Genomic DNA, 56,825 nt, shown 5'->3' on the forward strand with positions numbered 1-56,825 from the left:
ACACTCCGTTAAAAAACTCATGTTCGGCACCAGTTTATTGATGCTGGTGCTGAGTGGCTGTAGCTCCATTCCGGCGAAGAGTCCCGGTAACTTAATTGGTAAACAAGAGTCAGGAAAGGCGTCTTATTACGCCATGAAATACCAATTCAGGACCACCGCCAGCGGTGAGCGGTATAACCACTTCGCAGACACCGCCGCTCACAGAACCTTGCCATTTGGCACCAAAGTTCGAGTCACCAATATCGCTAACAATAAAAGCGTCGTGGTTAAAATTAATGATCGAGGCCCCTTTATTGACGGCAGAATCATCGACCTATCGCGCTCTGCCTTTGGCGAAATCGCCGACTTGGATGCCGGGATTATTGAAGTGACTACTGAAGTGGTTCAGTAACCTTATTTGGCAACTTACTTGTTCATTAACTGCTCAATGGCGAGCTTTAAATCACCGACAAGATCATCGCTTTCGCGGAATCCATTGATCAGAATTTTGTATTTGCCATTCACTATTAGCGTTGGTGTGCCGGTAATGTTTTTATCGCGGGCGTCTTTGTCCATTTGTTTTGCGCGAGCCATAACGGAAAAGCTGTTATAGCCACGCTCAAAGTCCTGTTCAGAAACTCCGGCTTGAACAAAGATGTCTTTGAGCTTGTCCTGTGTATCAATTGACTGACGTTGCCCGAATTGCTGCTTAAAAATGCGTTCGCTAATGGCCTGCTCTTTGTTCAACATTAAGGCAAGTGCATATGCTTGGGTCATTTTTCTGCCCATGCCAGGTTTAGGACTCAACCCTGAAGTATGTGACTTTTTGAAAGCACTGGGATAAGTCGATGCCAACTCTTTTGCGAGAGGCTCGAAACGATAACAGGCCATGCAATAAAATGAGAAATATTCAATAACTTCAGGTTCTTTTGAAGCAGGACCATCCAGAACTTCGTAGTGCTCATTCTCGGAAAACTCTTTAGCTTGTATTGCTGCTGCTATGCATAGAGCACAAATTAATGCTGCTATTCTGACTAACATAGTGAACTCCGTTTCTTTTTATTTTTGTTGGTAGTGAGTATTACAGCTAATCCGCAGAAGTACAATTGGGGGCTTACCAACCCATAATGCGTTGCCAGGTGTTATGTGAACCATCACTCATTAGTACGTGGTAAAGCGGATGCATGGCGGCGGTTGCACAGGCGTGGTTGGGCAATATGCGCAATTGCGAGCCAACGGGAAAGTCGTCTAGTTGGTAAACGTCGTTTAATTCGATAACGCCGTGCTCTTGCGATGTGCTGTTAACGCGTAAGCCTTCCAGCAGAGAACCGTCTACTTTACAGACTTGTCCGTAGCCAAAATCCTCATCCTGGCTCGCGGTACCGCGATCACGTGACAGTGCCATCCAACCGCTGTCTGTCAGTACCCAGCCTTTCTCTTTGTTGTGCCCGATGACAGTTGTCACTACCGACATGGCTATGTCAGAAAAGTCGCACACGCCGATATTTTTCATTACTAAGTCAAAGGTAGTGTAAACGCCAGCGCGCACCTCTGTAATGTCACTAAAGTCTTCTCCATAATGAGCGGTTGGTGTTGATCCAACGCTGGTTATTGAGCAATGAATGCCAGATGCTTCTAATCTGCTTTTGGCAATGCGAACCGCATCACACTCTCGTTTAGCGAATGCTTTTAAAGCGTCTGGGGTATGACAACCGTATGAGCCACCTGCATGGGTCATAAGTCCGGTAAAGTTGTGACCAAGTTGCTGCGCAATATCAATAAGCTCAGGTGCTTCGGGCTTAATACCGCCACGGTGATCATCACTGTCTATTTCAATAAAAACAGAGAAGTCTTGTTGGTGTTTTTGTGCAAAGTCACTTACTGCCTTTGCCTGCGCTATATTATCGAGCAGGATATGAAGGTTAATACCGCGCTTACGCAGTTGAGCGACGCGGCTCAGTTTTGCCGGTGCAATGCCTACGGCGTAAAGTAGGTCGGTGTAGCCAGCTTTTGCGTAGGCTTCCGCTTCTGCCAGCGTTGATACTGTCGCGGGTCTGGTTTTATCCGCAAGTAAGTAATCGGCAGCCTCTAACGTTCGCAAAGTTTTCAAGTGAGGGCGTAAGTGACTTCCCAGTGATTCAACTCGAGTTTTTAAATGCGCGATATTGCGTTTTAGAATGGTTTCATCAATCAGCAAATAAGGCGTATCGAGGGTATCTATCCACTGGGGTACTGTCATTTAATCATCCTACTTTTTAAGAGCTTAAGAGTTCTGCATAGTGGCTTATATCGACATTGCCACCGCTAATGATAACGCCAACACGTTTGCCCCGCAGCTCATCTTTAAGTTGCTCTACAGCAGCGAAGCCGAGGCATCCCGTCGGTTCAACAACCATCTTCATTCGTTCAGCGAAAAAGCGCATGGACTCAATTAAGCTGTAATCGTTGACGGTTAGAATATCGTCGACATTATCTTGAATGATGGGAAAAGTATATTCGCCCAAATACTGTGTTTGAGCGCCATCAGCGATGGTTTTGGGTGTTTCAATACGAACAATTTCACCTTTTCGGAACGACTGCTGACCGTCGTTTCCGGCTGCCGGTTCGACACCGTAAACCTTGCAGTCAGGTGCGAAATGGCGCGCTGCTAACGCGCAGCCGGATAGCAAACCGCCGCCACCTAAACACACAAATAGTGCGTCAAGTTCTCCTACTTCTTCAAACAGCTCTTTTGCGGCAGTGCCTTGCCCTGACAAAATATGCGGATGGTCGTAAGGCGGTATGAGCGTATAACCGTGCTCCTCAGCGAGCTCTCTGCCTATTTTTTCACGGTTCTCTGTGTAACGATCATAATGAATAATTTCAGCGCCGTAGCCGCGGGTCGCGTTCACCTTCGACTTTGGCGCGTCTTCTGGCATGATGATGGTCGCTTTAATATCGAGCAACTGAGCCGCTAAGGTTATCGCTTGTGCGTGATTCCCCGAGGAAAATGCAATGACACCGGCTTTCTTCTGCGCTTCATCAAACTGCAGTAGCGCATTCATGGCGCCGCGAAATTTAAACGCGCCCATACGTTGGAAGTTTTCACATTTAAAGAAAAGCTCAGCCCCTAGCTTTTTATTTGCTGTGCGTGACGTCAACACAGGAGTCTTATGGGCGTATGGGCGAATACGCTCAGCGGCGGCAGCGACATCATCAAAACTAGGTAGTAATAGCAAAACTCCTCCTTTAAAGTACGTTCAAGAAGCCGTAAAGCAGTCCGGGAACGATGGCCAAAGTCATGTAAACGGCGTATTTATAATGCAGCTTTATGCCGGCAACAGATGCAAACATAATGCCTTTCAGTAGGGTATTACTGGCGCAGGCCAGGATGATGCCCATAACAGCCACTTCCGGAGACAGTTCATTCTGAGCCGATCGGGAAAGCGATAACGTAATAGCGTCGACGTCCATTAAGCCTGAAATAATAGCCAGGCTGTAGATACCCGCGTCGCCAAACCACTGCTTCATGGCCTCTGACAATAACAAGATAACGGCCAAAAGCACGCCAAACTGTATGGCGGTACCTAACTGTAATGGATTATTAATAGTGATATCAGAGGCATTTGAGGGAGCCTTCTGCTTTTGCTGGCGGTATATCATCACCATCACGACCAGCGCCCCTAAAAACATGAGCGTAATCGAGGGCCAGAGTATTCCCAGAAGTTGATGATTGACAACAAAGACTTCTATCAGCACTCGCGGAAACATAATGCTGCAAGCCAGTAACATGCCGCTCACATAAATAGCGGTGTGAGAGTTTCTTTTAGCAAAGCGGGCCATGGTCAGAGTAACGGCGGTGGACGACGCAAAGCCTCCGGCTATTGCGGTAATGAGCGTGCCTCTCTTTTCGCCGAGCAGTTGGGTAAATAAGTAACCAATAAATGACAGCCCGGAGATTAACACCACCATCCACCATAGCCAGTAAGGGTTTAGCGCTTGCCATGGACCGTACCCTTCGTCGGGCAGCAGTGGTAGCACCACCACGGAAATAAGCAGTAAGGTAATGCCAGAATAAAAGGCCTTAGGAGAAATACGTTTGAGTAATTTATGTAAGTTTTTCTTATGGCCCAAAAGAGCAACGACGACAGCTCCGCAGCTTAGAGCCGGTAGTGGATCGCCAGAGGCGCCCCAAATAGCTAACGCGAAAGTCAGCAACATAGAAAACTCAGTGGTGATGCCAGCGTCGTCTGAAAGCTTACTGTGGCTGATGTATGAAGCCGCAATAAGAATGGCGACAACAACAAAGCCGGTAATAATGAGCCATGCACCCCATTGTTGGGCGAGTATGGCGAAAACACCCCCACTTAAACCAATAAGGCTAAACGTGCGCACCCCGGCAACGCGAGCTCCTTCTTCGCTGTCACGACCCGACCAACCTCGCTCAATGCCTATCATCAAACCTAAAGCAAGCGCTGCCAGTAATGAAAGTGCCATTTCCATTTGATAATGCACGATCTAAGAGTCCCTGATTATTTCGTCAATACAAAGACTTTAATTGACCTCTAGGGCGTCTAGCAAGCTTTTACGCCAAAGTGATTCTTTAAATTGACTACGGAAGAAGTTGAAGTGACCAATGCCTTTGCTGTTAGTCATGTCGGGGGTTAAGTCCGTTAACGACTTTTCGGCATTTGGGTAGTGACTCAGTAAACTCTCAATATTTGAGCGCTGGAGTAGCTCGTCGTCGGTAATATGGAATGCGCGAATAGGTGCTGAAAAGCGGTCGTAACGCTCTTGTTGTTCGGCGGAGATGTTGTCAAATAGATAATCTTTGCTGCGGCACCAACGGCTCCATTGCATCATGGCTGGCGCAGGCATATCACCCACCATGTTCAAGCGTTTACCGGGGAAGTAGCCGGCTATGGGCGTACTGATAGGAGCGGCAAAATACCACAACAACCAGGATGTCCAGCGAACTTGTTTGCTAGCCTTTAACCAGTAACCCGTGCCACTGGCAACTGTGACCATTTTGTCGATACAGTCACTGTTTGGAGCTAGACCAACAATTTGACCGCCCAGGCTATGCGCCAGCCATATTAAAGGCTCACCTTGCTGGCAGGACTGGGCGTAGTCGAGCACTGACTTAATATCTAACTCGGCCCATTCAATAATGTCAGACTTGATCTGTTTTAATGGTTTATCGACGGACTGACCAATGCCGTAGTAGTCGAAAGTAATGACCCGATAGCCCTGTTCACTCAGCCAACGCGCAATGGGTTGGTAGAAACGTTGTTTTACGCCAAGGGCGGCAGCTATGACGACAGTGGCCTTAATTTCGGTTTGTGGCTCCAACCTTACACAGTGTAAGTAGCGATTATTGTCCTTGAGCTCGATACTCTTCATGTTTTTCGACATAACGACAATAGCGGGTTAGTTTGGAAGCGCAGCGATATAGGGTTTTACCGAAGCTTGTTTATAGACACCTGCTTCCCAGTATGGGTCGTCATTTGCCCATTGTTCAGCGTCTTGTAATGTGTCGAACTCCGCAATGACGACAGAACCGGTATAACCGAGTACGCCCGGGTCAAGTTCGGCTATCGCTGGACATGGACCTGCAACTAACAAACGACCATCGTTTTGCAATGCTTTGAGTCGCTCAAGATGAGCGGGGCGCGCTCGCTTACGCGCCTCCAGTGAGTCCGGGTGATCTTCTGCAAAAATAACGAACCACATTATTGTGTGTTCTCCTCATCTTCCGCATATTTGTTTATATAAATTTCAGTGCCCAAAATAAACAAAAATGTTGCAATTAAAATTCCAAAGACTTTGAAGTTGACCCAAACTTCTTGGCTCAAAAACTCAGCAATGTAGAGGTTAATAGCTGCAAGAAAAAGGCAATAAACAATCCATGAATAGGTCAGTCGGATCCAAACGAAGTCAGGTAAATCAATGTTTTTCCCACGAATTGACTGAATAGGGTTTTTCTTTTTCAGAAGTAAGCTGCCAGCCAGGAAAAGCGCTATAGCACCATATATCACTGACACTTTCATCTTTATGAACCAGTCATCATGCAGAAGCAGAGTCAGTGAGCCGAAACCAATGACAACTAAGGGCAAAACCCAGTGCCGGGTTGTCATAGGGTGGCTAATTAACTTGAGCCCGATTAACTGAACGATTGTCCCTGCCATTAAAACACCGGTTGCGACATAAATGTCCGCCAGTTTGTAGAACACAAAAAAGGCGATTATCGGTATATATTCTAATAACAGGGCCATTTACTACTCCGGTTTGTCTTTACTTCAGCGATGTGGCGGCTTTCATGCTTTGGGTAAACGCTTTTAAGTCCGCTATCTGTTGCGCGTTATTGTCGAGGTTTTTCTCAATAATCGCAACCACAGCCGAGCCGCTAATGGCACCATCGGCTCCCGCAGTCAGAGCCTTTTCGACGTGCTCCGGTTGTGAGATTCCGAAGCCGAGCAAAATAGGAGGCGCTCCGGCGTTTTTTAACTTGTCGATAATTTCTGAAGCGGGGGCCTGCATTTGTGTCTCAGCACCGGTAACCCCAGAGCGGCTCAGTAAATACACATAGCCTGAGCACTGCTTTGCAATGGTTTGCAGTAATGTGTCGCTAGCATCGGGTGGGGCGATAAAGACAGCCTCAATACCAATTTCCCGTGCTATTTCAGCGAAGCGTTTCGCTTCTTTGGTTGGAACGTCAGCAATAAGTACTGAATCGACTCCAACATCTTTCATTTGTTGGTAAAACTCGCGAACACCTTTAGCGTATATCAAATTCGCATAAACCAGTAAACCTATTGGTATTTGCGCTGAGTAGTCGCGAACAGCTTTTAAAAGCTTTAAAATATCACTAAAGTTAGTCTCTGCATCCAGCGCACGTAAGTTAGCACGCTGAATCACAGGTCCGTCGGCGACGGGGTCGGAAAACGGCAAACCCAGCTCCAAAGCATCAGCTCCACCGTCGATAAGCGCCTTTATGACTTCAAGACTTTGATCGGGGTTCGGATCGCCAATTGTAACGAAAGGAACAAAAGCGCCTTGGTTATCGGCTTTTAATCGTGCAAAACAAGTTTCATACCGGCTCATTGTTGTCTCTCCGTAGCGTGTTCCTGGGCACTAAAAATACGACGAACATGATCAATGTCTTTGTCACCACGCCCCGATAAATTAATAAGCAGAATTTCAGGAGCGTCAGGCTCGGCGGCGCGTTTTAATGCATAAGCTAATGCATGAGCTGACTCCAGAGCCGGAATAATACCTTCATGACGCGACAATAGTTTAAAAGCCTCTAAGGCTTCTTCATCAGTCACCGACTCATAGCGAGCGCGACCAATAGCTTTCAAGTGTGCGTGCTGCGGGCCAACACCCGGGTAGTCCAGGCCGGCAGAAACGGAATAGGATTCTTCAATTTGCCCTTCGGTGTCCTGCATTAGGAATGAGAGGCATCCGTGTAAGATACCGGGTTTGCCCGCAGTAAGCGTCGCACCGTGATGCGAGGTTTCGACGCCTTTACCCGCAGGCTCAACGCCGACCAAGTCAACACCTTCTTCGTCAATAAAGTCCGCAAACATGCCGATTGCATTAGAACCGCCGCCAACGCAGGCAATAACCTCGTCCGGTAAGCGCCCGGCCTGCTCTTTAATTTGAGCTTTTGCTTCTTCACCTATCATGCGATGGAATTCGCGCACAATAGTCGGGAAGGGGTGTGCACCGGCCGCGGTTCCCAATAAATAATGAGTATTAGGGTAGCTAGCCGTCCAATCGCGCAAAGCTTCGTTAACCGCGTCTTTTAAGGTGCCGCTGCCGGTATCGACGGACACTACTTTTGCGCCCATTAGCTCCATGCGAAAGACATTGGGTTGCTGGCGCTCAGCGTCCTTCTTGCCCATGTAAATAATGCACTCTAAATCGAGCAGGGCGCAGGCAAGTGCTGTGGCAGTACCGTGCTGACCGGCACCGGTTTCCGCAATAATACGTGTTTTGCCCATACGTTTTGCAAGCAGTGCCTGCCCCAGCACTTGGTTGGTTTTGTGGGCTCCACCGTGAAGTAAGTCTTCACGTTTTAAATAAATTTTAGTGTTGTTTGGGCTCTCAAGCGGCAAATTACGGCATAAACTTAACGGGGTTGGTCTGCCAAGATAGTTTTTCAGTAACCCCCGAAACTCAGCCTGAAACTCTTCGTCTTGCTGCGCGTCAATAAAAGCTTGCTCGAGCTGCTCAAGCGCCGGTAATAAGATTTCAGGAACGAACTGGCCGCCGAAATCGCCAAAATAAGCGGGTAATGACTGACTCATACAGCCTCCTGTTGAATGCGTTTAGAAACTTGTTGATCTGAAAATCGCCCATATTGGCGAATCTTCATGAATGTTTGCGATACTTTTGAGGCATTTTTAATGCCCGGAGCCCATTCCACGCGTGAATTCATATCGACGCCGACAAAGCCAAGGGTGACAGCTTCGTCAATACTTTCAGGGCCGATGCCGCCAGCGAGCAAGCAACGTTGACGTTCCGCAGGCGTTAAGCCTTCTAATAATGACCAATCAAATGTCTGGCCACTACCGCCTTTACGATTATCCAGTACAAAGCCATCGATGGGTAAATCGGGTAACTGAGCGGGTGTCTCAATAGCCAGCGCCTTCCATATTCTTACAGCGCTAAGTCCTTGCTCACGAAGTTGCTGACGTAGTTGCACGACGTAATCGATGTCTTCGTGCCCATGCAATTGAATCACTGACAAACCGACCTTAGAAACAACGTCAATAACTTTCTGCAAGGCGGTGTCAGCAAATACGCCAACGTAATTCAGGCCGTTGACTTCAGAAGTGATTTGCTGAGCCTGCTCGACGTTAATATAACGAGGAGAATGTTCGACAAAGATCAAGCCGCCGTAGGCTGCGCCTTGTGAACGCGCATTAATGGCATCTTCTGCACGAGTTAAACCACAGACTTTGTTTTGCCCAAAAAGCAGTTCCCGACAGGCTAAATCGACATTGGGTTGCGCACTCAACGCACTGCCGACTAAAAAGCCATTAACGAAAGGGGCAACCCGGCGAATGTCTGCATGTGTTGAAAAGCCTGACTCAGCGACTAATAACGCTTTCTGCGGAGCTAACGATGCCAATTTAGCGCTACGATTCGGGTCAATGCTTAAATCGGTTAAGTCGCGGTGGTTAATGCCAATAATCTTGGCGTCCAATCGCGCGGCGCGCTGCATTTCATCCTCGTTAGCGACCTCAGTCAGTACATCCATGTTAAGTGCCTCCGCAACGTTGCGGAGGCCACTGTATTGCTCGTCATTAAGTACTGATAGCATTAACAAAATAGCGTCAGCGCCAAAGTAGCGAGCACGGTAAACCTGTTCTTCATCAATAAAGAAGTCTTTGCACAGCACTGGCTGTTTTACCTGCTGACGTACGGCGGTCAGGTAATCCAAACGCCCCTGAAAAAACTCGGGCTCAGTCAGAACTGAAATGGCCGCTGCATAGGGTGCATAAGCTTTTGCCAGCTCAGGGGCATCAAAATCGGCACGAATGAGACCTTTCGACGGCGACGCCTTTTTGCACTCCAGAATAAAGCCCGCCTGCTTACCGCACAAAGCTTCATATAAGCTTCTGTCGCTGGGCGTTAATTGCGTTTTTAAGTCACTCAAAGGCATAAGTTCAGACTGAACTTTGTTTTGCTCAACTTTGCGTTCCACAATGGTTTTCAATACGTTTTTTTGCAGTGATATCGCATTAGACATGATACGTCTCCTGAGCGTCCTGAACGCGGCGTAAGTGCAATAGCGCCTGTCCTGTGTCCAAATGTTCAAGCGTCGCCGCAGTGGCTGCTTTCATATCGTTATATTGTCCGCTTAAATACAGCAAGGCGGCAACATTCATGGCAACTGAGTGGCGCTGAGCCGGACTGCCGCCGCCGGCCAAAATATCTTCGAGTATGCGTGCATTAAAGTCTGCATCACCGCCTCTTAATTCGCTCAACGGCGCAGAAGGAACACCAAAGTCAGTGGGCTCGACCTGATATTCATTAAGTTCACCGTCGCGCAATTCAATAACTCGGGTCGGTCCGTGCAGAGCCAATTCGTCCAGACCACTACCGTGGACAACCATAGCCCGCTTTACGCCCAGTCTTTGCAGGGTTTCAGCCATAGGTTGTACCCATTCGTCACTGTAAACCCCCAGAAGCTGTGCGTCAGGGCGTGCCGGATTCACCAGCGGCCCGATTAAATTAAACAGCGTGCGTGTTTTTAAGGTTTGCCTTACCGGCATCGCGTGTTTAATACCCGGGTGGTAGTGCGGCGCAAACAGAAAGCAAAAACCGTTATCTGCCAGTTGCGAAGAAGCGTCAGACGGATCTAAATTGACGCGCAGTTTTAACGACTCTAAAACGTCAGCAGACCCTGAACGCGAGGAAACGCTACGATTACCGTGTTTGGCAACCGCCAGTCCCATACTGGCTGCCACCAAAGCGGCGGTAGTCGAGATATTAATGGTGTTACTGCCATCGCCACCGGTACCGCAACTGTCAATAACCGTTGTGTCCGGTCGTATAAAAGGCTTAGCGGCGGATAGTATGGCCTCCGCAGCCCCGGCTAGTTCTGCAGGTGTTTCCCCACGCATTTTCATGGCTATCAAAGCAGCAGTGACTTGAGTGTCGTTGAGCTCGCCTTTAATCAGGCGCTGAAAAAACTCACGGGTTTGATCTTGCGTCAGAGACGCACCGGACATCAGAGTTTGTAGGGCCTTCATGGCTTTGCTCCTTCCAATAAATAGTGAATGCTGTTACTGAGTAATTGCTTTCCCTTTGGCGTTAATAACGACTCGGGGTGAAATTGAAAACCAACAGCGTCGCTGTGGTTTTGTCCATCGATAAACTCTGCAGCCATAGGAATGGTGCCTTCGGGCCCGTTAATTTGCGCAATGATTTTTACGCTTTCTGGCAGATCGTAACCACTTAACGAATGATAACGAGCGACAACACATTGGTTGTTGTCGGTTGCGTTGGTAAATACAGCATGTTCGATGGTATCGATGACCGCAGTTTTGCCGTGAACAATTTCGCCACAGGTATCTACTCGGCCTCCATAGAGCTCAACCAAGGCCTGAAACCCTAAGCAAATTCCCAACATAGGAATACGACCGCTGCAAAAGCGAACAATATCCATTAAGTTTCCCGCGTTGGCAGGGTGACCCGGTCCCGGAGACAGACAGACCAGTTGTTGGCCTTGATAACTCTCCAGTTGTTTAATGACGTTTGCAGCGGCCAGCTGATTACGGTAGACCACCAGCGGGTAACCTAGCTGACGAAGCTCATCAACCAGGTTGTAAGAAAATGAGTCGACGTTATCAATGAGTACAATACGAATCGGTTGCGTCATGATTGCACTCCTTGTTGAGCTTTATCTTGCTGAACTGAATGCGCCTGCTGAATCGCCAAAATTACCGCTTTGGCTTTGCCTTCCGTTTCAGCAACTTCGCTGTCAGGATTTGAGTCATGCACGACACCAGCGCCAGCTTGAACTATCGCTTCACCGTTTTTAACGAAGGCTGAGCGAATCACAATGCAAGTGTCCATGTCGCCATTTCCTGCCAAATAGCCAACCGCACCGCCATAACTCCCGCGACGCTGCTTTTCAACCTGACGAATTAACGTCGCGGCGCTGACTTTGGGAGCTCCAACTAACGTGCCCATATTCATGCAAGCCCGGTAAGCGTGCAAAGCGTCGCAGTCGTCTCTTAACTTCGCCACAACGCGTGACACTAAATGCATGACCTGTGAGTAACGGTCCACTTGCAGTAAGTCGGCGACATAACGGCTGCCGGTTTCACTAATACGCGCCAGGTCGTTACGAGCTAAGTCCACCAACATCAAATGTTCAGCCAGCTCTTTTTGGTCAAGTCTTAATTCTAACTCCATACGGCTGTCTAGATCTGGGTTAATGCTGCCATCGGCATTTTTTCCCCGTGGGCGCGTACCGGCGATAGGGTAGAGTTCAACTTCGTTTGCTTCTTTTTGGTATTTTAGAGCTGACTCTGGTGAGGCGCCGAACAGAGAGAAGTCCGGGTGGCTCATGAAGAACATATAAGGTGACGGGTTGTTTTTCTTTAGCTGATTATAGGCAGCCAGAGGTTCCGGGCAGGGCATTTTAAATCGGCGCGATGGCACTACCTGGAAAATATCCCCAGCGACAATGTTCTTTTTCAGTTGAGTAACAATGTAAGCAAACTCGTCAGCCGAGGGTGTTGCGGTTACTTCAACGTCAATCGGCAGTGGTTTGGGTGTTATTGCCGGCAACTGGCAGCGAGCCGCTAGTTCACCAACACGCTGACTCATGGCCTGGTAACGCTTATCACGGTCTGTGCCCCCAAAAACACTGCCAAGTAGCTCGGTGGTTTGCGCTTGATGATCAATAATGAGCAGGGTTTCAGCTAAGTAAAAAACGTAATCAGGGCAGTCGTTTTCACCTTCTTCAACCTGTGGTAACGGCTCGTAGCTGGCGACAAAGTCATAGGCAAACGCACCACCGAGAAACACTGAAAATGGATGCTGCTGTGCTGTGTCGTTTGCTTTGATTAATTGCTGCTGCAGAATGCGTAATGGCTCCATATTGCTGATTTGGCGAAGCCGTGAATCTTCATCGATTGGCACGTCCCTCGTCGTGTTTCCAGCAGCAGTAAAATCTGCGACTAAACCATCCTTAATAGTGGTGATTGCCGCGCAGTCCTCCAGTTTTTTCTGAATCCATGGAAGCAGGGCGTTACCATTGTCTGTCAGCGCCTGAATAGTCACTTGTTGCTCGTTACAGGTAAGCTGCAACGCGGCATCAATCAGCAATAAGCTTTTGACTTGTTGTTTGGTACCAATGTCAGCCGAATCAAGCAATAAATGGGCACCATTGGCATGGCAGGTATTTTGGTAAACCTGTAGCGGTTCCGCTTGATAAGGCAGTGACACTCTCAGCGTCTCTAAATTGCCGTCTTGTTCAGTTGTCAGGTTGTTCACCTCAGACCTCGTTTTTTCTTGTTGATTTTTAAACCTGCTCCAGTGAAACGGCAATAAAAAAACCCGCTCAAAGGAGCGGGTTTTTCAAAGTGAAGCTATTTACGTTACACGCACAACTACACCACCCGCTCGTTCGGGAAGTGCCACCACCAATGTTGGGTTGTTGTACGTAAAAACATAAGTTGTATAGCTCTCTTAATTTGCGTTAATGCTGACAAACTAACGCTTGAGCGAAAGTCTGTCAACAGTTGTTTTGACTTGTGTATGCAAATAATTACTTATATTCAGCAGGCTGACCATTAGAATCAGACTGACGAATAAATTCGCGCAAGTCGTTATTGGCTTTTTCTAAGTCGGCACGACGCAAGTACATCATGTGGCCGCTGCGGTAGCCTTTAAAGTCAATACGGTCACTCATTTGCGCACTTGGGTCTAAATGCCACATGTTGTACTTCGCATCGAAGTAGTTAGTCGCACCATCAAAGTAGCCTGACTGAATTAAAACATTCAGATAAGGGTTTTGCGCCATGGCTTGACGTAACTGTTTACCGGTGTTGTTGTTTGAGCGATCCCACGGATGAACCGGACCAAACATATTGTATTTGATGTCGGTCTCAAAGTTGAGCTCTTCACTCAGATAGTAATTAATGGCTGGGGTGAAAGAGTGCAACCATGACGTGAGTTCAGCATTGTAGTCAGGGCGGTCGCCAGCACGTTTTTCATCTAAGCCCAAATAACGCGAATCTAGGCGGCCAATAGTGCGGTCGCGGTCACGCAGTAGTTCTTTCCAGAAGTACCAAGTGCTTGGCGCTAGGTTATTATCCAGTACCGCTTGTTTCGACAAACCTGAGTAATAGGCTACACGCTCAGCCATTTGCTCGCGGGCTTCACCGGTTAGCATAGCGCCTTTCGCTAGTGCAGGCAGATACTGTTCAAGTGCAAAGCGCTCCACTTCCGGAAGCATTTCTTCCAGGTCTTTATTTTGTAAAGCATCTGGCAGTGCATCGTGATACCAGGCTGCGGCTGCAAAGTATGGCAGTTGGTTGGCTTGTTTTACCGGGCCATCGCGGTCAATACCAATATCGGTTGGCGATACAAGAATAACGCCGTTGAGGTACATCCACTGGCTGTTTTGCAGCTCCAGTGCAAGACCAGAAACGCGTGTTGTGCCGTAACTTTCACCGATCAAATACTTTGGTGAGCGCCAGCGATCCATACGAGACGTAAAAGTGTTCATCCATTCGGCTAAATACTTAATGTCGGCATTAACGCCAAAGAACATGTCCTTTTGCTTCTCGCGTGACGGCATTTCGCCTTTTTCATTGGGCAGAACGCGCGAGTAACCGGTATTGACCGGGTTAATGAAAACAATGTCAGCTACGTCGAGAATGGAGTGGGGGTTATCTTGTACGCCGTAAGGCTGCACTGGATAACCTTCGTCGCTTAGGTTTAAGACTTTGGGTCCCGTGTAGGCGATGTGCATCCAGACTGACGCAGATCCGGGGCCACCATTGAACGAGTAAACAATTGGGCGTGATTCACGGTTGTCGACGTCCTGGCGCTCATAATACGTATAGAATAATGAAGCCGTTGGGTTACCTTCCTCGTCCCAGACAGGCTGAGTGCCCGCAGTGGCAGTGTAGTCAACAGTTTCGCCATTAATTTCAACGCTATGTTCGGTAACGACCTCGGTGTCGACCGGCAGCATGCGTTTATGGTTGGTTGAGCTTTCTTCGGCAACAACAGGTGCTGATACTACTGAGCAGCCCATCAGTGACAAAGTGGCAATAAGAGCAAGACCCTTTCGCATGAGATTGTTCTCCATTTTTATAATGTCGCTTCAGATTAACAAATAATTACTTTAAAGAGTCAAAGGTTATGCGATTATTGGGTTTATTCCTGCGACTGGACTCTCGTTTTTAGTCTGGTTTTAAAAGATTGGATTTCAGAGGTTAACTATGATGAACAACAAGTTAGTGACTGCGGTCTTTGGCTTTTTATTATCAATGACCAGTATAGCAGCGTCTGCCCAAAGCCTGTCCGACGCAATGAAAGATGGCTTACAAACGATGGCGTCAGAGCAGTTAAACGCTGATTTAGACGTCGGTGAATTACAGGTCAATTCATTGACGGATGGTCTGACGGCGAACAAAGTACGCCTGGCGACTCGTGTTGACGAATTGTCAGAGCCGGAGAATCAGCTATTGCTAGCGAAACAGCTTGTTTTAACAGGAGACTGGCAGGCGCTAGGCAGTAGTCGTGTCGATATCTCTAAAATCGCAGTGTCCGACGCGCAGCTAACGGTTTCTTATTATGGTACCGGGCGCTCAAATTTGCATGAGTTTTTAAAGCAAATGAGTGGTATGAAGGTGCAAAAAATCAACTCAGTGCCGCTTCGCTGGCAAGTCGATGAATGGGTGATGGACAATGTCACTATTAATTTGTTTGATAAAGGTGAGCCGATTCTCAGTGTTCACGTGGATGAATTGGCGTTAACCGACTTACAGTCAATGCAAGACCCTGATGCCCAGGTGAAAGAGCTTCTCTGGCCAATTCTCGATCAAGTAATTGAACAAGTGCGTAGGGGCAACTCAAGCTTGCAGGTAGATAGTATGGCGCTTTCGAGGTTCTTATTGCGTGAAGCTATGGCGTTCTAAACTTGAGTTAAACGGGTTTACGAAGTACAGTTAGGAAAAATTAAACACCCGTTTAAAATAAGAGGTTGGCGTGGCAAATTCATACCCAAATTTACTAAAACCCCTGGATCTTGGTTTCACAACATTAAAGAACCGAGTGTTGATGGGGTCAATGCATACAGGCCTGGAAGAAGAAAAAAATGGCTTTAGTAAATTAGCCAGCTTTTATGAAGAGCGTGCTAAAGGTGGTGTCGGGCTGATTGTCACCGGCGGTATTAGTCCAAACTTCCGCGGTCGGCTGGCGCCTTTTGGCAGTGAAATGTCCAAGCCCTGGCACGTGGGAAAACACCGTCAGGTGAACGATGCGGTGCATAAATACGGTAGTAAAATCTGTCTGCAGCTGCTGCATGCTGGTCGTTACAGTTATCATCCGTTTTCGCTAGCGCCGAGCGCAATAAAAGCGCCTATTAATCCTTTTAAACCTAAAGCAATGTCCGAGCGGCAGATTTTAAAAACCATTAAACACTATGCGCGTGGCGCTAAGCTAGCTCAAAAAGCGGGGTATGATGGTGTTGAAATTATGGGGTCAGAAGGTTATCTGATTAACCAGTTTTTGTGTCCAAGAACGAACAAACGCACGGACGATTGGGGCGGTAGCTTTGAAAACCGTATGCGCTTCCCATTAGAAATTGTTAAAGCCGTGCGCGCGGCCGTGGGTGAAAAGTCGATTATTATTTTCCGCTTGTCGATGCTGGACTTGGTGGAAGACGGGCATCAGCTGGACGAAGTATTAAAGCTGGGTAAGCTGTTAGAACAGGCGGGGGTGACCATTATTAATACCGGTATTGGCTGGCACGAAGCTCGTGTCCCGACCATTGTCACCTCAGTGCCACGGGGCGCTTTCAGCTGGATAACCGAGCGCGTGCGCCGAGAATTGTCTGTACCTGTTGTTGCCGTTAACCGTATTAATACCCCAGAAATTGCTGAGCATATTCTGGAAAGCAATCAGGCCGACATGGTGTCGATGGCACGACCTTTACTGGCTGATCCGGAGTTTGTGAATAAAGCAGAGCAAGGCCAGTCCGAGCGCATTAATACCTGCATTGCCTGTAATCAGGCGTGTCTGGATCATGTGTTTGAAAATAAACGAGCGTCCTGCCTGGTAAATCCAAGGGCCTGCTATGAGCAGGAGTTGGTGATGAAGCCAGCAGAGAAGAAAAAGCGCCTTGCCGTTATTGGCGCGGGACCCGCAGGCTTAGCCTTTGCTTGCAATGCGGCAGAGCGGGGGCACCAAGTTGACTTATATGACAAAGCTGCGGAAATTGGCGGTCAATTTAATTACGCGAAACAAATTCCGGGCAAAGAAGAGTTTTATGAAACGCTGCGTTACTTCAAACACCGTATTGAAGATACCGGTGTTAATTTGAAGCTTGGAAAAGAGCAGACTTGTGAAGGCCTGCTGGCAGAAAAATATGATGATGTGGTTCTGGCAACCGGCGTCAGCCCGCGTCAGGTTGATATTCCGGGTGTTGATTTGCCGCATGTACTGGGTTACTTAGATGTGCTGCGTGATCACAAAACCGTCGGTAAAAAAGTAGCGGTTATTGGTGCCGGCGGTATTGGTTTTGATGTGTCCGAATATTTAACGACGGACAAGTCGCTGACGCTGGACGAAAAAGAATGGTCCGAGCGTTGGGGTATAGACAAAGACTACAGTAACCGGGGCGGCTTAAAGCCTCAGCAGCCTGAACCAAGTCCGCGCCAAGTCTGGCTGTTGCAACGTAAAGAAAGCAAAGTTGGTAAAGGCTTAGGTAAAACCTCTGGTTGGGTGCATCGTAACGAATTGAAGAGCAAGTCCGTGAATATGTGGAACGGCGTCACTTATCATCGCATTGTGCCGGAAGGCATTGAAATAGAGCGCGATGGCGAGAAGCAGTTACTGGAAGTCGATAACATTGTTATTTGTGCCGGTCAGGTGTCTCAGCGTGAACTTCACGACGCCCTGGAAGCGGCCGGTCAGTCAGTACATTTAATTGGTGGTGCTGATGTTGCAGCTGAGCTTGATGCTAAGCGAGCCATTCGCCAGGGAACAGAACTAGCGGCAAGGCTTTAATGACTTTATATGACCTGCATTGTCATAGTACTCACTCAGACGGCTCTTTATCGGTCAAAGAGCTACTGCACCGTGCCTGTGAGTACAACGTTGATGTACTGGCGTTAACCGATCATGACTGCATTGAAGGGATAGCTGAGGCGAAAGCACTGATCGAAAAAGAACAGTTGCCGCTTCAGTTTATTAACGGCGTGGAAATTAGCTGCCGCTGGGAAAGTTTTGAAATTCATATTGTTGGTTTGAATTTTGACCCTGACGACGAACATTTAAAAGGTTTGCTGGCGCAACAACAGCAACGCCGTCAGGAACGCTTCACTGCGATTTTAGAAAAATTGGAAAAACGCGGTGTTATGTTGTCGGCCGAAGAATGCAACGCCGATGGTATGCCAACTCGCAAACATATCGCTGATACAATGGTTGCAAAAGGCATTGTCAGCCATCCACAAAAGGCCTTTGATCATTATATTGGCAAAGGCAACAGCGCCTATGTTACCCCGCAGTGGTGCGACATTCCGGAGGCTATTGAAGCCATTCATAAGGCGGGTGGTCAGGCAGTGCTGGCGCATCCTCATGCGTACAAAATGTCGAATAAATGGCTGCGTCGTTTGCTGATAGAAGGCAAAGAATGGGGGCTTGATGGCATGGAAGTCAGCTTGAGTCAGCAATCGCCCGGACACCGTGATACGCTTGCTAAAATGAGTCAGGAATATGGTTTAAAAGCGTCTCAGGGCTCTGATTTTCATTACCCGGGTAATTGGCGTGAGCTCGGTAAAAACCTTTGTCTGCCAGCCGACTGTGTGCCAATATGGGAGCATTGGTCACACTAGAAAAGGTTGGGGTAGGTTATGAGTCAATTTTTTGAAATTCATCCGGAAAATCCTCAGGCGCGTCTAATTCAGCAAGCCGTACAAATTATTCGCCAGAGCGGGGTGGTGGTTTACCCAACCGACTCAGGCTACGCCATTGGTTGCCAAATTGGTGATAAGGCCGCTGCCGACCGTATTTGTCGAATTCGCGATATCGATAAAGAGCACAACTTTACGTTGATGTGCCGTGATCTCTCGGAATTATCAACTTATGCCCGCGTCGACAACGATGCGTTCCGCTTACTGAAAAACAACACGCCGGGACCATACACCTTCATTTTAAAAGGCACGAAAGAGGTGCCCAAGCGTCTGTTGAACCCAAAACGGAAAACCATTGGCATTCGTGTACCAACCAACCGCATTGCAATGGCGCTTTTAGAAGAACTTAATGAGCCGTTAATGTCGACCAGTCTTATTCTCGGGGATGGGGAACTGGCAGAGTCTGACCCTGAAGAAATTCGCGATAAACTTGAGAAATTAGTCGACTTAATTGTTGATGGCGGTCACTTAGGGGAACAACCGACTACGGTTGTTGATCTGTCAGAAGGAGCGCCGGTGATACGTCGTGAAGGCTCTGGTGAGACAGAACCATTTGACTTTTAAGGCGAATTAAATGGCTGAACAACAGTCGTTACCACTGGGGTTTGTTCGTGGTGAGCCGGTTATTGAAAAACCGGAAGATCTCTACATTCCTCCCGACGCACTGGAAGTGATTTTGGACTCTTTCAGTGGCCCTATGGACTTGCTGTTGTACTTAATTCGCAAGCAAAAGCTCGATATTGTCGATATGCCCATTTTGACCATTACCCGACAGTACGTTGAGTACGTGGAAATGATGAAAGAGCTGAAGCTGGAGTTGGCGGCGGACTATTTGGTGATGGCGGCGATATTGGCGGAAATTAAAAGCCGATTGCTGTTGCCGAAGCCACCGCAGGAAGATGATGAAGAGGAAGATCCGCGAGCAGAGCTGGTGCGGCGCTTAAAGGAGTATGAGGCGATACGCGAAGGGGCGGAGTATATTGACGGACAACCGCAGGTTGGTCGGGATATTTTATTAAGCGAAGTGGCAACTGATGCGCGCGAGCATGTGATAACACCACCACCCGAAGTAACCATCGAAGACTTAACGCTTGCGTTTAGCCGGGTGTTGCAGCAGGTTGAACTCAATGCCCATCATCATATTCAACGTGAGCAGCTGTCGACCCGTCAACGAATGAGTCAGGTTATTGAGCTGTTGTCAGAAAAAAAGTACGTTGCCTTCAGTCAGTTGTTCAAACGTTCAGAGGGACGTGCGGGCGCAGTGGTCAGTTTTTTAGCAATTTTAGAACTTGTGAAGGAATCAATGGTAGAATTGTCACAAGTTGAACCCATGAGTGATATTCGTATCAGCTTGAGAAATCGTCAGCAGGATGAATCCGTTACAGCTTAAGCAACTAATAGAAGCGGCGTTGTTTGCCCATCCACAGCCATTATCGGCGGAACAGCTTTATCAACTGTTGTTGAGTGAAGGTGAAGCCTCATTGGCTACGGTTAAAGCGTTGTTGAAAGACTTGCAAGCGGATTATCAGGAGCGCGGTATTGAGTTAGTCAAAGTCGCCTCTGGTTATCGATTCCAGACGCGTGCAGAATTGGGGCAACGCTTAGCGTCGTTATGGCAGGAAAAACCACAAAAGTATTCTCAGGCCTTGTTGGAAACGCTGGCACTGATTGTCTACAGGCAACCCATTACGCGTGGGGAAATCGAACAAATTCGTGGGGTTAGTGTCAGTAGTAATATTATTAAGACACTACAGGAACGAAACTGGATAAAAGTGGTGGGCCACAAAGAAGTGCCGGGACGTCCACAACTGTATGCCAGTACAAAAGAGTTTTTAGATGATTTTAATTTAAGCGATTTATCCGAATTACCGGATATCGATACGCTTGATGAAGACGATGAACGTACCGCTGAGACAGCGATTAACGAGAGAGAACAGTAAGAATGACCGAAAAGTTACAAAAGGTATTAGCCCGCTCAGGACATGGTTCCAGACGAGAAATTGAAGCCAAAATTGCGGCTGGACGCATTCGTGTCAACGGAATGGTCGCACAGCTGGGCGAGCGAGTTGATGCAGACGCAAAAGTTCGTATAGATGGTCATGAAGTTGAAATAAAGCCTGAAGAAGAGGTTATCTGCCGGGTTTTGATGTACCACAAGCCCGAAGGCGAATTGTGTACGCGCAAAGATCCAGAAGGGCGCCCTACGGTATATGATCGTTTACCGCGCATGAGCGGCGCACGTTGGGTTGCCGTTGGCAGGTTGGATGTTAATACTTCGGGCTTACTGTTATTTACTACCGATGGTGAATTAGCTAATCGGTTAATGCATCCTAGCCAGCAGGTTGAGCGTGAATACGCTGTACGTATTTTCGGTGAAGTCGACGATAAAATGATAAGTCGTCTTAAAAAGGGCGTACAGTTAGAAGACGGCCCAGCGCACTTTAATTCGATAAAGCCTGCCGGTGGTGATGGCATGAACCGCTGGTTCCACGTAACCATTAGCGAAGGTCGTAATCGTGAAGTGCGCCGTTTGTGGGAATCACAGGAAGTTCAGGTGAGTCGCCTTATTCGTGTTCGCTACGGTGATATTCCGCTTGAGCAGGGATTACCGCAAGGTGGCTGGTCGGAAATGCCGCTGGAGCAGGTGAATGTGTTGAGGAAGCAAGTGAAACTGCCGCCTGAAGAGCGTTCATTTATCGATCCGCGGCACCAGGAGTCCAGACAGCGAAAATTTGCCAAAATACGCCGGGCAACAGCAAAACATCGTCAACATAAGAAGACTGATAAGCGTCGCAAATAATGAAGGGCTCTGCAAAGCGTTGGTTAGCAGATTTCTCTGGTAATCAACGTTTATTATTAGCGTGGCCTTATCGTAAAGACGTTTGGCGAGATAATGCGGTGCCTGCTCGCGAAATTATTGCTGAGTTAGTGCGTCTGGTCAGTCACTATACCCCTGTCACATTACTGGTTCACCCGGACTACCTGGACTCTATACCAACCGGGCTGAATGAATATTGTTCTGTTACCATGGAGCGATACGATGATATTTGGCTACGTGATACGTTGCCGCTATGGCTTTATCAGAATGAAGAAACGTCTGGTTGTGTCTTTCAATTTGATGGCTGGGGCGGTGTGCAGTCAGCGGTGCAGTTTGATAAAAGCTTAGCGTCGCAAGTTTCCTCAAAATTAAGGCGTCCGTTATCGACACAAGCGCTGATTAGCGAAGGTGGGGCTTTTACGCATAATGGTGAGGGTACTTGGTTGGTTAGCTTGTCCAGCATCATGCAGCGTAATGCTAGCTTCTCGAAAGAAGCTATTAAGAGTAAGTTAACGGACTACTTTTCGGGCGAATCCCTGTATTTCTTTGAAGGAGCGCTGGTAGCCGATGAAACCCATGGCCATATGGATAATATGGCGTTGTTTCTTAATGAAAACACCCTTATCTATGCCGCAACCAGCGACAGTAGGCACCCTGACTATAAGACTTGTATGCGAATAGCGGAGTTTGTCAAACAGCTGCCGGATTCTATTCGGAAAGTGCCGGTTCCGTTACCTAAACCACAACGACCTACTACTGGCGAGCGCGACGATCTGGAGCAGCTCCAAACCAGTTTAAATAGAACCGAAGAGGTTCCTTTACTATGCAGTTATATTAATGTGCTTCAGACAGACTCTGTTGTAATCGTGCCCGAATTTGACTTACCTTCAGACGCTGAAGCATTGTCGGTAATACGAAAAGCGGTTGGTGATAAAACGGTACTGAGTGCACCGGCTCGGGAATTGGTGCTTGGCGGTGGTGGATTGCACTGCATTAGTCACAATCTTGCGGGCTTACGCAATGACCAAACGTTGGCGCCCTGATTTTTTCGCCTCATAAAGCACATCATCAGCACGTTTGTATAGATCATCAAAGGAGTCACCGGGCTGCGCCTCAGTAAAGCCCATGCTAAAGGTGATTTGATAGTCCTCTGGGATTCCTTCAATCGGCTCGCTATTCAGCCCATCCTGGAGCCGGTTGAAGATTCGTTCGGCGTCTTCTTTGGAGGCATCAAGGAAGAGCAGTAACCACTCCTCACCGCCTAAGCGACCAAAACCATCTTGTTCACGAAGACTGTCTTCTGCAACTTCAGCAAAGCGCTGAAGAACATGGTCCCCCGCATCGTGGCCAAATTTATCGTTGATACTTTTAAAGTAGTCAAAATCAATAACGGCTAGAGCAAGGCTGCGATTTTGAGTATGAGACTGCTCCAGTTCATTTTTGCAGCGCTGTACAATGGCTCTTCGGTTCGGGGCTTGGGTTAAGTCATCTTTGAGCGCAAGTGCGGCGAAATTTTTATGCGCTCGCCACTGTTGTATTAGGAACGCTGAAATTACAACAACTAACAATATTGCGGAAATAATTATCCAAACAAGTAAATAATAAGAGGTTTTTTGCTCCTGCAATGCGAGTTGCTGCAATTGGTTCTCTTTTTGGAGTAGTTGATTCGTTGTTTCCTGCTCTTTAATTTCGAGACGAACTAAAATCTCCTGTACTTGCTTGTCCTGACGACTTTTTTGCACCGCTTTCATTTCATCAACGGAGCGCTTGTAGTGCTCGAGAGCTTGCTGAAACTGCTCGGTTTGCTCATAGTAAAGAGACCATTGACTTTCAATACGTTGGCTGAGTTCTTGGCTATCAAGTGTATTGATAAGTGATGTTGCTGCTTGTAATTCTTGTTTGGCGCTTTTCAACTGCTTAGTTGCTAAATAGACTGAAATTTTACTGAGACGGGTCTCTGCTTCCATCGGGTGAGCACCAGCTGCTTTGAATTGGGGTAATGCTTGTTCAAAGTTTTCAATAGCACGTTCGTAGTGCTGCTCTTCTAATTCCAGTGTACCGAGCCTGAACATGGCGTAAGCCACCCCTAGCTCATCGTTAATTTCATGACTTATGGCGAGTGCTTTCTCAAAGTGCTCTTTTGCTTTTGGAAATATACCTGCTTGCTGATAAATTCGGGCAAGATTGTATTGAAGAACAGAAACATCCCATTGGCCTAAATGTTTTTTGCTTATTTCAAGCGCATCTTTTGTGTGCTCGATAGCAATATCATAAGCGCCCACATCGGTGTAAATAATACCAATAAGCGAGTGGAACTCGACTTGTAGCTTGGGAATTGAGCTATTGGCGTCTCGGTTGAGTTCTTCGAGAATTTCTAGAGCCTGAGCAATGTCCCCTGCATTTTGCATGACCTGAGCGTGGAGAATTTCTGCTTCAATGAATAAGTCTTCATTCCCAGACGCTTTTGCATGCTCAATGGCATAAATCACGCTAGCGTTAGCTTGCTGCAATTGACCTCGTTGGAGGTGATACCAAGTTTGGTTAATACGAAGGAGAGCGGATGCAATGTTGGAGTCTGCCAGTTTGGCGAAGCGCAAGCCTTCTTTTACTGTCTCAATGAGCTTGGTTTCATTACCTGAATAACGATAAGCCTCTGATTGCAGTGCATAGGCTAGTGCAAGCTTGTCAAATTGACGATTCTGATCATATTGGTTTATCCACTGGCTTGTTTTCGTTATCCACTCATTTGGATTACTGCTTGCGTCAATGCGCTGCTGTTGCCACTCTTGTGCAAAGAGTGGCAACGACAGTAACAACAATACGACGTAGGTGAACCGCAACTTAGAAACCAATAGATATTTTTCTGTTAATAGAATGTTTTAAGCATTCTACCCGACTGAGTGATCGACGCAATTGGTTAGTTGCTTTTATTTTGTACGTTTTTGACAGAAAAAACGACCTCAACGGATGCCTCTATTGTTTGTTGACCCGGCAGCGACACTTTGTCCGAGCGAACGCTAGCTTCTGCCATTTGCATCATGAAAGGGCGTGAAATTGAGCGCTCGGTAATGCTTAACGTTCCGGTGAGAGCAAGACCAGCGGTTTCAGCCAACTGCTCCGATTTCATTTGTGCCTGTTTATAGGCCTGAATGAGTGCTTGCTGATAAAGCGCCTGTTGGTTACTAATTTCAAACTGAATTTGTCCAACCCGGGTGACGCCCCGAGACAATGCTAAATCAATCACGTTGTCATAGTTTTCAGGGTTACGGAGAGTGACCTTTATTTCTCGTCGCACGATAAAGCCACTTTGTTTGGTTTTACCGTCAGAGTCCTGTTCGTACTGAGGGTATATTTGCAGCTGATAAGACTGGATGTCTTTTTCGGCTACGTCTTTTTTTAATAAATCGCTTAATAGGCGTTCAGTGGTATTGTCGACCACCGTCTTTTGTGAGCTGAGCTTATTGCCACGCTCCTCAACCCAAAACGTCACTCGCATTAAATCTGGCACCGCGTTGACGCTGCCATTGCCAGTTGCCGTGATACGCTGCTCTGCTGCTTGAGTGACTTGGTGGAATCCGGCTGTAAGAACTAACAGACAAACCGAAAGAACGCTTGATTTTAAGTAACTCTTGGTCATGATTAGTGTCCCTGTTTAGAATTCCCATAACGCTTAGCTATGGAGTATAGGTCATGGGTGAAAGTTCAGAAGAATATGATGAAAACGCACTGCGAGACTCGGTGTTTCGCCTGTTAGGTCGCCGTGAACATAGCTATCAGGAGCTACAACGAAAGCTAATTCAAAAGCGCTGGCCCACTAAAATGGTGGACGAGATATTGGCGGACTTTAAAGAAAAGGGCTGGCAAAGCGACGAGCGGTTTGCCGAAATCTTTATACGTGAAAAGGTGTCTCAAAAGCAAGGGCGGCTTAAAATTCTGGCGCAAGCTACCCAGCAAAAAGGGTTGTCGATAGAGCTTGTCGAGCGGCTATTGGAAGAAATGGAAATAGACTGGTTTAGTTTGTGCTCTGAATTGAAGGAGCGTCGTTTTGGCGATGAACCACCGAAAGATCAAAAACAATGGATGAAACAAGTGCGCTTTTTGCAGCAACGAGGCTTTAACTCAGAGCAAATATTTGCTTGTGTCAATCGACCAGAGAGCTAGGCTGAGCAATGACTTCGTGATAATCTAACAGTATATTAGTAATTAAACCCACAGTCTTTTGAAAAAGCGAGTAGGACAAACTATGAGCATGAACAGTGCCCAAATTCGTGAAACATTTCTCAGTTATTTTGCGAAGCGAGGACACGAAAGAGTGCCTTCGGCATCAATGATACCGGGCAATGACCCAACGTTATTATTTACTAATGCGGGTATGGTGCCGTTTAAAGATGTATTTTTGGGAACCGATAAGCGTCGTTACGACAAAGCAACTTCGGCACAACGTTGTCTGCGTGCCGGCGGTAAACATAATGACCTGGAAAACGTCGGTTATACCGCACGTCATCACACTTTTTTTGAGATGATGGGTAACTTTAGCTTTGGCGACTACTTTAAAAAGCAAGCGATTGAATACGCGTGGGACTTTCTCACCAGTGAGTTGAAACTACCGGCTGAAAAGCTGTGGGTGACTGTTTTTACAGAAGACGATGAAGCTTACGATATCTGGGCAAAAGATATTGGTGTACCGGAAGATCGCATCTCTCGCATTGGTGAGGAAGATAATTTCTGGTCGATGGGTGACACTGGCCCTTGTGGACCATGCTCGGAAGTATTTTACGACCATGGCCCGGATGTTTGGGGCGGTCCTCCGGGTACGCCGGAAGAAGAAGGTGACCGCTACATTGAAATTTGGAACCTGGTTTTCATGCAATATAACCGTCAGGCAGATGGCACGCTTGAGTCTTTGCCAAACCCATCAATCGATACAGGAATGGGGTTGGAGCGTATTTCTGCCATTATGCAGAATGTTCATAGTAACTACGAAATTGATCTGTTTCAGGCCCTTATTCAATCAGCAGCGAAAATTATTGGTACGGACGATTTAGATAATAAATCACTGCGTGTTATTGCGGACCATATTCGTTCATGTTCGTTCTTAATCGCTGACGGCGTGATGCCTTCAAATGAAGGACGCGGCTATGTCTTGCGCCGTATTATTCGCCGTGCAGTGCGACACGGTCACTTACTTGGTGCGAAAGCAACGTTTTTCTTCCAGCTGGTTGATGAGCTTGTTAACCAGATGGGTGACGCGTATCCGGAACTGGTAGAAAAGCAGGCAGTTATTAAAGATGCATTGGAGCGTGAAGAGCAGCAGTTTGCCCGCACGCTTGAGCGTGGTCTGGCAATACTGTCTGATGAGATCAGACAGCTTGATGGCAGAGTTATTCCGGGTGACGTGGTCTTTAAGCTTTACGACACTTATGGCTTCCCGGTTGACTTAACCGCTGACATTGCGCGTGAGCAAGAGCTAACCGTTGATGAAGCAGGTTTTGAAAACGCCATGGCAGAGCAAAGACAAAGAGCACAGCAAGCTTCTCAGTTCGGCATGGACTATAACGAGCAAATTAAGTCCGAGCATAAAACAGCGTTCACAGGCTACGAACAAATAGATGGCGATTCTAAGGTCGTTGAATTGTTCAAAGAAGGAAAACCTGTTAAGAGCTTAGAAGCAGGAGAAAGCGGTATTATTGTGCTGTCAGAAACACCGTTTTATGCAGAAAGCGGCGGCCAAACAGGCGATACCGGTAAATTGGTTGCGAATGGTGGTGTGTTTGAAGTGACTGATACGCAGTATATTGGCAAAGCGATTGGGCACCATGGTAAAGCGTTATCGACCATTCAACTCAATGATTCGGTAAAAGCTGAAATTGATGCTGAGCGCCGTGAAAATATTAAGCGGAATCACTCGGCGACACACTTAGTGCATGCCGCACTGCGAAACTTATTAGGGGATCATGTTACTCAAAAGGGTTCTCTGGTTGAAGCGGATAAAATGCGCTTTGACTTTTCGCACTTTGAGCCGGTTTCAGCAGAGCAAATTGCTCAAATTGAGCGTGAGGTGAATGCGCAAATCCGCGCTAACTTGTCGCTTGAAACTCAGTTAATGGACATTGAAGAAGCAAAAGCCGCTGGCGCAATGGCTTTGTTTGGTGAAAAATACGATGAGCAGGTTCGTGTAGTGCGTATGGGCGACTTCTCAATGGAGTTGTGTGGCGGTACGCACGTTCGTTCTACTGGTGATATCGGTCTGTTCCGTATTATTTCAGAAAGCGGCATAGCGTCCGGCGTTCGTCGTATTGAAGTGGTAACCGGTGAAGCTGCGGTGCGTTATACTCAAGGACAGCAGGCGTTACTGAACCAAATTGCTGGAGAAGTTAAAGCCAAACCAGACAATTTAATTGAGAAAGTTCAGCAGTTACTGCAAAAACAACGTGAATTAGAGCGTCAGAATGATCAATTGCAGAAGAAGCTCGCCTCGCAGGCTGGAGGCGGTTTGGTTTCGCAAGCCGTTGAAATTGGCGGTGTCAAAGCGATTATTGCTGAACTTGATCAAGCAGACCCTAAATCACTGCGTGAATTAGTTGATGACCTGAAGAACCAAATTGGTTCTGGTGTCGTATTACTAGGAACTGCGAATGGCTCAAAAGTGAGTTTGATTGCTGGGGTAACTGGTGATTTAACGGCTAAAGTCAAAGCAGGGGATTTAGTCAATCAAGCCGCTAATGTGGTTGGTGGCAAGGGTGGTGGTCGACCCGATATGGCGCAAGCCGGAGGATCACTGCCTGAACATTTAAATGAAGCCTTGGCTACGGCAACAACTTGGTTAGAGCAGCATTTATCGTAACTTGGAGTTATGAGTTTCGTTATAGTGTAATCGCTATCATTATTGGTAGACTGCTTACATCAATTTAGGGAAACGTTCGATTGTTGCGGTAACATCGGGACAGTATTGAAGGAGCAATTATGCTAATTTTGACACGCCGTGTAGGTGAGACACTAATGATAGGTGATGATGTTTCGGTCACTGTCCTTGGCGTAAAAGGGAACCAAGTACGTATTGGTGTAAATGCCCCGAAGGATGTTTCCGTCCATCGAGAAGAAATTTACATGCGCATTCAGTCTGAAAAAGACGATGAACATGACGAGAAAGAATAATTAGAAAAAACCGGCTTTTGCCGGTTTTTTTATACTTTCTTCCTAATTTGTGGAAAAATCCAACGAGATGGTCAATTATCCCACACTTGAACCATTGTTTTTAAAAAACCAATTGACATTATTGCCAACATCGCTAGAATTCACGCCACAACGATTTGGAGAGGTGGCCGAGTGGCTGAAGGCGCTCCCCTGCTAAGGGAGTATAGGGTTTGTAGCCCTATCGAGGGTTCGAATCCCTCCCTCTCCGCCATTCGTTAAGTGAAAATTAGCGCCCGTAGCTCAACTGGATAGAGTACCTGGCTACGAACCAGGCGGTTAGAGGTTCGACTCCTCTCGGGCGCGCCATTTTCACAAAAAACACTTCAGGCAATGCGCCCGTAGCTCAACTGGATAGAGTACCTGGCTACGAACCAGGCGGTTAGAGGTTCGACTCCTCTCGGGCGCGCCATTTCCTTTACTTTCCCTTATAGTCTACTTTCTTATTTCTTTTGCTATTTCGCTTATTTAGCTCTTGAATACCGATTATTTCGCACTGCAAATTCTTGCGCGACTTGCTACCATAGTATTTAATAAATTTATAACAATTTGCAGTCGTTTCGAGGTGTCTTTTGCAAGAACTACTTACCCAAGCAGCTCAGCTCATGCTCGTTGGTATGGGTGCTGTCATTGTCTTTTTATGCATATTAGTTGTCTGTATGGCCGTCATGAAATGGTTGATACCGACGCCTTCGTTAGCACCACAGACACCGAATCAACCTCGCTCTGACGCTTCCGCAGGGAAGTCACCGACATTGGTTGCAGCAGTATCAGCTGCCGTACATCAATATCGTCAGCGCCATTCGGCCGCAGAAAACAAGGAGATGTCTAAATGAGTAAGCCTTTGCTGTTAACTGAGCTTGTTTTAAGAGATGCTCACCAGTCTTTATTAGCGACCAGAATGCGCTTAGACGACATGTTACCGATAGCGGAAAAGCTGGATAAAGTCGGTTATTGGTCAATGGAGTCCTGGGGCGGAGCAACCTTTGACTCTTGTATTCGGTACTTAGGCGAAGATCCGTGGGAACGTATTAGAGAGCTCAGTAAGGCAATGCCAAACACACGCCAGCAAATGCTGCTACGAGGGCAGAATTTATTAGGCTATCGCCACTATGCGGATGACGTCGTGCGTCGCTTTGTCGAACGGGCGAAAGATAATGGTGTGGATGTGTTCCGTATTTTTGATGCTATGAACGACGTTCGCAACTTAAAAACGGCGATAAAAGCAGCGAAGGATGTTGAAGGACATGCTCAGGGTACCTTGGCTTACACCGTAAGTCCTGTGCATACGCTGGATAAGTGGGTTGAGATGGCACAAGAGCTTGAAGACTTGGGCTGTGACTCGTTATTCATTAAAGACATGGCCGGCTTGCTGCGACCGAACGATGCTTACGATTTAGTCAGTGCGTTGAAAGAAAAGACTGACTTACCGATTTCTATGCAATGTCATGCCACGACTGGTTTGAGTGTGGCGACTTACCAGAAGGCCATTGATGCGGGTATTGATATGCTCGATACCGCTATTTCGTCGATGAGCATGACCTATGGTCACTCACCAACGGAAACATTGGTGGCGATGACGGAAGGCACGGATAGAGATACAGGCTTGTCACTACCCGATTTAGCGGAGATTGCGTCTTACTTCCGCGATGTGCGAAAAAAATACGCTAAGTTTGAAGGTTCACTGAAAGGCGTGGATGCTAGAATTCTGCTGGCCCAGGTGCCTGGCGGCATGCTGACTAATATGGAAAACCAGCTGAAAGAACAGGGTGCGATTGATAAGTTTGATGAGGTATTAGAAGAGATACCTAAAGTCCGTGAAGATCTTGGTTTTATTCCACTGGTGACACCAACTTCTCAAATTGTGGGAACGCAAGCGGTACTTAACGTATTAAGCGGTGAGCGTTATGCCAACATTTCAAAAGAAACTGCAGCGGTTCTCAAAGGTGAGTACGGTGCTACAGCGGCAGAGGTGAATAAAGAGCTGCAAAAACGTGTGTTAGATGGTGATGACCCTATTACCTGTCGTCCGGCTGACTTAATTGATGATGAAATGGACGCACTGACTGAAGAGCTGAAGAAAACAGCAAAAGAGCAGGACATTCGTTTGGCCGATAATGTTGAAGACGACGTATTGACCTACGCGCTGTTCCCACAAATCGGTCTTAAATTCCTGAAAAACCGCGATAACCCGGATGCTTTTGAGCCAGCCCCGGAAGAGCCAGGTGAAGGTTCGTCTGAAGGAGATCAGGCGCAGCCCGCTCCGGCACAATCAAGTGGCAGTGTCGAGCTTTATGATGTGGAAGTCGACGGTCAGAAGTTCAGTGTAAAAGTGGGTCCTTCTGGTCAGGTTGACTCAGTAGAAGCGCAAAGTTCAGGTAACAAACAGTCAGCACCGACATCCCAAAATGGTGGTGCAAGCGGTGGTGAAGGAACAACGATTAAAGCCCCATTAGCGGGGAATATTTTCAAAGTCGTCGCAAAGGAAGGCAGTCAGGTTAAAGCCGGAGATGTCGTTCTGGTCATGGAAGCAATGAAAATGGAAACCGATATTAAAGCGGAAAATGACGGTACCGTGAACGCGATTCATGTAAAAGAAGGCGATGCGGTAACAGTTGGCGATAGCTTAGTAACGGTGGGTTAACATGGATAAGTTAATGACTTTGTGGGAAACCACCGGTATTTCCGCAATGACGCTGGGCCAGTTCAGCATGATATTGGTCGGCGGGTTATTGTTGTACTTAGCGATATCGAAAAAATTTGAGCCGTTACTGCTATTGCCAATCGGCTTTGGCGCAATACTGGCCAACATTCCGCTGGCTGGGTTCACCGAGCCGGGCGGAGTGTTGTATTACGTCTATTCGGTTGGTATCGACACTGGCGTGTTTCCATTGCTGATTTTTATGGGGGTCGGAGCATTAACAGATTTTGGTCCGTTGTTGGCAAACCCTAAGATGCTGTTTCTGGGCGGCGCCGCTCAGTTCGGTATTTTCGCAACATTGTTTGGAGCCATTGCTTTGAACATTGTTCCGGGCATTGAGTTTTCAATGTCAGATGCGGCTGCTATTTCAATTATCGGTGGTGCTGATGGACCCACTGCAATATTTCTGGCGTCAAAATTAGCTCCGGATTTATTAGGTGCCATTGCGGTCGCAGCATACTCTTACATGGCGTTGGTGCCGATTATTCAGCCACCAATTATGAAGTTGCTTACTACTGAAGAAGAGCGTCAGGTTAAAATGGAGCAGTTACGACCCGTCGCACGCCGTGAAAAGCTATTTTTCCCGCTTATCGCAATTACCTTAACATTATTATTTCTACCGTCGGCAACACCGTTGGTTGGCATGTTCTGTTTAGGTAACTTAATGCGTGAATCAGGAGTTGTTGAGCGGCTGACCAAGACAACCCAGAATGAGCTGATTAACATCGTGACTATCTTCTTGGGCTTAGCCGTAGGCTCAAAGCTTCAGGCGGATCAGTTTCTAAGCTTCCAGACATTGGGTATTTTATTACTTGGTGCAATTGCTTTTGCGATAGGTACGGCAAGTGGGGTGCTTATGGCGAAGTTAATGGCGAAGTTTAGTAAAGATCCTATCAACCCGCTTATTGGGGCGGCAGGTGTTTCTGCGGTTCCCATGGCAGCGCGTGTTGTGAATAAGGTGGGACTGGATTCGAATCAACAGAATTTCCTGTTAATGCACGCTATGGGGCCTAATGTGGCCGGTGTGCTGGGGTCAGCTGTGGCTGCCGGTATACTGCTTGCGCTGGTTTAGTCCGGCTACTCCTCTAATGACTAACGCCCTGTAATAAACATCATCGCCGTGTAAAAAGCGGCGATGACTGCGCTTATAACGGCAATATAGACAAATCCTTTGTACCCTTGCTTAATAGTCCAGCCATTGGTCTTAAGGTATAGCAACCAAAGCAGACTTAGCAGCAGGGGTATTAGAAAAAAGTAACGTATCATAATTAACCTTAAGATTGATGCTGCTGAATAGTTTCCAGATCTTGTGCTGCCTGGTGTGCGAAACGCAAGCGTTTTTCAAGCTCGGTTATTTGGTCAGCGACTTTATCAATTTCACCTTCCGCCATAAAAGACTCTAAATCAGCGGCTTTATTTTTAAGCTGCGTAAAGCCTAAGTTAGCTGCTGCACCTTTCAATGAGTGAAAATAACGTTTGGCGCTATCATGTTGGCCGCGCGTGATAAAGTCTGACACCTTGGTCGCACTACCTTGATAGCTCTCGTAAAGCTGCTCTACCAGTTTTAAATACAATTCAACATTGTATTGTAGTCGAGCGAGGGCAGACTCAAAATCAATCCCTTTGACTTGTGGTATTTTTATTGGCGTATTAGTCGTTGGTTCCGGCTGCTCATCTACAGCTCCAGTATTGTTGGCGTTTTCATCCGAATAGTCACCGGGAACTGCCCATTTTGAAATTGCTTTCAGTAGCACTTTTTCGTCAATGGGTTTAGGTATATGGCCTTGCATACCCGCCGCCAGCGAACGCTCTTCATCGCCGCTCATTGCATTGGCTGTCATGGCCAGAATGGGCAGTTGTTTGTATGTGAACTCAGTTCGAATCTGTTGTGCAGCTTTAAGTCCATCCATCACTGGCATCTGAATATCCATAAGTACGATGGCGTAATTTTTTTTGCGCACCGCCTCTACAGCAAGCTGACCGTTCTCTGCGATATCAACCTGAAACTTATGACTGCTGAGTATCTCACGTGCTACCTGTTGGTTAATTTCGTTGTCTTCCACAACCAATACGGGCGCGCCAATCAGATTATCAGGAATACTACCTGATGATTCCGGACTGATTTCTTCGTCAATATCCCGGTGCAGCAGTGTCGAGGTTAAACTGCGTCCAAGTGTCGATGCAGTAAATGGCTTCGATAAAATATCGTTTACACCAGCACGTTTGGCTTTTTCCGACAATTCTTCAGCGTAATAGCCGGTAGCTAACGTTAGCTTAGGACGTATATCGGCATCGTAAGTTTGAGTTATTTTCTCGCACAATTGCAAACCGTCCATACCCGGCAATCGCCAGTCAACGAGTAGTAACTCGTATGGGTTGCCTTCCTGAACGGATTCTTCGAAGACTTTAAGCGCTTGCTCCGCAGTACGGCACACTTTGACGTCAACTTTATAACTGCGCAGCATTTCATAAAGCATTTCGCGAGTACTTAAATTGTCATCAACCGCCAAAATTCGTTTATCAGTTAAGTGCTTCAGCAGATATTCGTGGTGGCTGTTGTCTTGCTCGCGCTGCACCGGCAGTTGTATCTCGATATAGAAAGTCGATCCTTGTTCAACTGCACTCGTCACACCGATATCACCTCCCATCAAGAGAATGAGTCTACGGGATATCGCAAGACCAAGCCCGGTGCCACCATACTTGCGTGTGGTTGAGGTATCGGCCTGAGTAAACTCTTTAAATAAATTGGCTCGTTGTTCTTCGTCCATGCCAATACCGGTATCGGTGACTGAAATACGCAGCAGAACGTCGCTGTCTGAGCTGTCGAGCAAGTTAACCGCAACATTGATCTCACCGTCTTCGGTGAACTTTATGGCGTTGCTAATGAGATTCACAAGTACCTGGTTTAAGCGCAGCGGGTCACCAATGAGTTTAGTGGGAATATTGGCCGGTAAATTAATAATGAACTCGAGATCTTTGTCGTAGGCGCGATAGGCAAACATGTCGGCTAACGACGTCAGTACGTCTTGCAAATCAAACGGTATTTCTTCAACGGTCAGTTTACCGGCATCAATTTTTGAAAAGTCGAGGATGTCATTAATCACACCTAACAACGCTTGCGAGGACGAGTCGATGACTTTGATGTAGCGTTTCTGCTTCTGATTCAACTCCGTTTTAAGGCACAAGTTAGCCATACCGACAATGGCATTAATCGGTGTGCGAATTTCATGACTCATGTTAGCAAGAAACTCGCCTTTAGAGCGGTTAGCATTTTCTGCGGTTTCTTTGGCCTTTTCCATTTCCTCGGCAACTGATTTAATGCCGGAGATGTCGTAGTAGCTGCCTAAAATACCAATGATGTTACCGTCGTCATCGTGCAGCGGTACACTGGAGTGCTCAACCCAGCGACTCCCCTGAGCGAGGGTTAACTCCAACTCTTCGTTGGTTGAGGGTTGTTGTTCTTCAAATGTCGTCTGGTCTTTCTTCCGGAGAATTAAGTTATTGGCGAGTATTGGAATATCACTATCTGATTTCCCGGTAATAGCCTCTGGCTCAAGACCTAAGTCCTTAGCAAAAGCCTCGTTGCCGCCGAGTAAATTTAGCTCAGAATCGCGCCAGTAAACCCGAGTCGGCAAGTCATTAAAAACTTGTTCAAAAAGCTGCATTGAGTCAGATGACAAAAACGGCTGCCGGAAAGGAGCGGTTAACGCGTTACGGCGTGACCACCACCAAATAGCAATGCCAATAATTAAGCTGAACGTTATCATTGCGACCAGAACGGTGTCGCTCCAGGGGGAAGGCAGCAGCGCGTAAAGCACAAGGCTTGATACTTGCAGAACAACGAAAATCAGCTGTAAAAACGTCCAGAATGAGCTCATGGTAATCCATAACCGAAAGAGGGTTGTATACGTGCGTTAGTCTGCCATGTTGATGGTGAATCGCCAAGCAATATCAGGAAAATTACGACCTCTATCATGGACGTTTAAAGTATTTACCAGTAAGCTTAGCAGCAGAAAATAATCCGTTTTTGTCAGTGGAGTAGTCTCTTGCAAGCCACATTTCAATCAGTTGTAGAAACGCTTAAGCAAAGTGATAAGCCGAATGTTTGGCAGGGAATAAAACGTGGTATCGAGCGCGAAGCCTTGCGTATTAATGAAAATGGCACACTCGCAACAACCGATCACCCTGGTAAGTTAGGTCGTACCTTGACTCACCCAACCATCACAACAGACTATTCTGAGAACCTTCTGGAATTTATTACGCCAGTAGCAACGAATATTGATACTACGTTAAAGCAATTACGTGATATTCATCGGGTTACTTATAATGCTATCGGAGAAGAGTTGTTATGGCCAATGAGTATGCCGTGCTATCTGGGCTCCGACAAAGACATCCGTATTGCTAAATATGGAGACTCTCACTCCGGGCGAATGAAAAGTTTATATCGTCGAGGATTAACTTACCGCTACGGAGCGACCATGCAAGTCATTGCGGGGGTTCATTATAACTTCTCAGTATCCGATGAGATGTGGGAGCAGCTCGCGCAAATTGACGGCGAGGTGAATGACAGTGATTATCGCAGTAAAAGATATTTCGGTTTAATTCGTAACTTCAAACGAATTGCCTGGGTTATTCCCTATTTGTTTGGCGCATCACCGGCATTGTGTAAGTCGTTTTTCACCCAGACCAATAATGAAGAGCTGTTGAAAAAGTGGGACTTTGACACTGTTGGTAAAGGAACGGTGTTTTTGCCTTATGGTACGTCTTTGCGCATGAGTGATTTGGGCTATACCAATAAAGAGCAGGCGACGTTAAAAATTACCTATAACTCTTTGGGGGAGTACGTAGAAGGTTTGCGTAAAGCAATAACTACTCAGTCTCAGCAGTTTTCGAAAATAGGTGTAAAAGTTGACGACGAATACCGTCAATTAAACGACAATATTTTGCAGATAGAAAATGAGTTTTACTCGCCAATTCGGCCTAAGCAGATTGCCCGGGATGGCGAAACGCCAAGTCAAGCTTTAGAACGCGGTGGGGTTGAGTACATTGAAATAAGAGCGCTGGATGTGAATCCATTTAGCGACGTGGGGATTACCGCTCAACAAATGCGCTTCCTCGATTTGTTATTGTTGCACTGTTTGTTGCAGCCAAGTGACGAGATGACTTGGGAGCAGCAGCAACAAGCGGATAAGAATTTTACCAAAGTGGTTATGCAAGGCCGTAACCCACGCTTAAGTCTGGCGCATAACGGTATCGACAGACTAATGGCTGACTGGCTTGAAGAGCTGTTTGCCGATTTTTCGCTGTTGGCAAAAACGCTGGACAACTCGAGTCATTCGAAGGACTATCAGAATGATTTGGCGGACTTGTACGAATGGGTTTTGAACCCGGAGCGAACACTTTCCGGGCAAATTATGCATCAGCTACAGTCTGAAAACTGGGACAACAGCCGCATAGGAATGCTTTTAGCGAAGCGATATCGTCAGCAAATGATAAGTTCGGGTCTTGAGTTATACAGTCAGGCTGATTTTAGTGAATGGGCCCAGAGTTCAGAAAAAGCATTCAATGATCGGTATGAACAAGACAATAAGGTCGACTTTGACACCTTTTTAATGAATTATTTTGAAAGTGCGAAGCAGCCGGGACGTTAGCTTTTTTATATGACACATAAAAAAACGCAGCCAATGTTGGCTGCGTCAAATAAAACGTTCAGGGGATGAACAAATACGTTAACTCTCAATGTGTTCATATATTCAGAGTAACCTATTTGAAGAAAGTTCAATGAAAATACATTTTTTTAAGCCAGTTAACCGAATCACCTTTTCAGCTGCGGCTTTTGCTGTTCTGTTAAGTGGTTGTGCAACCCCACCCCCTGAAAACCCAGAGAACATTTGTGCTATTTTTGAAGAGCATCGCGATTGGTATGACGCTGCCGAAGATGCACGTGAACGTTGGGGCGTTCCTATTCATGTTCCTATGGCTATGATGTATCAGGAAAGCTCTTTTAAGCATGATGCGCTGCCGCCTAGAGATTATTTATTAGGTTTTATTCCGTGGGGGCGGGTCAGTTCCGCTTACGGGTATTCGCAAGCAAAAACTATGACTTGGGAAGACTATCAGCGTGAAACAGGCAACAGTTGGGCAAGTCGCTCTTCATTTGAAGATGCTATCGACTTTATGGGTTGGTTTATCTATAAAACGTACCAAGTCAATGGTGTTTCAAAGTGGGACGCTTACGGACAATACCTGAATTATCATGAGGGTTGGGGCGGCTATCAACGCAAAAGTTATTTGAAAAAGCCTTGGTTGGTTCGCGTATCAAAAATTGTTAAGCGCCGCTCATTAACGTATGCGACGCAGCTCAAGACTTGCGAAGAAGACTTGCAAAAAGGTTGGTTGTGGCGCCTTTTCTTTGGTTAGTCATTTTGGGTTTCTGTCGGTGCCTTGTAGAGTTCAGGCAAAACCCGAGCTTGTTTAATCATGGTGTCACCGACTTCAACCAGCTCTACCGGATAGCCGCCAAGGCGCAGGCATAAGCGTGAGTCTGGTATATCACCAAACTGTTCGATGATAAGACCACTGAGTGTTTTCGGACCATCCGTCGGGAAGTCCCACTCCATTTCTTTATTCAGTTCGCGAAGGTTTGCTGACCCGTCTACTACGTAAACACCATCGCTTTCTTGAGTCACCGACTCGCTTGGGGCCGGTGCCATCGTAGTAGTGAAGTCACCGACAATTTCTTCCAGGATATCTTCCAGTGTTACTAAGCCTTGAATATCGCCGTATTCATCAACGACTAGCCCTATGCGCTCTTTACTGCGCTGAAATTTTAATAGCTGGACATTGAGTGGCGTGCCTTCTGGAATAAAGTAAATATCCCGTGCGGCGCGCACTAATATAGACTTGTCTGCATTAAACTGGTTTTTCGTCATTAGCCGCATGACATCGCGAGCGTGCAGGAAACCTACGGCGTCGTCTATTTCGTTACGGTAAAGCAATACCCTGGTGTGTTGCCCATTGGACAATTGCTTGACGATAGACTTCCACTCATCATTAATGTCGATGCCGATAATTTCATTACGTGGCACCATCACGTCTTCTACGGTTACCTTTTCTAAGTCAAGTATGCTGACCAACATCTCCTGGTGAGAGGTGGGTATTAAATTTCCCGCTTCATTAACCACTGTCCGAAGCTCTTCGGTACTCAGTGCATCAGCCATACCAGACTGTTTTGGGTTGACTCCCAGGAGCCTCATGAATGAGTTGGTTATTGCATTAACGCCAATGACCACCGGGTACATGACCTTAAGCAAGGGCAGCAAAATTAATGAACTTGGAAAAGAGATCTCTTCTGGGTGCAGCGCGGCAATCGTTTTAGGGGTTACTTCTGAGAATATGAGGATGATAAGAGTCAGGCCGAAAGTAGCGACGACAATACCAGCGTCACCAAACCAGCGCAAACAGATAATAGTAGCTATCGCTGAGGCACCAATGTTGACCAAATTGTTGCCAATAAGAATAAGACCAATGAGCCTGTCGGGACGGTCTAATAAATGCTGGACGCGCTTGGCTCCGCGGTGATTACTTTGCACCAGATGTCTTAGGCGATACCGGTTTATCGACATCATCCCGGTTTCAGAGCCTGAAAAGTAAGCGGATAAAAATATCAGTACGGCTAAAATAACGAGCAACAGGCTCGTCGATATCTCGTCCAACGGTTATTTCCTTACGTTAACTTAGAATGTGACAATTTAGAGTGCTGAGCGATGAAGTCAAGGGTTGTTTAGCCTATTAAGAAGTCTTTCACAAAACGACTTCCAAAATACCCAAGCGTGAGTAACGTGCTAGCCGTCAACGTCAATAGAACAATGAGCCGCCCACGTAGGCCGGAAACTCTATGTAAAACAAGCGCAATTAAGTAAATGACGGCTGCCAGGCTGGTTAATATGGTCTTATGTGCTTGATTCTGGGCAAACATATCTTCTAAAAATAAAAAACCACTGCCCAAGGCAACAAACAGCGCTACGGTGCCAAGTGCCAATAAATTAAAAAAGTTTCTTTCTATGGTCATTAGTGGCGGAAGCTTGTTGAGTAGCGAGTGATTTTTACGTCGTTTTAAAATACGGCTTAAGTAGCTGGTTTGTATTGCGTATAGCGTGGCCAGCGCAAGAATGCCGTAAGCAATTAGCGACAGTGCAATATGAATAAATAACGCATGTTTTGAGCTAATGTCTGCCCCGAGATGAACCGGGGTAAATACCAACAATACACAGGTTAACGCTGAAAACAGATAAATAATGGGCTTAAGAAACAAATTACTGAAGCGCTGGAAGCGAATGAATGAGGTCACGGTGACAAATAGGGCGACCATACTCAGACTGGACGACAGATTAATATGGTCAAAGTCATCAACAGCAAGCTGCTGAACAATAAGCCAACCATGCGCAATGATAGCGATACCTGCGGGAATAATTTGTGACGCTGGCTTATGCTCTTTACCGTTAAATACGGTTTGCAAAATGATGAAAGCACTAGCCGAATAGCCGACGACACTGATTAGCAGCAATATAAAGAGCATCACGCGCTCAGTTTCCCTGATGTTTGTTGTTCTTGATGTTGAGTATACGTTGTCAAACGGTTAAACCCAATACTTTGGGGGGCGAAACTTTCTTGCAATTCGGATATACTGCCCCCATTCACTTTGTACGCCAGAATTCCGAAATTAAAAGAGACGACCGATATGTTTGAAAATTTATCAGAACGCCTATCGCAGACGATGCGTTCTATCGGTGGCCGAGGTCGGCTGACAGAAGATAATATAAAGGAAACGTTACGTGAAGTGCGTATGGCGCTGCTTGAGGCTGACGTTGCGTTACCGGTTGTAAAAGATTTTATCGCAAAGGTAAAAGAACGAGCGGTTGGTACTGAGGTCAATAAAAGCCTGACACCGGGGCAGGTGTTCGTCAAAATCGTCCAGTCAGAATTAGAATCGGCGATGGGCGAGGGTAATGCCCCGTTGCAACTGAATACGCAACCACCGGCTGTGATACTAATGGCTGGCCTGCAAGGTGCGGGTAAAACGACCAGTGTTGGTAAGCTCGCCAAATTCCTCGCCGAGCGTGAGAAAAAGAAAGTGATGGTGGTTAGTGCCGACGTGTATCGACCAGCAGCCATTAAGCAGCTGGAAACCATTGCCGAGCAGGTGGGGGTTGATTTTTTCCCGTCGTCTACCGAACAAAAGCCGGTTGATATCGCCAATGCGGCCATAGCGGCAGCACGTAAACAGTTTGTCGATGTGGTTCTGGTTGATACGGCAGGTCGTCTAGCGGTCGATGAAGACATGATGACGGAAATTCAGCAACTTCACTCAAGCATTAAGCCTATTGAAACGCTGTTTGTTGTTGATGCGATGACCGGTCAGGATGCGGCGAACACGGCAAAAGCATTTAGTGATGCATTGCCTTTAACTGGTGTTATTTTGACGAAAACCGATGGTGACGCCCGTGGTGGTGCTGCATTATCGATTCGCCATATTACCGGCAAGCCCATTAAGTTTCTTGGTGTCGGCGAAAAAACGGATGCCCTGGAGGCCTTCCACCCCGATCGGGTTGCGTCACGTATTCTTGGTATGGGCGATGTGCTGTCGCTCATAGAAGAAGTCGAACAGAAGGTCGACAAGGAAAAAGCTGAGAAAGTCGCCAAGAAAGTCATGAAAAAAGGCCAGTTTTCACTGGAGGATTTTCGCGACCAGCTTGTGCAAATGCGTGAGATGGGCGGCATGATGGGGCTCATGGATAAAATGCCCGGCATGGGTAAAATGACCGATCAAATTAAAGGTCAAATGGATGATAAAATGACGCTGCGTATGGAAGCGATTATTAATTCAATGACCCCACAGGAAAGACGTCACCCCGATGTCATTAAAGGCTCTCGTAAACGCCGTATTGCGACGGGTTCAGGAACACAAGTTCAGGACGTGAACAAGTTACTGAAGCAGTTTATGCAGATGCAAAAAATGATGAAAAAGATGAAAGGCGGTGGTCTTCAGAAAATGATGCGCGGTATGGGTGGGAAACTGCCTCCGGGAATGTTTCCAGGCCGTTAGGAAAAAGCGCGTCAAGCTTGCATTTCAACGAAAAATCAGTAGAATTGCCGAGCCTTCCGACTCAGTCGGAGGGCTTTGCTATTTTTTACATTTAAACAACAGTTATATTGAGGAACGCAATGGTAACCATTCGTTTACAACGTGGCGGTGCTAAAAAGCGCCCCTTCTACCAAATGGTAGTTGCTGACAGTCGCCGTTCACGCGACGGTCGTTTCATCGAGAACGTAGGATTTTTTAACCCGCTAGCTCGTGGTCAGGAAGAAAAACTTCGTGTTGATGTTGACCGCATCGAGCACTGGGTAGGCAAAGGCGCACAATTATCTGAGCGCGTTGCTAAGTTAGTTAAAGATGCAAGCGCTGCGGCGTAAGCATTAATTGTTCAGGGTAGTTAATGATGGCTCAGTCAGAACATATCGTTATAGGTCGCTTAGGTGCGGTGTATGGCGTAAAAGGTTGGCTGAAAGTACAGTCATTTACGCAAGACCCTGAGTCAATATTTGAATACAGCCCTTGGCTGCTCAAACAAAAAGGTGAGCAAACTATCGAAGTCGCTGAGTGGCGTCGCCACAATAAGGGACTGATTGCTCGACTGGAAGGTGTATCCGACCGTGATCAAGCTGCGCGCCTGACCGGAGCGGATATCTGCATTACTGCAGATGAGTTGCCTGAATTAGCTGATGATGAGTTCTACTGGCATGACCTAATCGGTTTGCAAGTGGTGAACCTTCAAGGCTATGACATGGGGGTGGTTGAACAGATAATGCCAACCGCATCGAATGATGTGTTGGTGGTAAAAGCAAATAGCAATGATGCGTTTGGAAAGTCTGAGCGTCTTATTCCCTTTATTCAAAGTGAATATATCACTGAGATTAATCGGGAAGAGAAACGCATTCAGGTTGACTGGCCGTCTGACTTCTAATGGAAGTCCCATTGAAAATTGGTGTTATTAGCTTATTTCCTGACATGTTTTCTGCCGTTACCGATTACGGTGTTACTGGTAGAGCAATAAAGGAAGGTTTATTACAGGTGAGTGTTTGGAATCCTCGTGATTTCACTCACGATCGCCATCGCACGGTCGACGACAGACCATACGGTGGGGGGCCTGGCATGCTGATGATGGTACAGCCTTTGGTTGATGCTATTGAGGCCGCTAAAAACGACCTTGGTCAGGATACGCCGGTTATTTATCTGTCACCTCAGGGGCAAACATTGGATCATAGAGGAGTGCAGTCGCTCTCCGGTAATGATCGAATGATATTAATTGCTGGCCGTTATGAAGGCATTGACGAACGCGTTATTGAAAAGTATGTCGATGCACAATGGTCAATTGGGGACTATGTGTTAAGCGGCGGTGAGCTACCAGCAATGGTGCTGATTGATGCTATTTCAAGATTAGTGCCCGGCGTGTTGGGGCATCAGGACTCTGCAGAGGAAGATTCTTTTGCAAATGGTTTACTGGATTGCCCGCATTACACGAGACCGGAAGTTTATAACGAGCAGCAGGTTCCCTCAGTACTTTTGAGTGGAAACCATGACAAAATACGTCGCTGGCGGTTGCAGCAGTCCTTAGGGCGAACATGGCTGCAACGTCCGGAGTTAATTAAAGACCTAGCTCTGACTGACGAGCAGGAAGCCTTGTTGAGTGAATTTATTGAACAACGGTCATCCAGCTAACAGCGGACAGTTTATCTAGGATAGGAGATATAAAAATGGCAAAAGTTAGCCAAAATATCATTAAAGCTCTTGAAGAAGAGCAAATGAAAAAAGATTTACCTGAGTTTGCACCAGGTGACACTGTTGTTGTAAATGTAAAAGTTAAGGAAGGCAACCGTGAACGTCTGCAGGCGTTCGAAGGTGTTGTTATCCGTGTTCGTAACCGTGGTCTTCACTCTGCATTTACGGTACGTAAAGTATCGAACGGTGAAGGTGTTGAGCGTACTTTCCAAACGCACAGCCCATTGGTAGATAGCATTAAAGTGAAGCGTCGCGGTGCAGTTCGTCGCGCGAAACTTTACTACTTGCGTGAGCGTTCAGGTAAGTCTGCACGTATTCGCGAGAAGCTTTCTTAAGAACGCGATTAAAAAACGAAATAGCAAAGAAAAACCCAGCCTTGAGCTGGGTTTTTTGTTAGCCTAATTGCTATGGAAGAAGACATTGAAATACTCATCCAAATTTTGGCTGAATGTTTGGACTCCCAGCATCACTGGACAGAGCATCAACTCATTGAGGCTTTGCAAGCCCAGCCGTACCAGTTTTTTGATAAAACGGCGCTGCGCGATCCCCTAAACCTGTTTCAAACGCATTTCATTTTGTTCCACAGCTTATATAAGCTGCGTGAACGTTGGCGCTTGCAAAAGAAATATGAGTTATTCATTCATACGCTGAATATTGAATGTCAGCCATGGCAGCAGGGTGAAGAAACGCTAGCCGAAAACGATCCTCTGGCGGAGTATTATTTAGACTTAAGTCAACTGAGCAATACTTCTGAAACCGATGTCGAGTCGATGCTTAATGACTTTTGGGAAAGAATGGGGCAAGATTTTTCTACTAAGCAACGGATGCCGACCGACGAAGCTTGTGAAGTGATGGAATTAACACCGCCGTTGACCGAAAAACAAGTAAAAAAGCAGTATCGTCGCCTGGTACATAAATACCACCCCGATAAAGGCGGTAGTGTTGCTAAGATGCAAAATGTTCAAAAAGCGTACCGCGCTATTTTAGTCAGCCTTAATTAAAGCGATACCCATGAATAAAACACCGCAAGAAAAATTAGACGAGCTAAGGCAGTCGATAGACAGCACCGACGAAGAACTCATCCGCTTACTGGCGAAGCGCGAGGCATTAACCGCCGAAGTCGGTGATGTTAAAAAGGCCTTGCGGCAGCCGCTTTATGTTCCTGAGCGGGAAAACAAAATGATACAGGCGCGCAAACAAAAGGCGATTGAACTTGGCGTGTCAGAAGACTTTGTTGAAGACATTTTACGCCGAATTATTCGCAACTCCTACCAAACCCAAACCGGACAGGCTAGCCAAACTTCAGCCACTCCGGAGAGGCCGGTTATTGTGGTTGGCGGCAAAGGAGCCTTAGGTGCTAAGTTTGTTGAGTTCTTTGAGCAAACTGGTTACCGAACCGTTATTGTCGATAAAGGCGACGCCTGGCCGGATGGCGAGACTTTAAGTCATACACAGTTGGTTGTTATCAGCGTTCCCATTAATCAAACAGAAGCTGTTATCGCGTCATTACCTAAGCTACCCGATGACTGTGTTCTGGCTGATATTACAAGTACCAAAGAAGGTCCGCTAAAAGCTATGCTGAGCGTTCATGCAGGCCCAGTGGTGGGTCTGCACCCAATGTTTGGCCCGACAATAAAGACCTTCGCAAAACAGCTAATAGTGGTTACACCGGGACGTAGAGCAGAAGAGTACCAATGGCTCATGGAACAGCTGTCTAATTGGGGAGCTCATTTATACCAAACCGACGCTGAGGCGCATGATGAAGCCATGGGCTGGGTACAAGCTTTCAGACATTTAAGCACCTTCGTGTATGGTCTGCACATGGCAAAAGAAAATGTCGATATAGATAATCTGCTTAATGTTAGCTCGCCCATTTACCGAATGGAACTAATGATGGTCGGTCGACTCTTCGCACAGAACCCGGAGCTGTACGCCGATATTATGTTGTCTCACGGAGAGCGGACCGAGTCTATCAGCCGTTATCTGAGCTTGTTTTCAGAGTTGCTGGAAGTGCTTAAAGAAGGCAACAAAGACGAATTAATACACTTATACAGCGAAGCACAAACGTATTTTGGTGACTTTTCACAGCAGTTCTTAAAAGAGAGTGAAGCACTGGTTCAGTTGGCTGATGATCAGCGCTTTAAATAGTATTAAGGCTTCACATACTCGTTGAACAGCTCCTCCAATGCTTCGGGAGAAACCGGTTTGTGCAACGTCGCGTCCATGCCAGCCTCACGGCACGCTGTCATTTCACTGGCGCTTTGGTGGCTGGTTATGGCGATAATGGGCGTATTTTCAAATTCAGGCTGACCACGCAGGGTTTTGCAAACCTCAGCACCCGACATATCAGGCATTTCGTAATCAAGGAAAATGAGGTTGGGCATTGTTTTGGCTTGAGTCAGTGCTTCTTCACCAGTGGTTGCGGTAAGAATCTCGACATTGTATTGGCCGAGCATCGCTTTTAGGACTTCCAGACTAATAAAGTCATCGTCAGCAATTAAAACTTTCGTCATGCCTACTACCTTTTTTATTGAATTAACTATACCCTAGCACCTGGTATCGAGTTTTCCTAGTGTTTTGGAGTTAACACGATGATTCAGAAAGAGAATTCTGTAAAGGTTTGGGACAGCTTTGTACGCCTTTTTCATCTGATGATCATTTTATTGGTGATTGGGTTATGGTGGACCGCTGATAACGGTCGTATGGACTTGCATAAAGACTTTGGTGTCGCCATTTTGTCGCTGTTAGTAATGCGAGTTGCGTGGGGTATCTTTGGTAGTAATAACGCCCGTTTTAACGCCTTTGTGCGTTCTCCTTTACGCATTCCCTCTCATTTGAAAACGCTTTTTAATGGTCAATACCAGCCGGAAACCACTCATAGTACAGCCGGTGGCTGGGCCGTGCTGCTAATGTTAGCTTTGCTTATTGCTCAGGCTGTGACCGGACTTTTCTCTAGTGATGGCATTTTATTTTCAGGACCGTTAGCGAGCTGGGTGTCGTCTGACACACAAGAATTGCTGACTGACTGGCATAAAACCCAGTTTGACGCGATATTAGTTGTTATCGCATTGCATATTTTAGCGGTTGCTATGTATCGTCTGAAGGGCATTAAATTAGTTGGTGCGATGGTTCACGGCTATAAAAATACCACACAACCGGCGCCGCAATTAAAGCCAGGATGGCAAGGTTTACTGCTGGCGATAGCTGTGTGGTTGCTCTTTATGTTATTGCTTTAATTCAGTCTTTATATTCGTCGTGACAGCCTTTACAGGTTTGTGCTGCGTTCATAAATACAGGCTTGATGTTATCCATTGAGCCTGTTTTAGCTGCAGCGGCGAGCTCTGATGCATATTGCTGTAAGTCATTCGAGCGTTGCTGGAAATCTTCCCAATTATCCCAGATAGCAGTTAGCGCATCGGTATTGTCGCCTGGCATAGCGCCTTCGACCGCAAAGCCGCTCCATGGAATACCGGCTAAACTTTCGAAATCATTTGCGCGGTTCGCAAACACCTGTGCGTCGTAGTTCACTTCGCCTTTCACCATTTCAGCCATAGCCGCGAAGTTTTGCTGCATAATAGACAAGGCTTTTTGGCGGTACTCAACAGCCTTTTCGCCGTCGTTAAATGCGTGCTCGTTAGCGATACTGCTGGCAGATAAACTAAGAGCAACGCTCGCAAAAAGTACGGACAGTGATTTTTTCATTGGATATTCTCCTTATTATCGTGCACTTACCGTTAATAATACACGATTTATCGGTTCGTGCTTGTTTCTAACATAATTAAGGCTTTAACTGGTAGACGAAATAATAAAAGAAAATCTCATTAGAGTGGGGAACAAACTCATGAAGACAATGCACAAGCTTAGTGCGGCAGCGTTAGCGGTGACATCCGTGTTAGCGTTGCCAACGAGTGCTGATCAAACGTCTCGGACGAATGGTATGCGGGACAACACGCCGAGCCTAACGGCTATTCAAAATGCAACCGTTGTGACAGAGCCCGGTGAGGTTGTCAGTAATGCAACGCTCATTATTGAAAACGGCAAAGTAAAAAGTGTAGAAAGCGGTAACCGAGCACCGGCTGGCGCACGGGTTATTGATGGTACGGGCTATACAATCTACCCGGGCTTTATTGACCCATACAGCAGTTACGGTATTGACGTAACTTACGCAAAGACGGATAGCGATACGCCTATTTATAACAATGAACGTGAAGGTGGTAATGCCGCAAACGACGCTATTCGTGCAGAGAAAGATTGGTACGCAGCGTTCAAAACCAACTCTGATGATGCCAAGAAGTGGGTGTCTGAAGGATTTACCAGCGTGCAAACTGCCAAGCTCGATGGCATTTTTCAAGGTCAGGCAGCGACCGTTTCGCTCGCCGATAAAATTGCTAACGATGTTATCTACCGAAGTGAGTCAAAGCATTTTGGCTCGTTTGACAAAGGCAGCTCTCAGCAACAGTACCCGTCCTCATTAATGGGCAGTATTGCGTTGGTGAGACAGACCCTGTCTGACGCAAACTGGTATGAAAATGCCTACGGCAAGCAATCGCATAATCAACCGGTTGAGTTTAATGCGGCGCTGGATTCACTGAAAAATATTGAGTCTGAAGGGATTGTCTTCAAAGTCTCAGATGAGAAAACCTTGCTGCGAGCTGACGATGTATTTGATCAGTTTAACGTGCCAAGTGTTTATGTTGGCTCGGGGTATGAATACGCTCGTCTCAATTCGGTTAAGAATACTGAAAGTGATTTGATTTTACCGTTGAACTTCCCGGCAGCGCCAAATGTCAGTGGCGTCGATGCACATCTTGATGTCGACTTGGCGAAATTACGCCACTGGGAACGCGCGCCTTCAAATCCGGCGATGCTGGCAAACGCAGGTGTCAACTTTGCGTTAACCTTAAGCGAACTGGAAAAGTCAGAAGACTTTTGGCCGAACCTACGTAAAGCGGTTGAGCATGGCCTGAGTAAAGAAAAAGCGCTGGCGGCTTTAACTACTACTGCAGCTAAAATTGCTGGTGTTGATGACAAAGTGGGCAAATTAGCCAGTGGTTACATGGCCGACTTTGTGATGGTGAAAGGTGATATTTTTGAAGACGGCGAAATACAATCGGTCTGGTTACAAGGTGAAGAAAACGAGTTGGTTTCTCGTGAGCTGGTCGACTTTGCCGGTAACTATACCATTGACTGGAATGGTCAGAATGTCTCGCTGACATTGAAGCCCGGTGCGGCTTTAAGCGGCGAGCTCACGGTCGGTGAGAACACTCAGTCTATTCGTAATATTGAGCGTACTGAAGATACGGTGTCATTTGTTGCTGATATGAACATTAAGCCGACAGGTACGTGGCGCTTCCAGTTGACACCAGCGTCTCAGCAAAATTTCACTATGGAAGCGGTTTCTCCGCAAGGGGAGTCCAGTTCACTAGTTGCGCAGGTCGCCTCACAAGAAACCCTGGCGGAGGACACCCAAAGTAGCAGCAGTAATAAAGTTGAATACGTCAGCCAGTTGACCTTCCCGAATGTTGCTTATGGTTTAGATGGTTTGCCTGAGCGACAAGATGTACTAATTCGTAATGCAACGGTTTGGACAGCCAGTGATGATGGCATTCTGGAAGAAACCGATGTGCTTGTTCGTAACGGTGAATTTGCCGAAGTTGGTAAAAACCTGAGCGCACCGTCAGGTGTAAAAGTCATTGATGCCGCGGGTATGCACTTAACGCCGGGCATTATCGACGAGCATTCACACATTGCGATTGACGGTGGTGTGAATGAAGGCTCTGAAGCGATTACGTCAGAAGTACGCATTGGCGACGTGGTCAACCCTGACGACATTCATATTTATCGCTCACTAGCTGGCGGCACCACCATGGCTCAGTTACTGCACGGATCGGCTAACCCGGTTGGCGGTCAGGCGCAGGTCATTAAACTGCGTTGGGGAACGGATGCTAACATTATGAAGTTTGATGCAGCGCCTGAGTCTATCAAGTTCGCGCTGGGTGAAAACGTTAAGCAAAGCAACTGGGGTGACAACATGACGGTTCGTTACCCACAAACGCGTTTAGGCGTTGAAACTATTGTTCGTGATGGCTTCCAGGCGGCGTTAGAGTACCAGCAACGTAAACAAGCCTATGATCGCATGAGTCGCTCAGAAAAGAAGAAGACAGCGCCACCACGTCCTGACTATCGTCTGGAGACGCTGATCGAAATTCTAAACAGTAAGCGCTTTGTTCATGCCCACTCTTACGTCGCTTCTGAAATTCTCATGTTGATGGAAGTAGCGGAAGACTACGGGTTTACTTTGGATACGTTCACTCACATTCTGGAAGGTTACAAAGTGGCCGACGAAATGGCTGAGCATGGTGCCAGCGGATCGACATTCGCTGACTGGTGGGCATATAAATTTGAGGTATATGACGCGATTCCTCAAAACGCCTGCTTAATGCATGACAGAGGTGTGCTCACCAGCATTAACTCGGATAGTAATGACTTGCAGCGCCGTTTGAATACCGAAGCGGCTAAGTCAGTTCGCTATTGTGACATGGATCCGCACGAAGCCTTTAAAATGGTGACGATTAATCCAGCAAAACAATTGAAAGTTGATGACTACGTCGGTTCTATTGAAGAAGGCAAACACGCTGACTTTGTACTGTGGAGTCATTATCCGTTAAGTGCCTATGCCCGTGCTGAACAAACCTGGATAAATGGACGTAAATTCTTTGACCGCGAACAAGACAAAAAACGTCAAGAAGCGGTAAAACAAGAGAAAAACGCACTGATTCAGAAAGTTCTTGCAGCCGGTGATGAAGCGCTTAAAGGCGCCACTAATGGCTATAAAGAGGCACAGCCAACTTGGCACTGTGATACAGAACACGACTTCTGGCTGGATCACTTCACCACGCAAGCGCATCAGCATGGAGGACAACACTAATGAAGACTTTATTATCCACATTGAGTGCTGCGCTGATTGCTGCAGTGACCGTATCGACAGCCGTTGCTCATGACGAAGTCCCCGGCGAGCCGCAACAACAACCCATAGTTCTGCAAGGCGGTACCTTGCATACTGTGAGCAATGGCGTGTTAACCGATTCAGACTTGGTTTTTGAAGACGGTAAAATTACCGCTATTGGTCAGGACCTTGACGTTCCCAATAATGCTCGAGTCATCGATGTATCCGGTAAGCATGTTTATCCGGGCGTGATTGCGATGGATACCACGTTAGGCTTGAATGAAATTGAAGCAGTACGAGCAACGCGTGACGCTCGTGAAGTTGGCGAAGTGCATCCGGAAGTTGCTGGGCATATTGCCTTTAATGCGGATTCGGAAATTATCCCAACCGTACGCTATAACGGCATTACACATGCGCAAGTGGTACCGGAAGGTTCACTGGTTATGGGGCAGTCGTCATTGCTGCACCTGGACGGTTGGAACTACCAGGACGCATTGGTCTCCGGCGAAATAGGTGTGCATGTGAATTGGCCAAGAACGTATGTGATTAACACGTGGTGGGAGCGCCGCTCTCCGGAAGAGCAGCGCAAAGCCAATGAGGAGGCTCGTAAAGAGTTGATGAACGTGTTTGCTGATGCCAAAGCTTATTTTGATGCGAAGAAAGCAGACAGAGACATCGACATGGATCAGCGCTGGGAAGCTATGATGGGCTTATTCGATGGCAGCAAAACACTGTATGTGCATGCCAACGACAAACGTCAATTGGAGCAAGCTATCGATGTGAGTCGTGAATACGGCTTTGAGCTTGTTCTGATGGGGGCGAGAGATGCCTGGCGTATTGCTGACAAACTGGCCGAGCTTGAAGTTCCAGTCGTTTTCGGTTCACCTTTCGGGTTACCGGGGCGTGACGACGAAGGCTATGATCAAGACTTCTCTACCCCTGCTAAATTAGCAGACGCTGGTGTTAACTTTGCTATTTCGTATCCGGGTTACTGGGATGTTCGTAACTTGCCTTTTGCGGCTGGACACTCGGTTGCTTTTGGGTTAGATCAGCAAAAAGCACTGGAAGCTATCACACTTCAGCCGGCTAAGTTTATGGGCGTAGCTGATAAGCTCGGTTCGTTAGAGGTAGGCAAAAGTGCGTCGCTGATTGTGTCAGAGGGTGACTTACTGGATCCCATAGGCCAAAGCTTAACACACATGTTTATTGACGGGCGCAATGTCAGTTTAGAAAGCCGTCATACTGAACTCTACAATAAGTATCAGGAAAAGCCGGCGAATTAATTTCAGCTAGTTTTAGGTACGAAAAAGCCCCTGACGCAATACAACGCGTCAGGGGCTTTCTTTTATCGGTTACTGTTGGTCAAGCAGACGTGAAATTAAGCCTTTTATAGTTGCAGGCTCAAATGGTTTGTCGGTCAGAGCATCGACACCGCTTTGCTTTATATTTGCCAGCTGTGGTTCATTCGCCCGCGCTGTTACCATCAGTACCGGTGTGTGCGCATGCGATGAGCTGTTGCGAATGTACTGAGTCAGTTCTCTGCCATTCATTTCAGGCATGTTGAAGTCAGTAACAATTAAGTCGAACTGATGCTCTTCCAGAATATCAATAGCTTGCTGACCATTTTCAGCCTCAACAAATATCTCAACACCAAGGTTTTCAAAAACACGGCGCAACACATGGCGTGAAGTGAGGCTGTCATCGACAATAAGAACTCGTAAGTCTTCTATGTCATAGAGCTCAAGAGTCAGTGGCTCAGGCTCCATTAAGTCCATAGTAGCCGTAATAGCGCGCTGCAATTGCTCTGGGGTAAAAGGTTTCGGTAAAATAGCAATAATGCCGGACTGTTTAAATTGCTCGAGCTGGTCGGCGCGGTGCTCAGACGATACCAACATAAAGTGCAGGGTATCGTGAAGGTCATTGCGGTTGATGAACTGAATGAGTTCATGTGCCGTACCATCTTCAAAGTACATGGCGCTAGTCACAATATCAGGTTGCCAACGCAGGATTTCTTCTTTAGCTTCCGCTATAGTAGAAGCACCTCTGGTATGCTGAATACCAGCTTGATTAAGGTGTTGGGTAATGACTTTACGCTGCACATCGGAAGGCTCGATGAGCAAAATTCGGAGTTCGTCGAAGGCTATCGCCATAATCGGTCAAAATGAGTTTATGATGTAGCAAAGATTAGGGTATTCAAGCAATAAACTCAATCATAAAATTGTGTTAGGCTCATGAAAAAAGAGGGGTACCTATGAGCGTCAGTCGCGAGTTTTCAAATGATGGCAAGCAACTTATTATTGCCATCCAGGGTAAATTTGATTTTAGTTTGGTGCAGGAGTTTCGGCAGGCTTATAGCCACATTGGCGATTCTCAGCCGACCGTAATTATTGACTTGAGAGAAACCGAATACTTGGACAGTTCGGCGTTAGGTATGCTACTCAATATGCGAAAGTCTCTGGGTAATAGTGTCAAAGGCATTCAGTTGATAAATGCAAAGCCCGATGTTCGTCGTATTCTGGATATATCCCGTTTTGAAAAGATGTTTACTATCGCCTAATGCACGTACTCGTCGTTGATGATCAAGCCGCCAATAGGGTAATGCTAAAAGGTCTTATTGAGCGTTTTGGACACAATGTAAGCTGTGCACCAAGCGGTATGCGGGCGCTGGAACTCTTTAGTAGCACGGGGGCTGACATTGTCTTGCTTGATGTGATGATGCCGGTTATGGACGGTCTGGCAACGGCTAAACGACTAAAGCAACTCAGTGGTGATATTCACCTTCCAATATTGTTTATTACAGCACTGGATGACCAAAAGACACTGCTAGAATGTCTTGATGCTGGCGGCGACGATTTTATCAGCACACCTCCGGAACCTATCGTTCTGCAAGCAAAGCTCGACGCACATGCGCGTGTTCGTGAGCTCAGCTTTAAATTAAAAGAGAAAAACGAAGTACTGGCTTACCATTCTAACCGTATGGAGCGCGAGCAAAACGTGGTCAGCCACATGTTGAGTAATGCGCTTTTAGAAAATGAATTAACCTTTGATTTCCTGCACACTTATTTGTCTCCCGCGACTGAATTTAATGGCGATTTGGTTTTGTCGAAAGGTGGGCCTCTGGGAAACTACTACATTTTTGTCGGGGACTTTACTGGTCACGGACTGGCTCCTGCGACAGGAGCGTTACCCGTTGCACAAACGTTTTTTGATTTAGCGGAGAGAGGCTTGTCGGTGGCTACCATGGTAAAAGAGTTTAATCGTCGGTTGGTAAAGTTGTTGCCTGATGACATGTTCTGCGCTGCATTTGTTGCCGAATTGTCAGCCGGCGGTGACCGACTCAGTTATTGGAACGGCGGTATTCCGGACGCACTTTTTATTGATAACAATGGACGAGTCACTTACCGCTTGCCGTCAGAGCACCTGGCGTTAGGTATTTTGCCGCCAGAAGAATTTAATAGCTCGTTGAGTCACTGTTTTATCGAGCCCGGGCAACGGTTGGTTGCGTATACTGACGGCGTTATTGAGATGACGAACACCCAGGGGCAGCGCCTTAACGAGAGTGGTTTTGAAAAAAAGCTAAAACAGTTTGGCAGTAAAAAACAGTTTGACCAGTTGGTGAACTCGCTCGAAAGCTTTCAGAAGGGCACTGAGCAAAGTGACGATATTTCATTGATTGTTGTCAGTTGTGAACCGACCCAACTGCCCGTTAAAAAAGACGACCATTCTATCACTCACCTTCCTTTTGAGTTGAAAGTACGACTCAGCGAAAAAAATATTGTAGGGGAAGATCCTGTGACCCGGCTTGTCGATTCATTATCGCACCTGGAAGGGATAAAAGCCCATAAAACAACGCTGTACTTATTATTAGCGGAAGCGTTTAATAATATTTTGGAGCACAATCTTTTACGGTTGAATTCCGATGTAAAGGAAGAAAATGAAGGGTTTGAACGCTATTATGCAGAACGAGAGCGACGTCTTGGTAGCCTTAAAGACATTGAAGTATCGATTGATGTTAACTACCAACCCGTTGATAGCCTGATTTGTTTTGGCATTCGGTCTAACGGAGAAAACGGGTATCCGGCTGATGAGTTTTCTCCGGTATTGGATGAAGAAAAAATGCACGGTCGAGGTATGCAGCTGATTAAAAACTTTTCCCGCTATTATGAATGGAAAGACAAAGGTCAATGCTTATACATTGAGTACGACCTTAACCTCCCGATCGCTTAACTTTGTAACCTTCCGCTTTTAGATAAGCTTCAATACTGTCGCGCTGGTCACCCTGCAGTTCAATGTCATAGTCTTTTACTGAACCACCAACACCACATTGCTGTTTTAGCTTCTTCGCAAACTTTTTCAATTCATCTTTTGGTAGCGCAAGGCCGGTCACAATAGTAACCCCTTTACCTTTGCGGCCTTTGGTTTCCCTTTTTAGTCTTACTACACCGTCGCCTTCTGGTATCTGCTCAGGCTCCTCGTCAGGTTCAATACGGCCTGAGTCTGTCGAATATACCATTTGGCTGAGTTGATCTTTCCAGTCAGACATAGACTACCACTTCTTTTTCGGTTGAAAGAGTTCTTCCAAATCGTCTTCTTTTTTGTGTTTGGCTTTGTCTCTTGCGTGTGCGTCTTTCAGTTCCTGCGCAATTTGCTCTAACGCGTTTTTGATCGACTCCTGACGAGATGTCGTGTAGTCGTCAGAAAAGCTTTGCTCTTCAATGGTGCGCAGCGCTTTCTCATAATACTGACGTGCTGAACCTAGCATATGGCTTTCATAAGCGTGACGACCACGACGAATGAGTGTTTCAATACTGATTTTTAATTGTAACTTGCTTAAACGCTGATCCTCGACACTAAAGACGTTACTGTCAACCCGACCACGAGCGTGCTCACTTCTTAGCGTTGCTTTTAAACGTTTCAGCGCATTAATCATCGCAATAATTTGTTTATTGTTTTGCGGAATCTCAAACTCTTCACTGATCAGCGATGTGTCTTTAGGATCAATGCCTTCCATTCTTTCTTTGTAATCTTCAAGGCGTGATTTAAAGTCTTTGGTTGGCGATACAGCGTACATGTTTTGCAATACTTCGTATGCGCGCATATTCAGCACAGCCAGCATCGACTTACCAATAGGAAAGAAACTGGACATATGAATAAGATCTTCAATTTGTTCCAGAGCGTTTCTGTAACGGGCAAGTTTTTTGCGTCGCTCAAGTTCCTGACGCTGCTTATGTTGTTGCACTGAACCGACGACAATCGCCAGTATTATCAGAAGAATAATCAGTGCTATAACAATGGTGTAAATCATATAACGCTCATTAGGTTGTTATTATTTTTTAAGGTAATGTCAGAGAAAAAACACCACCACCTAAGTGTCCATTATTTTTCAGTTCGATAAAACCTTTTTTATCGTTTCTTTGGTGGGCTTGTGCGAGTAGGTGAGCAAAATAGAGCCCTAAACCTGTACGGCCTTTATTCATATCCAGCTTCTGCATGGGTACTTGCGCTTGTTTTAGCATGTGATTTGGAAAACCCTCGCCATTATCATGCACTGAAATCTGACATCCCTTATCTTCGTCGACTGTCACCGTAATAAAGAGTTTATCGGCGGTATAGCGCATAGCATTAATAATAACGTCGTTCAGTAAGTGGCTAATGAGGTCTTTATCAAAATAGCCAACGGCCGAATCGTCAATGTCAGTAGTAACATCGATACCGCGCTGCTCCAAATACATTTCATTATTAAGTAATAGCTCTTCAAATACGTCATCCCAGTGATGCTCTTCAATATTGAGAGGGAGGGAGCCGTGCTGTTCGCGGTATAATGTCAGCAGTTGTATAAGCCCTGAGTTAATGCGTTGCGCTTCGTAATGGACTTTTGCCATGTTTTCTGTTGCACTGCCTTCTGGTACTTGCTCTGAAACCTGTTCAATCAATTGAATCAGCAAGCATAGCGAATTCTTCATGTCGTGGGCGGAAGAGGCGAGTACTGCAGAAAAGTCGAATGTAGGCTGTGTCATCGTTGAAGTTCCGGTTTCAGCTGCTAATACCTGCCAGCTTTTCTATTTGTCATAGTTATTAAGATTATTATACTATTTTTTTATATCACAATTCGCAAACCGAGTGGCATGTCCTGCTATGAAATTACAGCAATTAAAATATATTGTTGAAGTGATGAATCATAACTTAAATGTTTCGGCCACGGCTGAAAGCTTATTTACGTCGCAACCTGGCATTAGTAAACAAATAAGAATGCTGGAGGACGAGTTAGGGGTTCAAATTTTTGGGCGTACAGGAAAGCACCTGACGCATATCACGCCCGCCGGGCAGGATATTATTCGAGTTGCGAAACAAGTGCTCGATAATGTGCAGTCGATAAAGACCGTTGCAACCGAACATACTCAGCCTGATCAGGGGAAGTTAACGATTGCCACAACTCATACTCAGGCACGTTATGCGTTACCTCAGGTTATTAAACAGTTTATCGGTCAGTATCCACGTGTTTCTTTGCATATGCACCAGGGGTCACCTCAGCAAATTAGCGAAGCGGCGGCAAAAGGGCGCACCGATTTTGCGATAGCGACAGAGGCACTGCATCTATATCAGGATTTGATTATGCTGCCTTGTTACCATTGGAACCGGTCAATTGTCGTGCCTAAGTCACACCCATTGGCGAAAATGCAGAGCATTAGCATTGAAGA

The 56,825-nt window shown here is 46.6% G+C and carries 55 protein-coding genes, 3 tRNA genes and 1 other annotated feature (2 of these 59 cut by a window edge); of the genes, 33 read left to right on the forward strand and 25 right to left on the reverse strand.

All coding sequences use genetic code 11. The features are described 5' to 3' along the window. Positions 1 to 391, forward strand: the 3' portion of a protein-coding gene (locus tag CWC33_RS09725; protein WP_100691757.1) for a septal ring lytic transglycosylase RlpA family protein. Its footprint begins 17 nt before the window's first position; 391 of the gene's 408 nt are visible here — the last part of the coding sequence; its start codon lies off the left edge, out of view; the stop codon is at positions 389 to 391. 14 nt (positions 392 to 405) lie between these two features. On the opposite strand, the gene CWC33_RS09730 is transcribed toward CWC33_RS09725, so the two are convergent. From CWC33_RS09730 to CWC33_RS09795, 14 genes are all read right to left on the reverse strand, one after another. Continuing rightward, positions 406 to 1,020 carry a thiol:disulfide interchange protein DsbA/DsbL gene (locus CWC33_RS09730; protein WP_100691758.1) on the reverse strand — a complete coding sequence of 205 codons (615 nt, stop codon included), beginning with the start codon at positions 1,018 to 1,020 and terminating at the stop codon, positions 406 to 408. A 73-nt stretch (positions 1,021 to 1,093) separates the two neighbouring features. Then, positions 1,094 to 2,218, reverse strand: a complete 1,125-nt coding sequence (locus tag CWC33_RS09735) for a DSD1 family PLP-dependent enzyme (RefSeq protein ID WP_100691759.1) — start codon at positions 2,216 to 2,218, stop codon at positions 1,094 to 1,096. Between the two features lie 16 nt (positions 2,219 to 2,234). After that, a complete protein-coding gene (locus tag CWC33_RS09740; RefSeq protein ID WP_100691760.1) occupies positions 2,235 to 3,197 on the reverse strand; it encodes a threo-3-hydroxy-L-aspartate ammonia-lyase in 963 nt (320 codons plus the stop codon). Positions 3,198 to 3,207: 10 nt separating this feature from the next. After that, complete coding sequence (locus tag CWC33_RS09745; protein ID WP_100691761.1) at positions 3,208 to 4,473, reverse strand: MgtC/SapB family protein; 1,266 nt, start codon at positions 4,471 to 4,473, stop codon at positions 3,208 to 3,210. Between the two features lie 39 nt (positions 4,474 to 4,512). Beyond that, entirely contained in the window at positions 4,513 to 5,373 is an 861-nt protein-coding gene (locus CWC33_RS09750; protein ID WP_232709785.1) for an alpha/beta hydrolase family protein, read from the reverse strand. 15 nt (positions 5,374 to 5,388) lie between these two features. Then, positions 5,389 to 5,691, reverse strand: coding sequence for a YciI family protein (locus tag CWC33_RS09755; protein ID WP_088767807.1), 303 nt, complete (start codon positions 5,689 to 5,691; stop codon positions 5,389 to 5,391). Beyond that, positions 5,691 to 6,233, reverse strand: a complete 543-nt coding sequence (locus tag CWC33_RS09760) for an inner membrane-spanning protein YciB (RefSeq protein ID WP_100691762.1) — start codon at positions 6,231 to 6,233, stop codon at positions 5,691 to 5,693. Before CWC33_RS09760 ends, CWC33_RS09755 begins: the two co-directional genes overlap by 1 nt. Before the next feature lie 19 nt (positions 6,234 to 6,252). Further along, entirely contained in the window at positions 6,253 to 7,062 is an 810-nt protein-coding gene (gene trpA, locus CWC33_RS09765; RefSeq protein ID WP_100691763.1) for a tryptophan synthase subunit alpha, read from the reverse strand. After that, complete coding sequence (trpB, locus tag CWC33_RS09770; RefSeq protein WP_100691764.1) at positions 7,059 to 8,270, reverse strand: tryptophan synthase subunit beta; 1,212 nt, start codon at positions 8,268 to 8,270, stop codon at positions 7,059 to 7,061. The genes trpA and trpB overlap by 4 nt, the downstream gene beginning before the upstream one ends. Beyond that, positions 8,267 to 9,718, reverse strand: a complete 1,452-nt coding sequence (gene trpCF / locus CWC33_RS09775) for a bifunctional indole-3-glycerol-phosphate synthase TrpC/phosphoribosylanthranilate isomerase TrpF (protein ID WP_100691765.1) — start codon at positions 9,716 to 9,718, stop codon at positions 8,267 to 8,269. Before trpCF ends, trpB begins: the two co-directional genes overlap by 4 nt. Next, a complete protein-coding gene (gene trpD, locus CWC33_RS09780; RefSeq protein WP_100691766.1) occupies positions 9,711 to 10,724 on the reverse strand; it encodes an anthranilate phosphoribosyltransferase in 1,014 nt (337 codons plus the stop codon). The genes trpCF and trpD overlap by 8 nt, the downstream gene beginning before the upstream one ends. Then, positions 10,721 to 11,353, reverse strand: a complete 633-nt coding sequence (locus tag CWC33_RS09785) for an anthranilate synthase component II (protein WP_100691767.1) — start codon at positions 11,351 to 11,353, stop codon at positions 10,721 to 10,723. Before CWC33_RS09785 ends, trpD begins: the two co-directional genes overlap by 4 nt. Further along, positions 11,350 to 12,978, reverse strand: coding sequence for an anthranilate synthase component 1 (locus CWC33_RS09790; RefSeq protein ID WP_100691768.1), 1,629 nt, complete (start codon positions 12,976 to 12,978; stop codon positions 11,350 to 11,352). Before CWC33_RS09790 ends, CWC33_RS09785 begins: the two co-directional genes overlap by 4 nt. 53 nt (positions 12,979 to 13,031) lie before the next feature. After that, positions 13,032 to 13,136: a sequence feature (Trp leader region), on the reverse strand. A 116-nt stretch (positions 13,137 to 13,252) separates the two neighbouring features. Continuing rightward, the gene (locus tag CWC33_RS09795) at positions 13,253 to 14,788 is read right to left on the reverse strand and encodes a S10 family peptidase (protein ID WP_100691769.1); all 1,536 of its coding nucleotides are present in this window, start codon (positions 14,786 to 14,788) and stop codon (positions 13,253 to 13,255) included. A gap of 148 nt (positions 14,789 to 14,936) precedes the next feature. Here CWC33_RS09795 and CWC33_RS09800 point away from each other — a divergent pair, with 148 nt between their 5' ends. From CWC33_RS09800 to CWC33_RS09835, 8 genes are all read left to right on the forward strand, one after another. Continuing rightward, positions 14,937 to 15,635 carry a hypothetical protein gene (locus CWC33_RS09800; protein ID WP_232709786.1) on the forward strand — a complete coding sequence of 233 codons (699 nt, stop codon included), beginning with the start codon at positions 14,937 to 14,939 and terminating at the stop codon, positions 15,633 to 15,635. Positions 15,636 to 15,705: 70 nt separating this feature from the next. Beyond that, positions 15,706 to 17,727 carry an NADPH-dependent 2,4-dienoyl-CoA reductase gene (locus CWC33_RS09805; RefSeq protein WP_100691770.1) on the forward strand — a complete coding sequence of 674 codons (2,022 nt, stop codon included), beginning with the start codon at positions 15,706 to 15,708 and terminating at the stop codon, positions 17,725 to 17,727. Beyond that, on the forward strand, positions 17,727 to 18,554 hold the full coding sequence (locus CWC33_RS09810; RefSeq protein ID WP_100691771.1) for a PHP domain-containing protein: 828 nt from the start codon (positions 17,727 to 17,729) through the stop codon (positions 18,552 to 18,554). The genes CWC33_RS09805 and CWC33_RS09810 overlap by 1 nt, the downstream gene beginning before the upstream one ends. 18 nt (positions 18,555 to 18,572) lie before the next feature. Next, positions 18,573 to 19,196, forward strand: coding sequence for an L-threonylcarbamoyladenylate synthase (locus CWC33_RS09815; protein ID WP_058578797.1), 624 nt, complete (start codon positions 18,573 to 18,575; stop codon positions 19,194 to 19,196). A 10-nt stretch (positions 19,197 to 19,206) separates the two neighbouring features. Continuing rightward, positions 19,207 to 20,022, forward strand: coding sequence for a segregation and condensation protein A (locus CWC33_RS09820; protein WP_100691772.1), 816 nt, complete (start codon positions 19,207 to 19,209; stop codon positions 20,020 to 20,022). Further along, positions 20,003 to 20,572 (forward strand): SMC-Scp complex subunit ScpB, encoded by a 570-nt coding sequence (scpB, locus tag CWC33_RS09825; RefSeq protein WP_100691773.1) that lies wholly within the window; start codon positions 20,003 to 20,005, stop codon positions 20,570 to 20,572. Before CWC33_RS09820 ends, scpB begins: the two co-directional genes overlap by 20 nt. Positions 20,573 to 20,574: 2 nt before the next feature. Further along, positions 20,575 to 21,432 (forward strand): 23S rRNA pseudouridine(2605) synthase RluB, encoded by an 858-nt coding sequence (rluB, locus tag CWC33_RS09830; RefSeq protein ID WP_100691774.1) that lies wholly within the window; start codon positions 20,575 to 20,577, stop codon positions 21,430 to 21,432. Next, positions 21,432 to 22,493: an agmatine deiminase family protein gene (locus CWC33_RS09835; RefSeq protein ID WP_100691775.1), complete on the forward strand. Its 1,062-nt coding sequence runs from the start codon at positions 21,432 to 21,434 to the stop codon at positions 22,491 to 22,493. The genes rluB and CWC33_RS09835 overlap by 1 nt, the downstream gene beginning before the upstream one ends. Here CWC33_RS09835 and CWC33_RS09840 read toward each other — a convergent pair. Together CWC33_RS09840 and CWC33_RS09845 are read right to left on the reverse strand one after the other, a co-directional pair. After that, positions 22,464 to 24,290 carry a tetratricopeptide repeat-containing diguanylate cyclase gene (locus tag CWC33_RS09840; RefSeq protein ID WP_100692323.1) on the reverse strand — a complete coding sequence of 609 codons (1,827 nt, stop codon included), beginning with the start codon at positions 24,288 to 24,290 and terminating at the stop codon, positions 22,464 to 22,466. The genes CWC33_RS09835 and CWC33_RS09840 overlap by 30 nt on opposite strands. A gap of 77 nt (positions 24,291 to 24,367) precedes the next feature. After that, positions 24,368 to 25,087 carry an SIMPL domain-containing protein gene (locus CWC33_RS09845; RefSeq protein ID WP_100691776.1) on the reverse strand — a complete coding sequence of 240 codons (720 nt, stop codon included), beginning with the start codon at positions 25,085 to 25,087 and terminating at the stop codon, positions 24,368 to 24,370. A 53-nt stretch (positions 25,088 to 25,140) separates the two neighbouring features. Between CWC33_RS09845 and CWC33_RS09850 the strand changes: the two genes are divergently transcribed. From CWC33_RS09850 to CWC33_RS09890, 9 genes are all read left to right on the forward strand, one after another. Beyond that, positions 25,141 to 25,611, forward strand: coding sequence for a regulatory protein RecX (locus CWC33_RS09850; RefSeq protein WP_100691777.1), 471 nt, complete (start codon positions 25,141 to 25,143; stop codon positions 25,609 to 25,611). Positions 25,612 to 25,693: 82 nt separating this feature from the next. Next, entirely contained in the window at positions 25,694 to 28,294 is a 2,601-nt protein-coding gene (alaS, locus tag CWC33_RS09855) for an alanine--tRNA ligase (protein WP_100691778.1), read from the forward strand. 119 nt (positions 28,295 to 28,413) lie between these two features. Continuing rightward, positions 28,414 to 28,605, forward strand: coding sequence for a carbon storage regulator CsrA (csrA, locus tag CWC33_RS09860; protein ID WP_053952511.1), 192 nt, complete (start codon positions 28,414 to 28,416; stop codon positions 28,603 to 28,605). Between the two features lie 157 nt (positions 28,606 to 28,762). Continuing rightward, positions 28,763 to 28,855, forward strand: a tRNA-Ser gene (locus CWC33_RS09865). An 18-nt stretch (positions 28,856 to 28,873) separates the two neighbouring features. Then, a tRNA-Arg gene (locus tag CWC33_RS09870) sits at positions 28,874 to 28,950 on the forward strand. Between the two features lie 26 nt (positions 28,951 to 28,976). Beyond that, positions 28,977 to 29,053: transfer RNA gene (locus tag CWC33_RS09875), tRNA-Arg, on the forward strand. A gap of 160 nt (positions 29,054 to 29,213) precedes the next feature. Then, positions 29,214 to 29,477: an OadG family transporter subunit gene (locus CWC33_RS09880; RefSeq protein WP_100691779.1), complete on the forward strand. Its 264-nt coding sequence runs from the start codon at positions 29,214 to 29,216 to the stop codon at positions 29,475 to 29,477. Further along, positions 29,474 to 31,285: a sodium-extruding oxaloacetate decarboxylase subunit alpha gene (gene oadA, locus CWC33_RS09885; protein WP_100691780.1), complete on the forward strand. Its 1,812-nt coding sequence runs from the start codon at positions 29,474 to 29,476 to the stop codon at positions 31,283 to 31,285. Before CWC33_RS09880 ends, oadA begins: the two co-directional genes overlap by 4 nt. A 1-nt stretch (position 31,286) precedes the next feature. Next, entirely contained in the window at positions 31,287 to 32,414 is a 1,128-nt protein-coding gene (locus tag CWC33_RS09890) for a sodium ion-translocating decarboxylase subunit beta (RefSeq protein WP_088767828.1), read from the forward strand. Between the two features lie 202 nt (positions 32,415 to 32,616). On the opposite strand, the gene CWC33_RS09895 is transcribed toward CWC33_RS09890, so the two are convergent. Further along, a complete protein-coding gene (locus CWC33_RS09895; RefSeq protein WP_100691781.1) occupies positions 32,617 to 35,220 on the reverse strand; it encodes a response regulator in 2,604 nt (867 codons plus the stop codon). Between the two features lie 168 nt (positions 35,221 to 35,388). Here CWC33_RS09895 and gshA point away from each other — a divergent pair, with 168 nt between their 5' ends. Further along, positions 35,389 to 36,993, forward strand: a complete 1,605-nt coding sequence (gene gshA, locus CWC33_RS09900; protein ID WP_100691782.1) for a glutamate--cysteine ligase — start codon at positions 35,389 to 35,391, stop codon at positions 36,991 to 36,993. A gap of 130 nt (positions 36,994 to 37,123) precedes the next feature. Then, the gene (locus tag CWC33_RS09905; protein ID WP_100691783.1) at positions 37,124 to 37,762 is read left to right on the forward strand and encodes a transglycosylase SLT domain-containing protein; all 639 of its coding nucleotides are present in this window, start codon (positions 37,124 to 37,126) and stop codon (positions 37,760 to 37,762) included. Here CWC33_RS09905 and CWC33_RS09910 read toward each other — a convergent pair. Together CWC33_RS09910 and CWC33_RS09915 are read right to left on the reverse strand one after the other, a co-directional pair. Continuing rightward, positions 37,759 to 39,057, reverse strand: a complete 1,299-nt coding sequence (locus CWC33_RS09910; protein ID WP_100691784.1) for an HlyC/CorC family transporter — start codon at positions 39,055 to 39,057, stop codon at positions 37,759 to 37,761. The two genes, CWC33_RS09905 and CWC33_RS09910, sit on opposite strands and share 4 nt — an antisense overlap. 68 nt (positions 39,058 to 39,125) lie before the next feature. Further along, a complete protein-coding gene (locus tag CWC33_RS09915; protein ID WP_100691785.1) occupies positions 39,126 to 39,920 on the reverse strand; it encodes a cytochrome C assembly family protein in 795 nt (264 codons plus the stop codon). 162 nt (positions 39,921 to 40,082) lie between these two features. Here CWC33_RS09915 and ffh point away from each other — a divergent pair, with 162 nt between their 5' ends. The 7 genes from ffh to tyrA all read left to right on the forward strand — a co-directional run bounded on the left by ffh (position 40,083) and on the right by tyrA (position 45,329). Further along, positions 40,083 to 41,447, forward strand: coding sequence for a signal recognition particle protein (gene ffh / locus CWC33_RS09920; protein ID WP_100691786.1), 1,365 nt, complete (start codon positions 40,083 to 40,085; stop codon positions 41,445 to 41,447). A gap of 119 nt (positions 41,448 to 41,566) precedes the next feature. Then, entirely contained in the window at positions 41,567 to 41,815 is a 249-nt protein-coding gene (rpsP, locus tag CWC33_RS09925) for a 30S ribosomal protein S16 (protein ID WP_088767834.1), read from the forward strand. Between the two features lie 26 nt (positions 41,816 to 41,841). Beyond that, on the forward strand, positions 41,842 to 42,366 hold the full coding sequence (rimM, locus tag CWC33_RS09930) for a ribosome maturation factor RimM (protein ID WP_088769354.1): 525 nt from the start codon (positions 41,842 to 41,844) through the stop codon (positions 42,364 to 42,366). 11 nt (positions 42,367 to 42,377) lie between these two features. Next, positions 42,378 to 43,121, forward strand: a complete 744-nt coding sequence (gene trmD, locus CWC33_RS09935; protein ID WP_100692324.1) for a tRNA (guanosine(37)-N1)-methyltransferase TrmD — start codon at positions 42,378 to 42,380, stop codon at positions 43,119 to 43,121. 35 nt (positions 43,122 to 43,156) lie between these two features. Further along, positions 43,157 to 43,516, forward strand: a complete 360-nt coding sequence (gene rplS, locus CWC33_RS09940) for a 50S ribosomal protein L19 (protein WP_088767835.1) — start codon at positions 43,157 to 43,159, stop codon at positions 43,514 to 43,516. A gap of 72 nt (positions 43,517 to 43,588) precedes the next feature. Further along, positions 43,589 to 44,182 carry a DNA-J related domain-containing protein gene (locus tag CWC33_RS09945; protein WP_100691787.1) on the forward strand — a complete coding sequence of 198 codons (594 nt, stop codon included), beginning with the start codon at positions 43,589 to 43,591 and terminating at the stop codon, positions 44,180 to 44,182. Between the two features lie 10 nt (positions 44,183 to 44,192). Beyond that, positions 44,193 to 45,329 carry a bifunctional chorismate mutase/prephenate dehydrogenase gene (gene tyrA / locus CWC33_RS09950; protein ID WP_100691788.1) on the forward strand — a complete coding sequence of 379 codons (1,137 nt, stop codon included), beginning with the start codon at positions 44,193 to 44,195 and terminating at the stop codon, positions 45,327 to 45,329. A gap of 2 nt (positions 45,330 to 45,331) precedes the next feature. Here the strand turns inward: tyrA and CWC33_RS09955 are convergent, their stop codons facing one another. After that, positions 45,332 to 45,694: a response regulator gene (locus CWC33_RS09955; RefSeq protein ID WP_100691789.1), complete on the reverse strand. Its 363-nt coding sequence runs from the start codon at positions 45,692 to 45,694 to the stop codon at positions 45,332 to 45,334. Between the two features lie 78 nt (positions 45,695 to 45,772). Between CWC33_RS09955 and CWC33_RS09960 the strand changes: the two genes are divergently transcribed. Next, positions 45,773 to 46,417 (forward strand): cytochrome b/b6 domain-containing protein, encoded by a 645-nt coding sequence (locus CWC33_RS09960; protein ID WP_100691790.1) that lies wholly within the window; start codon positions 45,773 to 45,775, stop codon positions 46,415 to 46,417. Position 46,418: 1 nt separating this feature from the next. On the opposite strand, the gene CWC33_RS09965 is transcribed toward CWC33_RS09960, so the two are convergent. After that, a complete protein-coding gene (locus tag CWC33_RS09965; protein WP_100691791.1) occupies positions 46,419 to 46,883 on the reverse strand; it encodes a c-type cytochrome in 465 nt (154 codons plus the stop codon). Positions 46,884 to 47,022: 139 nt separating this feature from the next. On the opposite strand from CWC33_RS09965, the gene CWC33_RS09970 reads away from it, so the two are divergent. Next, positions 47,023 to 50,109: an amidohydrolase family protein gene (locus CWC33_RS09970; protein ID WP_100691792.1), complete on the forward strand. Its 3,087-nt coding sequence runs from the start codon at positions 47,023 to 47,025 to the stop codon at positions 50,107 to 50,109. Next, positions 50,109 to 51,410: an amidohydrolase family protein gene (locus CWC33_RS09975; RefSeq protein ID WP_100691793.1), complete on the forward strand. Its 1,302-nt coding sequence runs from the start codon at positions 50,109 to 50,111 to the stop codon at positions 51,408 to 51,410. Before CWC33_RS09970 ends, CWC33_RS09975 begins: the two co-directional genes overlap by 1 nt. A 69-nt stretch (positions 51,411 to 51,479) precedes the next feature. Here the strand turns inward: CWC33_RS09975 and CWC33_RS09980 are convergent, their stop codons facing one another. Next, a complete protein-coding gene (locus tag CWC33_RS09980; RefSeq protein WP_088767842.1) occupies positions 51,480 to 52,277 on the reverse strand; it encodes a response regulator in 798 nt (265 codons plus the stop codon). 101 nt (positions 52,278 to 52,378) lie between these two features. On the opposite strand from CWC33_RS09980, the gene CWC33_RS09985 reads away from it, so the two are divergent. Next, the gene (locus CWC33_RS09985) at positions 52,379 to 52,684 is read left to right on the forward strand and encodes an STAS domain-containing protein (RefSeq protein WP_100691794.1); all 306 of its coding nucleotides are present in this window, start codon (positions 52,379 to 52,381) and stop codon (positions 52,682 to 52,684) included. Next, complete coding sequence (locus CWC33_RS09990; RefSeq protein WP_100691795.1) at positions 52,684 to 54,354, forward strand: PP2C family protein-serine/threonine phosphatase; 1,671 nt, start codon at positions 52,684 to 52,686, stop codon at positions 54,352 to 54,354. The genes CWC33_RS09985 and CWC33_RS09990 overlap by 1 nt, the downstream gene beginning before the upstream one ends. On the opposite strand, the gene yciH is transcribed toward CWC33_RS09990, so the two are convergent. Genes yciH through CWC33_RS10005 form a run of 3 tightly spaced genes read right to left on the reverse strand, consistent with a single transcriptional unit; the run spans position 54,335 to position 56,144 of the window. Beyond that, complete coding sequence (gene yciH, locus CWC33_RS09995; protein ID WP_100691796.1) at positions 54,335 to 54,670, reverse strand: stress response translation initiation inhibitor YciH; 336 nt, start codon at positions 54,668 to 54,670, stop codon at positions 54,335 to 54,337. The genes CWC33_RS09990 and yciH overlap by 20 nt on opposite strands. Positions 54,671 to 54,673: 3 nt before the next feature. Continuing rightward, on the reverse strand, positions 54,674 to 55,432 hold the full coding sequence (locus CWC33_RS10000; protein WP_088767846.1) for a hypothetical protein: 759 nt from the start codon (positions 55,430 to 55,432) through the stop codon (positions 54,674 to 54,676). A gap of 28 nt (positions 55,433 to 55,460) precedes the next feature. Further along, entirely contained in the window at positions 55,461 to 56,144 is a 684-nt protein-coding gene (locus CWC33_RS10005) for a sensor histidine kinase (RefSeq protein WP_100691797.1), read from the reverse strand. 118 nt (positions 56,145 to 56,262) lie between these two features. Here CWC33_RS10005 and cysB point away from each other — a divergent pair, with 118 nt between their 5' ends. Beyond that, on the forward strand, positions 56,263 to 56,825 hold the 5' portion of the coding sequence (gene cysB, locus CWC33_RS10010; RefSeq protein WP_100691798.1) for an HTH-type transcriptional regulator CysB. 412 nt of this gene lie beyond the right edge of the window; the window shows 563 of its 975 coding nt (coding positions 1–563); the start codon lies at positions 56,263 to 56,265; the stop codon falls past the right edge of the window.

The sequence above is a fragment of the Idiomarina sp. X4 genome, assembly GCF_002808045.1.
Taxonomy (GTDB): domain Bacteria; phylum Pseudomonadota; class Gammaproteobacteria; order Enterobacterales; family Alteromonadaceae; genus Idiomarina.

Excerpts from the sequence above, each read along its gene's own strand:
- CWC33_RS09990 (WP_100691795.1), top strand. The coding sequence starts at position 52,684 with ATGCACGTACTCGTCGTTGATGATCAAGCCGCCAATAGGGTAATGCTA.
- CWC33_RS09795 (WP_100691769.1), bottom strand. The coding sequence starts at position 14,788 with ATGCGAAAGGGTCTTGCTCTTATTGCCACTTTGTCACTGATGGGCTGC.
- CWC33_RS09965 (WP_100691791.1), bottom strand. The coding sequence starts at position 46,883 with ATGAAAAAATCACTGTCCGTACTTTTTGCGAGCGTTGCTCTTAGTTTA.
- CWC33_RS09945 (WP_100691787.1), top strand. The coding sequence starts at position 43,589 with ATGGAAGAAGACATTGAAATACTCATCCAAATTTTGGCTGAATGTTTG.
- CWC33_RS09815 (WP_058578797.1), top strand. The coding sequence starts at position 18,573 with ATGAGTCAATTTTTTGAAATTCATCCGGAAAATCCTCAGGCGCGTCTA.
- CWC33_RS09750 (WP_232709785.1), bottom strand. The coding sequence starts at position 5,373 with ATGTCGAAAAACATGAAGAGTATCGAGCTCAAGGACAATAATCGCTAC.
- trpB (WP_100691764.1), bottom strand. The coding sequence starts at position 8,270 with ATGAGTCAGTCATTACCCGCTTATTTTGGCGATTTCGGCGGCCAGTTC.
- rluB (WP_100691774.1), top strand. The coding sequence starts at position 20,575 with ATGACCGAAAAGTTACAAAAGGTATTAGCCCGCTCAGGACATGGTTCC.
- CWC33_RS09820 (WP_100691772.1), top strand. The coding sequence starts at position 19,207 with ATGGCTGAACAACAGTCGTTACCACTGGGGTTTGTTCGTGGTGAGCCG.
- CWC33_RS09955 (WP_100691789.1), bottom strand. The coding sequence starts at position 45,694 with ATGACGAAAGTTTTAATTGCTGACGATGACTTTATTAGTCTGGAAGTC.
- CWC33_RS09835 (WP_100691775.1), top strand. The coding sequence starts at position 21,432 with ATGAAGGGCTCTGCAAAGCGTTGGTTAGCAGATTTCTCTGGTAATCAA.
- oadA (WP_100691780.1), top strand. The coding sequence starts at position 29,474 with ATGAGTAAGCCTTTGCTGTTAACTGAGCTTGTTTTAAGAGATGCTCAC.
- CWC33_RS09895 (WP_100691781.1), bottom strand. The coding sequence starts at position 35,220 with ATGAGCTCATTCTGGACGTTTTTACAGCTGATTTTCGTTGTTCTGCAA.
- ffh (WP_100691786.1), top strand. The coding sequence starts at position 40,083 with ATGTTTGAAAATTTATCAGAACGCCTATCGCAGACGATGCGTTCTATC.
- CWC33_RS09810 (WP_100691771.1), top strand. The coding sequence starts at position 17,727 with ATGACTTTATATGACCTGCATTGTCATAGTACTCACTCAGACGGCTCT.
- CWC33_RS09735 (WP_100691759.1), bottom strand. The coding sequence starts at position 2,218 with ATGACAGTACCCCAGTGGATAGATACCCTCGATACGCCTTATTTGCTG.
- scpB (WP_100691773.1), top strand. The coding sequence starts at position 20,003 with ATGAATCCGTTACAGCTTAAGCAACTAATAGAAGCGGCGTTGTTTGCC.
- yciH (WP_100691796.1), bottom strand. The coding sequence starts at position 54,670 with ATGTCTGACTGGAAAGATCAACTCAGCCAAATGGTATATTCGACAGAC.
- CWC33_RS09755 (WP_088767807.1), bottom strand. The coding sequence starts at position 5,691 with ATGTGGTTCGTTATTTTTGCAGAAGATCACCCGGACTCACTGGAGGCG.
- CWC33_RS09850 (WP_100691777.1), top strand. The coding sequence starts at position 25,141 with ATGGGTGAAAGTTCAGAAGAATATGATGAAAACGCACTGCGAGACTCG.
- CWC33_RS09785 (WP_100691767.1), bottom strand. The coding sequence starts at position 11,353 with ATGACGCAACCGATTCGTATTGTACTCATTGATAACGTCGACTCATTT.
- trpD (WP_100691766.1), bottom strand. The coding sequence starts at position 10,724 with ATGAAGGCCCTACAAACTCTGATGTCCGGTGCGTCTCTGACGCAAGAT.
- CWC33_RS09890 (WP_088767828.1), top strand. The coding sequence starts at position 31,287 with ATGGATAAGTTAATGACTTTGTGGGAAACCACCGGTATTTCCGCAATG.
- trpA (WP_100691763.1), bottom strand. The coding sequence starts at position 7,062 with ATGAGCCGGTATGAAACTTGTTTTGCACGATTAAAAGCCGATAACCAA.
- CWC33_RS09960 (WP_100691790.1), top strand. The coding sequence starts at position 45,773 with ATGATTCAGAAAGAGAATTCTGTAAAGGTTTGGGACAGCTTTGTACGC.
- rpsP (WP_088767834.1), top strand. The coding sequence starts at position 41,567 with ATGGTAACCATTCGTTTACAACGTGGCGGTGCTAAAAAGCGCCCCTTC.
- CWC33_RS09980 (WP_088767842.1), bottom strand. The coding sequence starts at position 52,277 with ATGGCGATAGCCTTCGACGAACTCCGAATTTTGCTCATCGAGCCTTCC.
- csrA (WP_053952511.1), top strand. The coding sequence starts at position 28,414 with ATGCTAATTTTGACACGCCGTGTAGGTGAGACACTAATGATAGGTGAT.
- CWC33_RS09730 (WP_100691758.1), bottom strand. The coding sequence starts at position 1,020 with ATGTTAGTCAGAATAGCAGCATTAATTTGTGCTCTATGCATAGCAGCA.
- CWC33_RS09915 (WP_100691785.1), bottom strand. The coding sequence starts at position 39,920 with ATGCTCTTTATATTGCTGCTAATCAGTGTCGTCGGCTATTCGGCTAGT.
- CWC33_RS10000 (WP_088767846.1), bottom strand. The coding sequence starts at position 55,432 with ATGATTTACACCATTGTTATAGCACTGATTATTCTTCTGATAATACTG.
- CWC33_RS09760 (WP_100691762.1), bottom strand. The coding sequence starts at position 6,233 with ATGGCCCTGTTATTAGAATATATACCGATAATCGCCTTTTTTGTGTTC.
- CWC33_RS10005 (WP_100691797.1), bottom strand. The coding sequence starts at position 56,144 with ATGACACAGCCTACATTCGACTTTTCTGCAGTACTCGCCTCTTCCGCC.
- CWC33_RS09800 (WP_232709786.1), top strand. The coding sequence starts at position 14,937 with ATGATGAACAACAAGTTAGTGACTGCGGTCTTTGGCTTTTTATTATCA.
- CWC33_RS09985 (WP_100691794.1), top strand. The coding sequence starts at position 52,379 with ATGAGCGTCAGTCGCGAGTTTTCAAATGATGGCAAGCAACTTATTATT.
- rplS (WP_088767835.1), top strand. The coding sequence starts at position 43,157 with ATGGCAAAAGTTAGCCAAAATATCATTAAAGCTCTTGAAGAAGAGCAA.
- CWC33_RS09845 (WP_100691776.1), bottom strand. The coding sequence starts at position 25,087 with ATGACCAAGAGTTACTTAAAATCAAGCGTTCTTTCGGTTTGTCTGTTA.
- CWC33_RS09970 (WP_100691792.1), top strand. The coding sequence starts at position 47,023 with ATGAAGACAATGCACAAGCTTAGTGCGGCAGCGTTAGCGGTGACATCC.
- trpCF (WP_100691765.1), bottom strand. The coding sequence starts at position 9,718 with ATGTCTAATGCGATATCACTGCAAAAAAACGTATTGAAAACCATTGTG.
- CWC33_RS09905 (WP_100691783.1), top strand. The coding sequence starts at position 37,124 with ATGAAAATACATTTTTTTAAGCCAGTTAACCGAATCACCTTTTCAGCT.
- CWC33_RS09975 (WP_100691793.1), top strand. The coding sequence starts at position 50,109 with ATGAAGACTTTATTATCCACATTGAGTGCTGCGCTGATTGCTGCAGTG.
- tyrA (WP_100691788.1), top strand. The coding sequence starts at position 44,193 with ATGAATAAAACACCGCAAGAAAAATTAGACGAGCTAAGGCAGTCGATA.
- rimM (WP_088769354.1), top strand. The coding sequence starts at position 41,842 with ATGGCTCAGTCAGAACATATCGTTATAGGTCGCTTAGGTGCGGTGTAT.
- alaS (WP_100691778.1), top strand. The coding sequence starts at position 25,694 with ATGAGCATGAACAGTGCCCAAATTCGTGAAACATTTCTCAGTTATTTT.